The sequence below is a fragment of the Anabaena azotica FACHB-119 genome (assembly GCF_014697625.1).
GTDB classification, from domain to species: domain Bacteria; phylum Cyanobacteriota; class Cyanobacteriia; order Cyanobacteriales; family Nostocaceae; genus Trichormus; species Trichormus azoticus_A.
On record NZ_JACJSG010000036.1, the window covers coordinates 1 to 57,671 of the forward strand.

48 protein-coding genes (1 of these 48 running past the window's edge) are annotated in these 57,671 nt (G+C 41.5%); 22 read left to right on the forward strand and 26 right to left on the reverse strand.

Annotated elements, in window-relative coordinates; translation table 11 throughout:
• The first annotated feature begins 281 nt into the window (after positions 1-281).
• Together H6G83_RS23185 and H6G83_RS23190 are read left to right on the forward strand one after the other, a co-directional pair.
• On the forward strand, positions 282-1,958 hold the full coding sequence (locus H6G83_RS23185) for a serine/threonine-protein kinase (protein ID WP_190476394.1): 1,677 nt from the start codon (positions 282-284) through the stop codon (positions 1,956-1,958).
• A 327-nt stretch (positions 1,959-2,285) separates the two neighbouring features.
• The gene (locus H6G83_RS23190) at positions 2,286-4,403 is read left to right on the forward strand and encodes a serine/threonine-protein kinase (protein WP_190476335.1); all 2,118 of its coding nucleotides are present in this window, start codon (positions 2,286-2,288) and stop codon (positions 4,401-4,403) included.
• Positions 4,404-4,715: 312 nt separating this feature from the next.
• Here H6G83_RS23190 and H6G83_RS23195 read toward each other — a convergent pair whose 3' ends face one another.
• Positions 4,716-5,057, reverse strand: coding sequence for a translation initiation factor (locus H6G83_RS23195; protein WP_190476336.1), 342 nt, complete (start codon positions 5,055-5,057; stop codon positions 4,716-4,718).
• Positions 5,058-5,089: 32 nt separating this feature from the next.
• Complete coding sequence (locus tag H6G83_RS23200) at positions 5,090-5,593, reverse strand: hypothetical protein (RefSeq protein ID WP_190476337.1); 504 nt, start codon at positions 5,591-5,593, stop codon at positions 5,090-5,092.
• Between the two features lie 833 nt (positions 5,594-6,426).
• Between H6G83_RS23200 and H6G83_RS23205 the strand changes: the two genes are divergently transcribed.
• Positions 6,427-7,095 (forward strand): Nif11-like leader peptide family natural product precursor, encoded by a 669-nt coding sequence (locus tag H6G83_RS23205; RefSeq protein ID WP_190476338.1) that lies wholly within the window; start codon positions 6,427-6,429, stop codon positions 7,093-7,095.
• On the opposite strand, the gene H6G83_RS23210 is transcribed toward H6G83_RS23205, so the two are convergent.
• The 7 genes from H6G83_RS23210 to H6G83_RS23240 form a co-directional block, all read right to left on the reverse strand.
• Complete coding sequence (locus H6G83_RS23210; RefSeq protein WP_190476395.1) at positions 7,096-7,692, reverse strand: Maf family protein; 597 nt, start codon at positions 7,690-7,692, stop codon at positions 7,096-7,098.
• A gap of 97 nt (positions 7,693-7,789) precedes the next feature.
• Entirely contained in the window at positions 7,790-8,335 is a 546-nt protein-coding gene (gene psbP / locus H6G83_RS23215) for a photosystem II reaction center PsbP (RefSeq protein ID WP_190476339.1), read from the reverse strand.
• 243 nt (positions 8,336-8,578) lie between these two features.
• Complete coding sequence (locus H6G83_RS23220; RefSeq protein WP_190476340.1) at positions 8,579-11,305, reverse strand: DUF3769 domain-containing protein; 2,727 nt, start codon at positions 11,303-11,305, stop codon at positions 8,579-8,581.
• Positions 11,306-11,602: 297 nt separating this feature from the next.
• On the reverse strand, positions 11,603-11,719 hold the full coding sequence (locus tag H6G83_RS23225; protein ID WP_082727331.1) for a photosystem II reaction center protein I: 117 nt from the start codon (positions 11,717-11,719) through the stop codon (positions 11,603-11,605).
• A gap of 249 nt (positions 11,720-11,968) precedes the next feature.
• Positions 11,969-12,739: a hypothetical protein gene (locus H6G83_RS23230; RefSeq protein ID WP_190476341.1), complete on the reverse strand. Its 771-nt coding sequence runs from the start codon at positions 12,737-12,739 to the stop codon at positions 11,969-11,971.
• Between the two features lie 232 nt (positions 12,740-12,971).
• Positions 12,972-14,150: a M20 family metallopeptidase gene (locus tag H6G83_RS23235; protein WP_190476342.1), complete on the reverse strand. Its 1,179-nt coding sequence runs from the start codon at positions 14,148-14,150 to the stop codon at positions 12,972-12,974.
• Positions 14,151-14,679: 529 nt separating this feature from the next.
• Entirely contained in the window at positions 14,680-15,321 is a 642-nt protein-coding gene (locus H6G83_RS23240) for a Uma2 family endonuclease (protein WP_190476343.1), read from the reverse strand.
• Positions 15,322-15,393: 72 nt separating this feature from the next.
• Between H6G83_RS23240 and H6G83_RS23245 the strand changes: the two genes are divergently transcribed.
• On the forward strand, positions 15,394-15,771 hold the full coding sequence (locus tag H6G83_RS23245) for a VOC family protein (protein ID WP_190476344.1): 378 nt from the start codon (positions 15,394-15,396) through the stop codon (positions 15,769-15,771).
• A gap of 227 nt (positions 15,772-15,998) precedes the next feature.
• Here the strand turns inward: H6G83_RS23245 and H6G83_RS23250 are convergent, their stop codons facing one another.
• The gene (locus tag H6G83_RS23250; protein ID WP_190476345.1) at positions 15,999-16,811 is read right to left on the reverse strand and encodes a PEP-CTERM sorting domain-containing protein; all 813 of its coding nucleotides are present in this window, start codon (positions 16,809-16,811) and stop codon (positions 15,999-16,001) included.
• Positions 16,812-17,318: 507 nt separating this feature from the next.
• On the opposite strand from H6G83_RS23250, the gene H6G83_RS23255 reads away from it, so the two are divergent.
• Positions 17,319-17,957 (forward strand): histidine phosphatase family protein, encoded by a 639-nt coding sequence (locus H6G83_RS23255; RefSeq protein WP_190476346.1) that lies wholly within the window; start codon positions 17,319-17,321, stop codon positions 17,955-17,957.
• A 351-nt stretch (positions 17,958-18,308) separates the two neighbouring features.
• Here H6G83_RS23255 and H6G83_RS23260 read toward each other — a convergent pair whose 3' ends face one another.
• Entirely contained in the window at positions 18,309-19,121 is an 813-nt protein-coding gene (locus tag H6G83_RS23260; protein ID WP_190476347.1) for an inositol monophosphatase family protein, read from the reverse strand.
• A 585-nt stretch (positions 19,122-19,706) separates the two neighbouring features.
• Here H6G83_RS23260 and ureA point away from each other — a divergent pair.
• The 7 genes from ureA (at position 19,707) to ureC (ending at position 25,701) form a co-directional block, all read left to right on the forward strand.
• Positions 19,707-20,012 carry an urease subunit gamma gene (gene ureA / locus H6G83_RS23265; protein WP_190476348.1) on the forward strand — a complete coding sequence of 102 codons (306 nt, stop codon included), beginning with the start codon at positions 19,707-19,709 and terminating at the stop codon, positions 20,010-20,012.
• 344 nt (positions 20,013-20,356) lie between these two features.
• The gene (locus H6G83_RS35500) at positions 20,357-20,689 is read left to right on the forward strand and encodes an urease subunit beta (RefSeq protein WP_242044767.1); all 333 of its coding nucleotides are present in this window, start codon (positions 20,357-20,359) and stop codon (positions 20,687-20,689) included.
• Positions 20,690-20,941: 252 nt separating this feature from the next.
• The gene (gene ureG / locus H6G83_RS23275; RefSeq protein ID WP_190476350.1) at positions 20,942-21,574 is read left to right on the forward strand and encodes an urease accessory protein UreG; all 633 of its coding nucleotides are present in this window, start codon (positions 20,942-20,944) and stop codon (positions 21,572-21,574) included.
• Positions 21,575-21,741: 167 nt separating this feature from the next.
• Positions 21,742-22,656 (forward strand): urease accessory protein UreD, encoded by a 915-nt coding sequence (locus H6G83_RS23280; RefSeq protein WP_190476351.1) that lies wholly within the window; start codon positions 21,742-21,744, stop codon positions 22,654-22,656.
• Complete coding sequence (locus H6G83_RS23285; protein ID WP_190476352.1) at positions 22,653-23,177, forward strand: urease accessory protein UreE; 525 nt, start codon at positions 22,653-22,655, stop codon at positions 23,175-23,177. Before H6G83_RS23280 ends, H6G83_RS23285 begins: the two co-directional genes overlap by 4 nt.
• Entirely contained in the window at positions 23,174-23,878 is a 705-nt protein-coding gene (locus H6G83_RS23290; RefSeq protein WP_190476353.1) for an urease accessory protein UreF, read from the forward strand. Before H6G83_RS23285 ends, H6G83_RS23290 begins: the two co-directional genes overlap by 4 nt.
• 89 nt (positions 23,879-23,967) lie before the next feature.
• A complete protein-coding gene (ureC, locus tag H6G83_RS23295) occupies positions 23,968-25,701 on the forward strand; it encodes an urease subunit alpha (protein ID WP_190476354.1) in 1,734 nt (577 codons plus the stop codon).
• A 165-nt stretch (positions 25,702-25,866) separates the two neighbouring features.
• On the opposite strand, the gene H6G83_RS23300 is transcribed toward ureC, so the two are convergent.
• The 4 genes from H6G83_RS23300 to H6G83_RS23315 all read right to left on the reverse strand — a co-directional run bounded on the left by H6G83_RS23300 (position 25,867) and on the right by H6G83_RS23315 (position 29,974).
• Positions 25,867-26,490 carry a 4Fe-4S single cluster domain-containing protein gene (locus tag H6G83_RS23300; RefSeq protein ID WP_190476355.1) on the reverse strand — a complete coding sequence of 208 codons (624 nt, stop codon included), beginning with the start codon at positions 26,488-26,490 and terminating at the stop codon, positions 25,867-25,869.
• Positions 26,491-26,823: 333 nt separating this feature from the next.
• Positions 26,824-27,639, reverse strand: a complete 816-nt coding sequence (locus H6G83_RS23305) for a radical SAM protein (RefSeq protein WP_190476356.1) — start codon at positions 27,637-27,639, stop codon at positions 26,824-26,826.
• Between the two features lie 359 nt (positions 27,640-27,998).
• A complete protein-coding gene (locus tag H6G83_RS23310) occupies positions 27,999-28,436 on the reverse strand; it encodes a hypothetical protein (RefSeq protein ID WP_190476357.1) in 438 nt (145 codons plus the stop codon).
• Positions 28,437-28,456: 20 nt separating this feature from the next.
• Positions 28,457-29,974: an eCIS core domain-containing protein gene (locus H6G83_RS23315; protein WP_199328562.1), complete on the reverse strand. Its 1,518-nt coding sequence runs from the start codon at positions 29,972-29,974 to the stop codon at positions 28,457-28,459.
• Between the two features lie 329 nt (positions 29,975-30,303).
• Between H6G83_RS23315 and H6G83_RS23320 the strand changes: the two genes are divergently transcribed.
• Positions 30,304-35,142: a GAF domain-containing protein gene (locus tag H6G83_RS23320; protein WP_190476359.1), complete on the forward strand. Its 4,839-nt coding sequence runs from the start codon at positions 30,304-30,306 to the stop codon at positions 35,140-35,142.
• 468 nt (positions 35,143-35,610) lie between these two features.
• Here the strand turns inward: H6G83_RS23320 and H6G83_RS23325 are convergent, their stop codons facing one another.
• Both H6G83_RS23325 and H6G83_RS23330 read right to left on the reverse strand, forming a co-directional pair.
• The gene (locus H6G83_RS23325) at positions 35,611-35,796 is read right to left on the reverse strand and encodes a hypothetical protein (RefSeq protein WP_190476360.1); all 186 of its coding nucleotides are present in this window, start codon (positions 35,794-35,796) and stop codon (positions 35,611-35,613) included.
• A 74-nt stretch (positions 35,797-35,870) separates the two neighbouring features.
• Entirely contained in the window at positions 35,871-36,554 is a 684-nt protein-coding gene (locus H6G83_RS23330) for an HAD family hydrolase (protein WP_190476361.1), read from the reverse strand.
• A gap of 208 nt (positions 36,555-36,762) precedes the next feature.
• Between H6G83_RS23330 and H6G83_RS23335 the strand changes: the two genes are divergently transcribed.
• Complete coding sequence (locus tag H6G83_RS23335; protein WP_190476362.1) at positions 36,763-37,539, forward strand: glucosamine-6-phosphate deaminase; 777 nt, start codon at positions 36,763-36,765, stop codon at positions 37,537-37,539.
• Between the two features lie 81 nt (positions 37,540-37,620).
• On the opposite strand, the gene H6G83_RS23340 is transcribed toward H6G83_RS23335, so the two are convergent.
• Complete coding sequence (locus H6G83_RS23340) at positions 37,621-38,058, reverse strand: Rrf2 family transcriptional regulator (RefSeq protein ID WP_190476363.1); 438 nt, start codon at positions 38,056-38,058, stop codon at positions 37,621-37,623.
• Positions 38,059-38,567: 509 nt separating this feature from the next.
• On the opposite strand from H6G83_RS23340, the gene H6G83_RS23345 reads away from it, so the two are divergent.
• Positions 38,568-40,220 carry a hypothetical protein gene (locus tag H6G83_RS23345; protein WP_242044764.1) on the forward strand — a complete coding sequence of 551 codons (1,653 nt, stop codon included), beginning with the start codon at positions 38,568-38,570 and terminating at the stop codon, positions 40,218-40,220.
• A gap of 270 nt (positions 40,221-40,490) precedes the next feature.
• Here H6G83_RS23345 and H6G83_RS23350 read toward each other — a convergent pair whose 3' ends face one another.
• From H6G83_RS23350 to H6G83_RS23360, 3 genes are all read right to left on the reverse strand, one after another.
• Entirely contained in the window at positions 40,491-40,940 is a 450-nt protein-coding gene (locus H6G83_RS23350; protein ID WP_190476364.1) for a hypothetical protein, read from the reverse strand.
• Positions 40,941-41,156: 216 nt separating this feature from the next.
• Entirely contained in the window at positions 41,157-44,120 is a 2,964-nt protein-coding gene (gene pgmB / locus H6G83_RS23355) for a beta-phosphoglucomutase (protein WP_190476365.1), read from the reverse strand.
• 121 nt (positions 44,121-44,241) lie between these two features.
• Complete coding sequence (locus H6G83_RS23360; protein WP_190476366.1) at positions 44,242-46,653, reverse strand: sucrose synthase; 2,412 nt, start codon at positions 46,651-46,653, stop codon at positions 44,242-44,244.
• Positions 46,654-47,334: 681 nt separating this feature from the next.
• Here H6G83_RS23360 and H6G83_RS23365 point away from each other — a divergent pair.
• A complete protein-coding gene (locus tag H6G83_RS23365; RefSeq protein WP_190476367.1) occupies positions 47,335-47,787 on the forward strand; it encodes a hypothetical protein in 453 nt (150 codons plus the stop codon).
• Between the two features lie 220 nt (positions 47,788-48,007).
• Here the strand turns inward: H6G83_RS23365 and H6G83_RS23370 are convergent, their stop codons facing one another.
• A complete protein-coding gene (locus tag H6G83_RS23370; protein WP_190476368.1) occupies positions 48,008-48,430 on the reverse strand; it encodes a DUF1036 domain-containing protein in 423 nt (140 codons plus the stop codon).
• A gap of 742 nt (positions 48,431-49,172) precedes the next feature.
• On the opposite strand from H6G83_RS23370, the gene tgt reads away from it, so the two are divergent.
• From tgt to psbM, 4 genes are all read left to right on the forward strand, one after another.
• Positions 49,173-50,300, forward strand: a complete 1,128-nt coding sequence (gene tgt, locus H6G83_RS23375) for a tRNA guanosine(34) transglycosylase Tgt (protein ID WP_190476369.1) — start codon at positions 49,173-49,175, stop codon at positions 50,298-50,300.
• A 451-nt stretch (positions 50,301-50,751) separates the two neighbouring features.
• A complete protein-coding gene (locus H6G83_RS23380) occupies positions 50,752-50,889 on the forward strand; it encodes a photosystem II reaction center protein K (RefSeq protein WP_006195022.1) in 138 nt (45 codons plus the stop codon).
• A gap of 161 nt (positions 50,890-51,050) precedes the next feature.
• Positions 51,051-51,347 (forward strand): 2Fe-2S iron-sulfur cluster-binding protein, encoded by a 297-nt coding sequence (locus tag H6G83_RS23385; protein ID WP_190476370.1) that lies wholly within the window; start codon positions 51,051-51,053, stop codon positions 51,345-51,347.
• Between the two features lie 100 nt (positions 51,348-51,447).
• The gene (gene psbM, locus H6G83_RS23390) at positions 51,448-51,561 is read left to right on the forward strand and encodes a photosystem II reaction center protein PsbM (RefSeq protein WP_017746279.1); all 114 of its coding nucleotides are present in this window, start codon (positions 51,448-51,450) and stop codon (positions 51,559-51,561) included.
• A 534-nt stretch (positions 51,562-52,095) separates the two neighbouring features.
• Here the strand turns inward: psbM and H6G83_RS23395 are convergent.
• Both H6G83_RS23395 and H6G83_RS23400 read right to left on the reverse strand, forming a co-directional pair.
• Positions 52,096-52,947 (reverse strand): universal stress protein, encoded by an 852-nt coding sequence (locus H6G83_RS23395; RefSeq protein ID WP_190476371.1) that lies wholly within the window; start codon positions 52,945-52,947, stop codon positions 52,096-52,098.
• Between the two features lie 837 nt (positions 52,948-53,784).
• Positions 53,785-55,893 (reverse strand): M3 family metallopeptidase, encoded by a 2,109-nt coding sequence (locus H6G83_RS23400; RefSeq protein WP_190476372.1) that lies wholly within the window; start codon positions 55,891-55,893, stop codon positions 53,785-53,787.
• A 173-nt stretch (positions 55,894-56,066) separates the two neighbouring features.
• Here H6G83_RS23400 and H6G83_RS36290 point away from each other — a divergent pair, with 173 nt between their 5' ends.
• A complete protein-coding gene (locus H6G83_RS36290; protein ID WP_190476373.1) occupies positions 56,067-56,876 on the forward strand; it encodes a GNAT family N-acetyltransferase in 810 nt (269 codons plus the stop codon).
• Positions 56,877-57,042: 166 nt separating this feature from the next.
• On the opposite strand, the gene H6G83_RS36040 is transcribed toward H6G83_RS36290, so the two are convergent.
• Positions 57,043-57,174, reverse strand: a complete 132-nt coding sequence (locus tag H6G83_RS36040) for a hypothetical protein (RefSeq protein WP_277876410.1) — start codon at positions 57,172-57,174, stop codon at positions 57,043-57,045.
• 2 nt (positions 57,175-57,176) lie between these two features.
• Positions 57,177-57,482, reverse strand: a complete 306-nt coding sequence (locus H6G83_RS23410) for an acylphosphatase (RefSeq protein WP_190476374.1) — start codon at positions 57,480-57,482, stop codon at positions 57,177-57,179.
• A gap of 106 nt (positions 57,483-57,588) precedes the next feature.
• Here H6G83_RS23410 and H6G83_RS23415 point away from each other — a divergent pair, with 106 nt between their 5' ends.
• Positions 57,589-57,671, forward strand: the 5' end (the start) of a protein-coding gene (locus H6G83_RS23415) for a DUF1823 family protein (RefSeq protein ID WP_190476375.1). 295 nt of this gene lie beyond the right edge of the window; 83 of the gene's 378 nt are visible here — the first part of the coding sequence; it begins with the start codon at positions 57,589-57,591; its stop codon lies off the right edge, out of view.

The window sequence follows — 57,671 nt, forward strand, 5'->3', positions numbered from 1 at the left end:
TTTCCCCTTTCCCCCTTCCCCCTTCCCCCTTCCTCTTAAGGGCAGGTTTTTCATAAAGTAATCAGTGAGGACTATAAGATTCAGTAAATTATCAGACTTTCATCTACCCCTACACCCCTACACCCTTATACCCCTACACCCTAAAATCAGTGTTTTTGGGTCGAAGTGTAAAAAACCTGCCCTTGAAAGCTTCCCCCTTCCCCTCTTCAGACAATATTCGTAAACCACAATATATATGTTGTAGTAATTTAGAAAAACGTTCATCTACATCCTTCAGCACCATGCAGGTTTATTGCAGTAAGCAACACGCCAATCATAGCAGTAATCGTTTTTGTACCCTCTGTGGTGAACCTTTGCCGCTTGCTGAGAAGCAAGTTGTGGATAACCGTTATCAAATCATACGTCAATTAGGGCAGGGTGGTTTTGGACGCACTTATTTAGCCGAGGATTTAAAAAAGGCTAATCAAACTTGTGTGCTGAAGGAATTTGCACCCCAAGTAGAAGCAAAAGAGGACTTACTAAAAGCTAAGGAGTTATTTGAACGTGAAGCCAATGTCCTCAAAAAACTCCAGCATTCCCAAATTCCCCGTTTTCACAGTTCCCTACAAGCCAAAATTGGTACTAAAGATTTCTTCTTTTTAGTTCAAGATTATGTCGAGGGTGACAATTATTTACAACTTTTAGAAGAACGTCAAAGTCAGGGACAAACTTTTACGGAAGAGGAAGTCATCACTCTACTAAGACAAATTTTACCTGTTTTATCTTATATTCACTCTCAAAACGTCGTTCACCGCGATATTTCTCCTGATAACTTGATTTGCCGACGTGCTGATAATTTACCTGTCCTCATTGACTTTGGGGGAGTCAAACAATTACCAGCGTCTCAGGGTTTATGGTTCACTAAGTTGGCAGGTAATAATACTATTTTAGGTAAAAAAGGTTACGCCCCAGAGGAACAACTACGACAAGGAAAAGTATTTATAAGTAGCGATTTATATTCTTTAGCAGTAACGGTTTTAGTATTACTGACAGGTAAAGAACCGCAAAAATTATACGACAGCTACCAAGGTATGTGGCGTTGGGGTAAAGAAATTAATGTGAGTAAGCAACTAGAAAAAGTGTTAAAAAAGATGCTAGCTTATAAACCTAGCGATCGCTATCAAAGTGCAGCGCAAATTATCACTGATTTACCCTCATCTCTAGCTGTTAACAAGCCACCAACGACCCATCTGACGAAAATTAAAACAATGGTAGTTTCCCCTGGACGGAAGGTAACAGTTCTTGCAGGCAAACTACAACGCCAAACTCAAGCCGTTAGCCAAAAGTTACCCTTACCTGTATGGCTACGTCCCTTTGCTATCAGTTTTGGAGTCACAGCTGTCATCGTTTTAACGGGGGCTGGGACTTTTGCCTTAGTAAATTCCGTGATTCGCGGTGTATCCTCAATTTCATTACCAACAATACCATCCTTACCCAATCCTCTGGCGCAACCAGTAGGAGATAAAAACAAAAATGGTAGTAGTGATATTCTTAGCCTTCGTCAACAGCTAGAAATTCCCGAAGGATTTTTTATCCAGATGGTAGATAGCTTATTCTACGCCCAAAAGCCAGAATTAAAAGGACGCAGCTTGACATCTAAGCCAGAAGATGCTGCTTTAAGAGAAGAGTGGCACAGCATTGCTGGAGATTTTTTGCATAAAATAGAACAGGCTAACCTCAGTACAGCATCACGGCAAAAACTGGGAACCTATACCCAAAAAGATTACGAAAATTGGAGAAGACAAGCACGTTCTGGACAACTAGGAAATTACACCCCCAGCCAACTCACCAAAGACACAAATCAAAAATTTAATCAGTTGTTTCCTCTTCAACAGCGTGGGAAACTGAATCAACAAACTTTCGGTCAAATATGGTATGCGATCGCAGATGATCAAGTAAGTAAGGCGAGAGGGAATTAGGGACTGGGGGAAGGGGAAGGGGGGAGATGAGGGAGATGAGGGAGATGAGGGAGATGAGGGAGATGAGGGAGTAACCCACCCCTAACCCCTCCCAGGAGGGGAATAGGGAGATGAGGGCGATGAGGGCGATGAGGGCGATGAGGGCGATGAGGGAGATGAGGGAGATGAGGGAGATGAGGGAGATGAGGGAGTAACCCACCCCTAACCCCTCCCAGGAGGGGAATAGGGAGATGAGGGAAAGGGGGGCGATGAGGGAGATGAGGGAGAACTGTTGACTATTGACTATTGACTATTGACTATTGACTATGGACTAATGACTAATGACTAATGACTAATTTATATTGTTCAAAAGGACACGAGAATTATCCAGGGACTCGATTCTGCCTTAAGTGTGGTGAGAAGTTAATAGATAATTTTACACCTCAAGGGATTCAGCCGGGGTTGACATTAAGCGATCGCTATCTCATTGTGCGCCAAGTCGGACAGGGAGGATTTGGGCGTACTTATTTGGCTGAAGATATTAACCGTTTTCGGGAACTCTGTATTCTCAAAGAATTTTCTCCCCAAGTGCAAACACCCTATGTCTTACAAAAAGCAGAGGAACTGTTTCAACGGGAAGCTAATGTACTTTATCAGTTGCAACATCCCCAAATACCACGCTTCCGCGAAATGTTCCGCGTTAACCAAGCGGGGAAAGAGTATCTATTTTTAGTTCAGGATTATGTAGAAGGGGAAACTTATAGTACCTTATTAAATAATCGCCTACAGCAAGGATTAAGGTTCACGGAAGCCGAAATTCGGCAACTTTTACAGCAAATTCTCCCAATTTTAGATTATATCCATTCTTTGGGCGTGATTCATCGTGATATCTCCCCAGATAATCTTATCCTTCGCACTGTCGATCAACTGCCAGTATTAATTGATTTTGGTGGTGTGAAACAAGTAGTTGCGGTTGTCGCATCACAATATTATCAACCAGGGCAAGCGCCATCACAACCACCCGCCACCCTCCTTGGTAAAGTGGGATTTGCACCGTCAGAACAAATGCAAACTGGTTCTGTTTCTCCCCACAGTGATTTGTATGCTTTAGCAGTCACAGCCCTAGTTTTACTCACAGGGAAGCAACCCCAGGAATTAGTAGATACATATAACTTATCTTGGCAGTGGCGACGGGAAATTACCCTGAGTCTGACTTTGGGGCAAATCTTAGATAAAATGTTAGCACCTAGACCGGGCGATCGCTATCAGTCAGCCCAGCAAGTTTTACAAGCACTCAACCCAGTACCAGTACATTATCCGCCTACTCAACCTCCCTCACCTCCGCCAATTCCTACACCTACCCCTACCCCTACGAGACAGGAAACGGTTGCTGTTTCCCCACCGCCACCCCCCTTACCACCCGTAGCAGAAAGCTGGTGGACACCAACCAAGGTATTTTTCGTAACAATGTTAGTAGTGGGTAGTGCTGGCTTATTGTGGTGGGGGATGAGTCAAGGCGATCGCAACACCATCTCTGTGAACCCCACACCCACACCAACCACAACCCAACCCACCAACCCTCTAGATAAATACTCCCCAGCAGAACGACAACGCAAACAAAGATTGAGCGATCGCCGTCAAAGGTTGGGTATAGATTCTAACTTTTATATAAATTTAGTTAATCAGGTTTTTTGGGATAAAAACCCCAGTTTACGAGGTCGTAGCCTCAGCGACGGCCCAGAGGATGAGGACTTACGGGCAGCCTGGGATACAACCGCCAGCGAAATACTAGATAAACTTACGCCACTGAGTTCTAGAGCCAGAAGAGCGCTTGGTACTTATACTGCCGCAGAACGCGATCGTTGGAAAGTAGAAGTCAATCAAATCAATGTTAGTAGCCGTGCTTTATACGATTTAGGTGATGCAGCTTTCTTTTTAGCCTTTCCCGAACAAAAAGGGAAAGACTTTATTGATCAACCAATTGGGCAAGTTTGGCAAGCCTTTGTCAGCGATAAACTCAGCGCCATCCTCGCCAATACAGCGTTTGGAAAAATTGTCTTTGATCCAGATACCACAACTAAAACCGTCAGTGGTACAATACAGCCTGGTGGTGGTAAAGTTTTCATTGCCGACCTAGCTCAAAACCAATTATTAGAATTACAGCTACAAGCAAACCCCAGAGTCTTATTATCCGTCTATTCCCCATCTGGAAAAGTAGTCTTGTTAGAAGATTCCAACAAACGCAGTTTATCATCTGAACTCCCAGAATCTGGATTTTATGAATTTGTTGTAGCCTCAACAGCATCATCACCCGCAGACTATCGCCTCACCCTCACAGTAGAAAATCCCACCCCACCACCAGAACCAACACCCACCCCAACCGAAACCCCCACCCAAACACCAGAACCAACACCCACCCCAACCCCAACCCAAACACCTACATCTACACCAGTTACCACACCATAGGAGTCATGATACCTACTGCACAAAAATCATCCCTTAATTCAGCAACACCAAAAAAAGCAATAGCCTATTTAGCTACTGCCTTGATAGATTACCATCACATTAAAGATTGTTAGCTTTAGAGGTCATTGCACAGATGTGCGCCCCTACTCATCTGCGTTTATCTGTCTTGAAAAGTTTCCTAGGTCGGGCTAACCCTCCTACAGAACTTTTCGCTGCGTTTATCTGCGTTCAATTTTTTCCAAATCTATTGAGCCGCTTCTTTATCCCCGACCATACGCTGTCAGGACTGATAACTGATAACTGATAACTGATTTAACGCCCGTATCCGTATTCGTCTGCTGGGTCGCCATAGGGATCTTCGCTGGCGGGGCTGACATCACCGTAGTATTCGTTAGCAGGGTCGCCGTAAGGGTCTTGACTGGCTGGCGTTAAATCCCCGTAATATTGATTAGCAGGGTCGCCATAAGGGTCTTGGCTGGCTGGCGTTAAATCCCCGTAATATTGATTAGCAGGGTCGCCATAAGGGTCTTGACTGGCTGGCGTTACTTCACTATCTCTGTAATCACTATCACGGTATTCTGAATCTTGATCAAACTCGTCGTTGTTGCTTCCAGTGAAAAGCTCTCTTGCTTTTTGAAAAAAGTTATCTACCATAATTTACCTCCTGACTTGAGTTTCCATTGCATCTAGTAAGCTGGTGCTTCCTGTGGCGCAATATCTGTTAAATCACGCCCTGTAGAGCGTCCGTTGTAGCCTTGAAAATCTCGATACTGTTGCGCTTCTGACTCAGGAACTCTAATTCCCCCCTGTGGTGGCGTTACCCAGTGAGCGCGACCTTGGTTATCGCGGTAGTAAACACGCCCGTTTTTGGAAAGGTAATACTTCCCATTTAGCCCCGCTCCTTGGGCGTTCTTACGCTGCTGATATAGGTAATATAAAGCCGCCGCACCCGCCAAAATTGCCACTTTTTGCCCTGTGGAAAGTCCTCTTCTAGCCTGGGGTTGGTTGGGAGAATTGGGAGAATTAGGATAATTCACATTTCTACCAACAGTGTCATCTACTGGTGGGGGTGGTGATGCTGTTCGGGAGCCATCACCGCAGCTACTCAAGAAAGGAACTGATAGCAACGCAGACAGAAATATAGCTGCTGGTAATGGGGCTTTTTTATTGTTAAGCAATTTTATATTCATTTATTTCCTCATCACCCTAAATTTCATGGATTTTTGTGATTAATTACCAAAAATCTCTACTATCTTTGACAGCAGTTCAGGTTTCTTATAATTAAAATCATCATGAAATATGGGAAAAATTGACTCTTACTTATGAAGGAAACTTCATTCATCCTTGAGAAATAACTAATGGCTGAGTCGAGTAATTCCTGTCAAGTCGCTTCTCTACGAGACGCTACGCGAACGCTCCAATTCAAAATTCAAAATTCACGCATTACAATCCCCATAAATAAATTTAGGCGGCTCAAGACAAGGAATTTTTTGCCTTGTGCTTACGCATCTCGGCAAAATTGTTTCTACATTGTCCATAAATAAATTTAGGGGCTTGTATCCTTTTCATCTTCGGTCATAATCAAACTAACTGTAGGGTGCGTCAGACCCAATCATTTCGTACAAATGAAGGGATTTTCCACATCTGACGCACCCTACCCCAAGTGCCATTTGCGTCAGTATAAATATTTTCTTATTATAGCTAGGGTTGCTGGTACTGACGTATCCTAATTTTTGTATATTTTTTGTCTATAAATATTAAATAACTTAAATAATATACTTGTATTTAAATAAAATTCATCACATATTTTTGTTTTTGTAATCATCCGAAAGCAAAGATGTATCGATTGCTTTCTAAGTATTTATCTTTATAAGGTTATCTTGTTTACATAAATAGGTTGCTTATATTTTTTGTAATTTTATTGACAAATAATTTTTGTCAACACTGACGTAATGGATATTAATACTGAGTATACTGAAAATTAATAATACTTTGAAAATCCAAAGTTGAGGAAAAATGAATTATGTATTTCCAAATATGGAATTTCTTTTTAAAGGAAGAGCAATATCTTATATGGAAAAATAAAATTAATCTTTATAAGAAATTTGATACTTCTACATGGCAAAAAATAGTTAATTTTTTTGCCTGTGTAGAGCAAGATTTTTTCCTAAAAACCCATTTAGGAGGGGCTGAGAGCATTGAGAAGTTTATGTATTTACTATTAGAAAGTGGATACGATATAAACGCAGAGGAACTTGCTTGGTTCCTAGTTACCAGAAAAGAAATTTGGAACTTATTTGATTTAGCACAGACAACGCCAGCGCTCAAAGAGCAATTATTATTAACTAAGAATCCGCAACAGTTCAGCAAGATAGCTGCTGATTATGGCTATAATTTTTCTATAGATGAATTGGCTTGGTTGTTAACAGAAATTAAATCTTCTCCAGAGTTAGTCTCAATCAACAATAGCGTTGGAGAAATTTTAACGGTATCCAACTATGGCAAAGTTGAAATAGGGTACTGGATTTGGTTAGCAGAAGAATGGGGAATAGTACCACCATTTTGTCACAGAGTTCAATCACCAGCTTCATTGCACCAAAATGTAGATAATCCTTTCTTACCCGATCGCTGCTTTTTACCCAAGAGCTATTTTAATCAACATCTTGTTAGTCAGTTGACAACTGACAACTGACTAATGCTTCCAAAAATCAGTGACATCATAATTTAACTCTTCTAGCATTTGTCGCAGCAAGGGTAAACTCAGCCCAATGACGTTGCTGTGACAACCTGCTATTTTTTCTACAAATAAACTACCAAAACCTTCTAAAGCAAAAGCCCCTGCACATTTGAGGGGTTCACCTGTAGCAACGTAGGCTTGAATGGTGCGATCGCTAATATTCGCAAAATAAACTCTCGTTACTTGGCACTTGACTAAAGTAATATTTTGTGTATTATCAATTAAAACATGACCTGTGTAGAGGTCGCCAAAATGACCACGCATCATTTGCCAACGAGCGATCGCCTCATCCGCATCAACTGGTTTACCGTGAATCTTACCATCAATAGCCAATACCGAATCGCACCCCATCACCAGCCCTGATGGAAACTGTGGGGCTACCGTCTGCGCCTTACATTGAGCGAGAATTTGCACCAACTGTCCAGGTTCAGTCTCTTGGATTTGCGACTCATCAAAATCACTAGGACTAACTATTGGTTCAATACCCACAGATTGCAGCAGACGACGGCGTGCGGGAGAAGCTGAGGCTAGTACAAATTGCGGATTTTTCATAAAAATTACAGTGATGAAAGCAGAAAGCCCATCGGCTAGAAGCCGAGAACTGATGACTGTCAACAGTCAACTGTCAACAGTCATTCCCCACTCTCTATTAATATACGGTAAAAGAATTTACAACATCTTCCATCGCCCGTTTAACTTTTCGCCAACGTTTTTCGGGAATTGAAGCGTTAAAGGTGAAAAGTTTGCCGCGACTAACAGCCACACTAGCGATATTGTGACGTTCTTGCTGATTGGGAAGTTTTACTAAATACTCAAGATTGTAGTATGTTTTACCTTGTGATTCTCGTTCTGAGGCATTGACTAGTTCAGCTGAACGACCAGAATCTGGTGGTGCTAAAGCTGCTTTTCCTAACTTGTAACCAACTTCTGTGGGTGTACCCAGTTCTTGTAGAGTTTTGTTCTCTGGAACCGGACTAATTACCACAGAGACATTTTCAGAAATTTCGATTAAATCGTGAAACACCACATCAGGGCCGTTTGCGACTTTTACCTGTAACCAGCCATTGGGGTATAAAAACTCATAGCCATCAGCAGTGTCTACAAAGCTTTTGAATCCAGCCGCCTGGGCTACATTAGGATTACTGAGGCTAAAACTCAACACCAACAGCAACATAAATACAATTCTTTTCCACATCTTTACAGAGTCCTTTAGGCTGGAAGCAATATTTAACAGTTGACAGTTGACAGTTGTCAGTTGACAGTTGTCAGGTTATTTCCACTGTTCACTGTCCACTGTTGACTGGTTTAAAGTAAGCATGATTTCTCATTGTCCCATCAACTGGAGCGGATGAATACAAGAGGGAGTGGGGAGAGAAATTATTAATTTTCCCTTTTCCCTTTTCCCTTTCCCCTTTCCCCTTTCCCCTTTCCCCAGTCCCTACTCTCTATTCACCCCACCCACAACTGGCCGAACTTCAGAAAATGGATCAGCGCCACCAGTCCAGTTAAAGTCACTAATGCGGATGCTCAAAGCACCTAATTCTAATACTGGGTTGTAGCGTAGGGTGATGCCGTAGGTACGCCGAGTATATTCAATCAGGTAGTCGGTGCTACTTTCTTCCCCAGTGTTTAAGTTAATTGATGTTTGAAAACCTATACGTAAAGGGCCGTAAATTTGTTGGGAAAAGCCAGCACTTAATACTTGGGTATCTACGTAGCGGTCGAATAAAAAGGGTGACAGTCCACTGGTTAAACCTTGGGAGAAAGCAATATTGAAAGCGGTATAGTCTAGGAAGGGACGAGAAAAGTTACCAATCTGTCCTACTAAGCCAACTGTACCGGTGAGGCTGCTTTGATTATCGCCACTGGTGTAGTAACTGGAAGTACCCGTAACGCCAGCATAGGCTTGTAAGTAGGGAACTACAGGAGTGGGTGTGTATCTCAAACCTTGTGTAGCGGTGGCTGGTAGTGGTTTTCCTTGCCAGAGTAAGAATCCTCTACTCAGGGCGGCGCTGGCTTGGAAACGACCGAGGGAAATCCGGTCATTGGTGCGGATGGGGTCTAGCAGGTCTTGACGGTCGGTGTTAGCGTTAATATATTGTGCGCCTGCTTGATAGCTGAGGTTAATGCCACTGTTTCCTAGAGGGATGTTGGGTGAAGTAATTACACCCCCCAAGCTGCTTTGGACTGTTTGAAAACCAAGGGTTCCATTATAGAGGCGATCGCGGTAGCTATATTCCCAGTTGACTATGTGAGGGTTGCGATCGGCTAAAGCTTGGCGTAAACGTAAACTTGCTCTCAAGTTATTTTCTATATCGTCAAAGTTAAAGCTAGTGAGTTCTCCTCTACCCTCAACTACAGAACGTGAACTCAACACAGAATTTAATTTGCCCCTAATACCAAATAAATCTGTTACATTATCACTGCCTTCTATGGCTCTCTGGACAAAAAACTGGGGTGTAATTTGCAAACTGGTACTATCTGTGCTAATGGGTGTAAAACTGCGCTCAACAAACACACCACCGCGTCTATCGCCATCGTAGCCAGGGGAGACAATAAAGGGTGAAGTCTCCCGTTCTCGGCGATCGATTGTCTGCTGATTTATGGGAATTGGTAAGGTAAGACCTTGGTCAAATACTAATCGCTGTCGTTGTGTAACTACGCGATCGACTAAAGGCGCTTCTCTGGTTAAGGTGACTGTATCTGCCCTTAACTCTAGTTCTGGTGGGGAAAATGGGTCATTTGTCAAGCGCACATTCCGGGCTTGCCAACCACGGGGATAGAATTCAATTTGTCTGGCTTCAAACCTGACGCGCTTGACCTCACCTCCAGTTTTTGGGGGAGGGAGATTACTGACACCGCTTGCACCCCCGACGGTAAAATCAATGCCACCTGGACTACTGACGTTACCAAAGGGTTGATTGGCACGGATGTTATTGTTTGGCGGTTGTCGTGGTACACCACCAGCTGTCACATCGCTGGGTAGGAAAGCAAAATCTTGGGAGGCTGTGGGTACATTTATTTCTCCCCGACCGTTTTCTAATTCTCCCCTGTCTTGGACTAAATTATAAGTGAAGCGTTGTCCGCGTAATATTTGGTCGCCTCTGGTTAAGACTACATCTCCTTCCCCAGCCGCTATCAAATTATCTAAGTTAACTTGCACGCGATCGGCATCAAGTATTGCTCCATCAAACCGCACTATGACATTGCCTTCAGCAGTGATGATGCGTCTTTGCTCATCATACTCTTGCCTATCTGATGTCACTTCAACAATTCGTTGTCGGGTTGGCGGTGTATTGTTGGGTGTAGCAGGTGGTTGAGTTGGTATTTCTAACTGTGCTTGCGATGTAACAGTCGGTGGTTTGATTTTTACTGACAGCTTTTGGGGCGAATTACGAGATTTAAACTCAATAAAATTTTGAGTAAGTTGATTAGTCGGTTGCTGATCGTTAGTCGATACAGAAGAGATATTAATGTTCTTCCCAGTCTGGTGTAGAGTTACCTGCTCTTTCTGTTCTTGCTTAGTTGATGCTGGGGGAGTTGGCTTAGTTTGAGGAGGTAGCTGAGGAGTTGTCGCTGTCGGAGGGAAAACTTGGGGATGAGTGTTTTTCCCGTTCTCAACTGAATAGCCAGTTGGTGCTGTTTGAGGAGGTAGCTGAGGAGTTGTCGCTGTCGGAGGGAAAACTTGGGGATGAGTGTTTTTCCCGTTCTCAACTGAATAGCCAGTTGGTGCTGTTTGAGGAGGTAGCTGAGGAGTTGTCGCTGTCGGAGGGAAAACTTGGGGATGAGTGTTTGTCCCGTTCTCAACTGAATAACCTATTGTTTGGGGTTGTCCTAAACTAACAGCGCTACTAGAAGTATTAATGGGAGAAAATTCTGGGTGAAGGGTTTTTGGTGTACTGGGCTTTGCTAGAACGGGAGTGGCGATGAAATCATCCGTGTTATTACTAACAGGACTTGCTAACTGTGTAGAATCTCCCGTTTTCCCGACAGTTGTGTCCGAAAACTGCTTCTGTGCCAATTTAGCATTCTGCTTTTTTTGGCTGCTGGTATCAATCTTGCCAAATGAAGGAAACTGACTTTCACTAGCAGATGAGGGGGAATTTGCAGGTTGTATGGGTTCAACAAGTGGAGGCGGTGCAGGCGGCAGAACTGGATGAAGCATATTCGGACACAATCAACCTAACAAATAGCCAATTAATAGCCGGAATGAATTCACCTTCGCTTGAGTATTCCCCCTGAAGGGAGACACTACACTGAAAAATCAGTTATCAGTTATCAGTTATCAGTTGTCAGTTACTAGTTAAATCGTGGGCAAATGGTACACCAATTGCTGGTAGGCGATAGTGGTGGGTCTAAATCCTCCGTTATACGCTTGATAACTGTTCACTGATAACTGTTCACTGATAACTGAGTCTGGTGTTTTCTAGCTTCCGGCAGTCACAGATCAATTGTCTGGTTTTTACTCTAAATCCCGACGGCCGGGGTTACGAGCTGGGTCATTAGACAAAAATCCGAAGACAAAGATCGCCAAAAAGAAAGCAACAACGATATAAACAGCGATTTTTAAAGTGAGCATCTGGGATATCTCCAAAGGGTAGAGCTTCGTTCTCAGTATCTGCCATGCAGAAAAGGTAGCTTCTTTATATTACCTGCATCTAGTTCCTTTTTGAGAGGGCGATCGCAGTGTTTGGGACTATCTTGTTGCCAGCTTCATAGCTTTAACTGTGAGATAGTTGATTTCCCTAACTCATGCTCAGTTTTTTATTGATCATGTAGATGACCTGTCCATCTTGTGACGTTTTTTTCAGTCAGAGGTTTCCTAAAGTTAAACTAAATAACTTGTGTTTGGCACGATGGGGAAAAAAGCATACTCATACCAAGCCGTCCAGATAAAACTGCGAAGCCAGCGATCGCGTTTTTCTTGGCTCAATTCATAAGCAAAGTTTCCGTGAGATTCATCAATGGCAGATAGATGAGAGTTACAACCGCAACCATGCTGGTAAGTAAAACCGTATTTGGAGGCGATACTCTGCACCTTCATTTGCATGGCAAATACTTTACCCGCATGAAGTATGGCATCCCAAGAACGTTTATGTTCTATGTCGCGCTTGTCAAATCTCAGGGCGCGTTCTTCAAATATATGATCTCGGTAAATTGGTGCTAGATGCACATGATAAAAACTGGCTGGCAATTCGTAACCAAATTCTTGGAATAGTTCTAGTCCAATCCTGGCTACCTTGGAGTAATCAGCATCCCCAGATTCCACATCCCGCAGAATTTTTTCAAAGTTGGGATAGTTATGAGTCATGAAATCATAGCCGTAGAACTCAAGGGTTTCTCGTGCTAATTGTCCAAATAACTGACAAAATGAGGGCTTGAGGTGGGTTAGTTCTGGACGTTCATGAAACAGGTCAACATCACCCTGTTCTAGCTTGTATAAAAATAACTGTGCCATTTCTACATAAATTTGGCGATCGCTCAATCCAATCTTGGCTGTACCCTGAGCGATGTCTTGCCACACAGGAGGCAATTGAGCCACAGGAACCGCATTTTCCCCTACAATGACTGTAACATTTGGTAATTTTAGAGTTGGCATTAGCAATTTCCGTAATAAATTTTTTAGTTTACCCTTAGTTTTTATAGCAGTTAGTAGATATGTCAGGACATACGTAAGTCATCAAATCAAGATGCTTTTGCACCTGTTTTCTGCTGCACCTTCTACATGGTTTTTATCTACAAGTTTTGATACACTTCGTCAATAATTCCAGGTTTGCAGTAAGGACTTTAGTCTACAAGAAAAGGCTAAAGCCTTTACTACGAAGGAAAAATCACTTTAAAAGATATTTATAGGCGGCGTAAGCCATTGTTACAACTCCTGTGACAATGGCAGATTCATCGACTTCAAATTCAGGGTGATGTAAGGGGTGGTTGATAATTCGTTCAGGGTAGCCTACACCCAAGCGAAACATTGAACCGGGAACCTTTTCTAGATATACAGAAAAGTCTTCTGCACCCAAGGAAGGTTCTGGTAATACCTGGACGCGATCGCTTGTCCAAGCTTCTTCCCCTGCGGCTTGAAACAATTGTGTCAGTGCGTAGTCGTTGTAAACACCGGGGACACCTTGACGATAGTTGACTTGATAACGCGCCCCGTAGGAATGGCAAACATTGGCGACAATTTTTTCTATCCAGTTGGGGAGTTGGGCGCGGGTTTCTGGGTGGAGCGATCGCACTGTTCCCAACAACTGTACTTTATCTGCAATCACATTAGGCGCTCTCCCACCATTAATTTTCCCAATTGTCAAGACCACAGGACGCAACGGGTTCTGAGTCCGGCTAATGGCTTGTTGTAAGGCAGAAATTACTTGCGCCGCAATCCAAATTGCATCAACTGCTTCGTGGGGACGCGCACCATGTCCAGACTCGCCCAGAATCAAAATTTCCAAATCGTCCGCCGCCGCCGTTAAAGCACCATAACGCACCCCAATCGAACCAGCCGGAATCGATGGGAAAACATGAATCCCTAAAATAGCTGAAACATCTTTGATAGCTCCATCTGCTACCATCCAGCTAGCACCTTGAGCAATTTCTTCCGCAGGCTGAAACAAAAACCGCACATTTCCGCCTAACTCCTCTGTCATTTGGGACAGTACCATTGCCGTCCCCAAACCTACCGTAGTATGAATATCATGACCGCAAGCGTGCATCACCCCTTCTATACGAGAAGCGTATTCTAACCCCGTACATTCTTGAATGGGTAAGGCATCCATATCGGTGCGAATTGCCAAGAAACTATGATTTTTCTCAGTAACTTGTAATTCCCCAACGACACCAGTTTTACCGACACCTTCTTGTACACGCAAGCCACTGGAAGACAAGACACCCGCCACAAAGGCAGCAGTTTGATATTCTTTTCCACTCAGTTCTGGATGCGAGTGGATGTGACGACGAATTTCAATCAGGCGAGGCGCTAGTTTTATGGCTAAGTCTTTAATACGTGTCAGCATTACTTAATTTTGGTTAACAGGCTTAGTTTCCATGATAAGAGGGGACTAAAAAATGGGGAGGGGGTAATAGCTACAGATAAAGAAAATTGTCTTTCAAGGGATATAGCAGGCGACAGGTAACAGGTAACAGGTAACAGTCTTGAAAGCCTGTTCTTATAGGCATTTTATACTTATTCGGTGTCCTAACCTATCAGGGGCTTGGTGTTTTTCTATTTTTACTTCCTGACCTTGGGTATCAATCGTTACTACATCGAATGCAAAAGTCTTTACTAGGTCTACTGGGTAAGGTACAAGTGGAAATTCCGTACTCATCTCAGGTGTATCCATTAGCCGCTTGACTGATACTACTGTATAACTCAAACAATATTACATATACCGATTTGGTTAATATATGGGATTCTTACTTGATTTCTAAAAAATACATAGACCAGAAATTTTTTCAAAATTCAAATAGGATTTCTATATCAATTTTTTGGAAATAGACATTTGCCAGTTGCGTAAGTCCTGATATCTTTTAACTAAACCACATCTATATTGTTTGCTGTCTTATCCATGCACGAAAAGCTTTAATAGTCGCATTTCTGCCTATAACTAAACTTTGTTCAAGATATTGAGTGATTACATCGCTTAAGGTAAAATTAGGAAAATTTAAGCTTTTTTGAGACTCCAGGTAAACACCATCTTGTAAAATATTGATTTGCAATTTCCCTTTTTCAAAGCGCCAAAGTTCAGGTACTTTGAGTGCTTGATAAATATTTGGATGGGTGCGGGAAGTAACATCAATCTCTAATGCTAAATCTGGGGGAGGGTCTACAGTTAAATCTAATCGCCTTTTTCCCCGGATTCGAGATTCATTTTTAATATAGAAACATTGATCGGGTTCTATACCTTGAGCCATGAATTGATTTTTGAAGGTGGTAGAACCAAGACTTATAAAGTTGATATCTAATTCTTCCAATAAAGCTTTAACCAAATCGCTAATAATTTCTTTATCATATTCATGTTCAGGTAATGGAGCCATAATTTCTAGTATTCCCTTATCATAAGCAATACGTGCGGCTCGATGTTCTCCTAATTCTTCAAGAATTATTTCCAACTCTTGCCATGTAACATCTTTTAGTAATACTCTCTGTCCTGGTGGAACATGGATGCGCTTTAGTTCTAGTAACATCACTATCACTCCCAGAAATTATCTATTTAAACTTACATTACTTGATTTTTTAGCAAATTATCATTAAAATTTATGTGTAGTCGCCCTCTAATTGAGCAGCAAATTACTTTTTTATATACCAACGATCTCACAACTTCGGCAAGGTTTTATGAAGAGAAATTAGGCTGGGAATTATGGCTTGATCAAGGAAGTTGCCGGATATATGGTGTTTGTGGTTCTGCCTACTTGGGATTGTGTCAAACTAGCGGAACTTCAGCACCCCCATCTGAAGGTAAATCAGGTGTAATTTTTACTCTAGTGACACAACAGGTTGATGAGTGGTACGAATATCTAAAGAAGCTGGGCGTTGAATTTGAAAAACCGCCTACATACAATGAAAAATACAAAATTTATCATTGTTTTTTACGTGATCCTAATGGTTATTTAATTGAGATTCAACGTTTTGATTAGCAAATAGGGAAAAGGGGAAGGGAGAAAGGGAAAATACTTTCTCCTCTGCTTCCTCCACTTTTCTGCTCTTGTGCGTCTGTGGGTGATTAAATTTGCTTCAAGTTCAACTGTTCTTCAGAAACCCATATACCTTGGAAACCATAGGGTACTCGCTGGGGAATTAAAACTCGTGCTACAGGTTGACTATCGCTTTCATCCGACTTTGCACCAGACTCAATAAATCTGCTTTAGGACACAGATACTTTTCTTGATTTGGACAGCCTACGTTTGAGGAACATCATGTAAGCACTGATGAGACCTAAACCACCTATAGTCGCAGGTTCAGGAACTCTTTCCGGTTCGTCTGGTTTAGTGCAATCAGCTAGAGCATTTCTACCAGTGCTACCTAAAGAAACATTACCATCTAAACAGATACCGACTTGAGCTAAATTGCCCAATCCTAGATTTAGGTTGGCTCCTGTATTTAATGTAACACCCTGTTGATTAACTTGTAGTCCCAGCGTAACTTGACCTGTTTTCTGAATAAGCTCTTTAGGGTTACTTAAGGACGGTGGTTGAAGTTGAGTTGGGTTTATAACCGTCGCTGTAGTCTGAGAATCAGTAGAAACTCCTGCTATTGAGCCAACAGTAGTATTGGTTGTTTCTTGAAGCGTAGCAGTAATGTTATTTATTAGTGAAACACCTGCTGTAGTATCAATCTTGTTTTGAATGATTGGTGTGGTGTTATTCAGTACTGGTAAATGAGATTGAACTGGTTGTGTCACTGTGGTTGTTTGAGAAGTTGTCACGACACCATTAGTAGAGTTGGTTGTTTCTAGGACTGGGGAAACGATAGGTGAGATAACTCCACCAGAACCTGTGCTGCTGGTGGTTGAGGTGAGCAATGAACCTGTGCTGCTGGTGGTTAGTTTGGGTGAAATAGTGTTGGAGAGGAGTCCTTTTGTTGATGTTAATTGAGCTGAGGCTGGTGTAGCTAAAGAAGCAATTCCCGTCAAGCTAGCAAAAATAATCAAAAGATTTGATGCTGATCGTTGATTCATGGAAACTTTTCCCAAGAGGATAAAAGGTAATAAGGCGTGCTTTGCAAACACGCATCACCAAAACTAATACTTGTAAATCTATTCACTATGACCAGATAAACGCAATTTATGGAAACTCGGATGCTTGTGTTATCTTTCCGTGATTTCTTCATCAACCAAGCAAATAACCTCATGTATTTGCTTAAATCGCAAGAATATTTTTGACAATTGAGTATTTAATATGTCCTTAAATGTAATTAAATCAATAATATTTACAGTAGTTATTCTTAATTTATTTAGTGATTAATTTTTTTTAATTTTAATGATCCAGCGTCATAGTTAATTTTGTGAGGCGAGATGAAGAAGCAAGTTGTATATTAATTCAGTGACTGAAGCTATAATTTATTTAATTTTTAAATTAAAAACCCGTAATCTCACTATTTTGTATTCAAAATTAGTTACATGACCAAAAATCTATTTTCATTATAAACTTAAATCTGCAATCAATATCATGTTTCCTAATCAACGATGAACCTCAATCTTTATTTACTTCGTCATGGACAGACAGAATGCAGCCGTAATAATTACTTTTGCGGTTCGATAGACTCTGAACTGACTCCAGATGGTATACGGATGGCGAAAGCTTTCGCATCTACCTATAGTGTTATTCCTTGGACGGCAATTTTTTCTAGTCCTATGCAAAGGACTATAGATACAGCCAAGCCATTATGTGAAGCGGTGAGAATTAAACCAGAATTGCGCGATGGTTTGAAGGAAATTAATTATGGTAAATGGGAAGGAAAAAACCCACAACAAATCAATGTTGAATACCATGATGATTATATTCGCTGGTCGGCTGACCCTGCGTGGTATGCGCCTACAGGTGGGGAGATGGCTATTACAATTGCTTCTCGTGCTATGGCTGTAATTGAGGAAATCAAACAACTATACAATAGTGGTAATGTGTTGGTGGTTTCTCACAAAGCGACAATTAGAATTATTCTGTGCAGTTTGCTGGGAATTGATGTCGGACGCTTTCGTTATCGTTTAGACTGTCCGGTTGGTTCTGTGAGTCATGTAGAATTTACTGCACATGGGCCTATTTTAAAGACTTTAGGCGATCGCACGCATTTAGACGAGGATTTACGTAATTTACCAGGAACGTAAATAATGCAAAATTCAAAATTCAAAATTAGATTCTTTAATTAGGAATTACGAATTAGGGATTATTTTCGGTGTATTTGCAGAAAACGTTTACGCCAATTTTTAGCAGATATAGCAGTTTCAATATTCGTGAAATACTGTAGAGACGTTACATGTAACGTCTCTACATTGTTTTGGGTTCTATGCTAGTACCTCATCTACCCAAAATATGCTGTATTAGTGTCTAGCAAAACTTTCCGTATGACCATCAATTTTTATTCAATAGGTGTTTCACTTACCAAGGTGGTAAGCAGAAGGATTTTTAGTAACTATGTCTTCTTTCTTTCATGCAACAAAGCCATGACGAATTAGTTCTTATTGCCAAGCTGACAGAGGTGGCGTTTGCATTAATGCCTGACTCAGATTGTCATGAATAGAACCATTGGTTGCGAGAATTCTACCAGACTCAATCTTTAAGGGAGTCCCATCATAGGCGGTAACTTTACCACCCGCTTCTTGTAACAAGATGACACCAGCGATAATATCCCAAGGCGCTATTCCTCTCTCCCAATAACCATCGACACGCCCACAAGCAACATGAGCTAAATCTAAAGTTGCTGAACCGCTACGCCTCACGCCTTGGGTGAGATGGGTAAGGTGACAAAATTCGGCATAGTTATTATCTGATGTTTCGCGGCGATCGTAGGCGAATCCAGTTACCAATAGGCTTTTACTCAATTCTGCGGTATCGGAAACCTTGATGGGTTGACGGTTGCGTGTTGCACCTAAACCAACCGCCGCCCGGAATAATTCATCGTGAAAGGGGTCATAAATTGCGCCTACTTGGGGGACACCATCAATTAACAACCCAATAGACACACAAAAAGCTGGGTATTGGTGAGCGTAATTAGTCGTCCCATCCAAGGGATCTATCGCCCAAAGATATTCATTATCTTGATTTCCCAGTTTCCCCGACTCCTCAGCCAGGATGGAGTGTTGAGGAAAGTGGCGGCGCAATATTTCTAAAACTACAGCTTCTGAAGCTTTATCGGCGGCGGTAACTAAATCACCAGGACGACCTTTTTCTGTAACTGCATCTTCTAATTTACCGAAGTAACCCTGTAAAACCGCACCCGCAGCTAACGCCGCTTCTGTGGCAATATCGAGAAAAATTTGTAGGTTAGTCATTGGTCAGTTGTCATTAGTCCATAGTCATTAGTCCATAGTCAATAGTAAGAGATTTATTCAGGATTTACGCAACTGGCACTTGGGGTAGGGTGCGTCAGATGTGGAAAATCCTTGAATTTGTACGAAATTATTGGGGCTGACGCAGCCTACAGTTAGTTTAATTCTGACACTTACGTAAGTCTTATTATGAGATAATTTATACATAATTAAGTATTAATTATGATAAGTGTTTTAACTGTCTCATTTTTTTGCTTAAATGTCTTATTTGTCCTTGTATTTTCGCCATTATCGTTAGAAAATGTATGAGTAAACACAACAAATCGTTAGTAACCTACTTGTAACTTACCTATCTTTACGCCAAGCTTTGAATAGTAAAGCATCTGTAATAACATATAGGATTTATACTTAATTTTTGCCAGACAAGTAGGGCGCTGTACTGCCCACCCTACAAGTACCGAGATTTTTATGGCTACGCTCCCGTAAGGGATACAGAAATTAAATCGGATTCCTATAGAAGCACTAACACAAAATACGTGTGCAATGTAAGTAAATATAAAATGTCGGCTTCATCCCAGGAGAATTTTTATGCAATTATCCCCACAAGAAAAAGATAAACTACTGATTTTTACAGCAGCTATGGTAGCAGAAAGACGTAAGGCAAAGGGGTTAAAGCTAAACTACCCCGAAGCAGTGGCATACATCTCGGCTGCTATCTTAGAAGGCGCAAGAGAAGGAAAACTCGTCAGTCAGTTGATGAGTGAAGGAGCGACGCTATTGAAGCGAAATGATGTCATGGATGGAATCGCAGAAATGATCCATGAAGTGCAAGTGGAAGCCACCTTTCCCGACGGGACAAAATTAGTAACGGTACATAATCCAATTCAAGACTAAAACTATTGCCAAACTTTTTCAACTTTTAAATTGGTCATTGACAAGGAAGGCAGCCAAAAATGTACAGGAGTAATAAAGTTACGATTTACGATGGTGCTAAATTCCAGGGAAAGCAAAAGGAGCTTGATGAGGGCGAGTATAACATTTACGACCTGGGTATTGGTAACAATAAACTGAGTTCTTTGACAGTACCAGCAGGTATGAAAGTTACTCTGTACGAATATGAAGATTTTCGGGGTCGTAGTAAAACATTTACCAGTAACGTCACCGATCTGGAGAATATTCAAGTTGAGGACAAGAGCTTTAACAATGAGACCTCTTCAATTAAGGTCGAAAAAATAGCCATGACTCCAGGGCAAATTATCATTACCAACCCGGAGCCAATTAAACTTAATGCTAAACGAGAAACAGAAGCGATTACGCTCATGGTAAAAAATCAAGGCGATCGCCCGATCCAAGTCGGCTCTCATTTCCATTTTTATGAAGTTAATGGCTGCACAACAGATGAACAAGGTCTGGAATTTGACCGCGAGAGCGCTAAAGGAATGCACTTAAATATTACAGCAGGAACGGCAATCCGATTTGAACCAGGAGATGAAAAAGAAGTCGAGTTGGTTCCATTCGGTGGTAACAGGGAAATCTATGGTTTCAATGGAAAAGTCAATGGCATATTATAGCGGTTTTCAAGTCAGTGAGGTATAGAAAAAATGGCGTTGCTGAATTAGAATATGAAATCGCAAAATGACCGTCCTTTTTCTTTGTAACTTAGCGCCTTTGCGCCTTTGCGTGAGACAAATTCATATCTTGATTCAGCAACGCCGAAAAAATAATTGAACGCAGATGAACGCAGATGAACGCAGATGAATCTGTATTTTATCCGGTTGCAATCCGCTATAGATAAAAATGACTGAAAATCTGGGAGATTAGCTATGCCTAAGTCAGCAGCTCGACTGGGAATTGGGGGGCCAGTGGGGAGCGGAAAAACAGCTCTTATCGAGTGTATTGTCCCAAAATTGATGAGTCAGGGCATCGAAGTCGCTGTAGTTACCAACGATTTACTCACAAAAGAAGATGCAAACCGACTGAAAAGCCGAGGATTTCTGCCTTCAGAACGAATTGTCGGAGTAGAAACGGGTAGTTGTCCGCATACCGCCATTCGGGAAGATCCCACCATGAATCTCCTAGCTGTGAAAGATTTTGAAATACAGTTTCCTCAGTTAGATTTAATTTTAATTGAAAGTGGCGGTGACAATCTGGCCTCTACTTTTAGCTATGAGTTGGTAGATGCTTACATTTTTGTGATTGATGTGGGTGCGGGAGATGATATCCCCCGGAAAAATGGGCCTGGTTTCGTACAAGCTGATCTGGCGGTAGTAAACAAGATTGATATTGCCCATTACGTGGGTGCGGACTTAGAACTGATCCGCCAACAAGCACCCATATACCGCCGAGGCAAACCGATTGCGTATACTAATTGTAAGACGCAAGAAGGATTAGATGAGGTAGTTGATTTTATTCAAGAGAAGCTTCTATTTGGCAACACTGCCTCAGTAACAAGCTGAGACAGGACTGACGCAACTGGCAGTTGGGGTAGGGTGCGTCAGATGTGGAAAATTCTGGAATCTGTAGGAAATTATTGGGGCTGACGCACCCTACAGTTAGTTTGATGATGACACTTGCGTAAGTCCTATGAGATTTGTTTAATTAGCAGCTGAAAGTTTTGAGTTTCATGGTGTTATCTTTACCAAATTTGGCAACTATTCCACAAGCAAGTCAACGCACAAACAACTTGGAATTGAGGCTAAAGTGCGATAAGCCTTTAGGCATCTGCTCTGCGGACAATCGTCAGAGTAAAACTATTGTCAGCCACCAATACGCGGCGTATCCTTTGAGTGTGTCTCCTGTATTCCGTTTGGATGGTGATTTTGATTCTTATCGTGCTTATCTCTATATGATGAGTACATCACCCGGTTTACTAGCTGGAGATGAATGGAAGATATCGTTGCAGCTTGAGGAAAATAGCAGTCTTTACTTGACCGAGCAGGCTGCCACCAAGGTTCATTCTATGCCTATAGAGGGAACAAAAGCAACTATTAATTATAACATTGAAATTGGAGCAAAAGCAAGTTTAGAGTTTATCCCCGAACCTCTGATTTTGTTTGCGGATGCTGTTTTGGAGCAAACGATCAACATCAAAATTCACCCAACCGGACAGCTATGCTTGAGCGAAATCATTCTACCGGGAAGGCTGGCGAGGGGAGAATCTTACCAGTTTCACCACTATCTGAGTCGTTTGCAGGTGAGGTCTACCTCTGGTGAACTATGGTTTACGGATGCGATGTACCTGGAAGGAAAACTCAATCCTTTTACTGACAGTCATCTATTTACGTCTTCACCAGTTCTTGGTAGTTTGTTTGTGGTTCTACCTGAAGCAGACCTGGCAATATTAAGTGCAAGTATAGAAGATTTAGAAGCGGCAAACTGCTCAGATATGACTGTAGCTAGCTCGATTTTGCCTCATGGCAAGGGTCTGCTGATTAGAGCGATCGCAAGTGGAACTCACAAAATGAAAATGTATTTGAAATACGCTCTCAACTGTGTGCGTCGCAGTAACCATCAACCTCCTTTACCCTATTCATTATGACTGAACTGGCGCAAACTTATCTGGGCAATTCCATCGAGGATGCTAACCTAGCCGAACAAATAGAGCAAGCCCGCAACTCAGGACGGTTTCTAGAGGTTTGCATCAGCCAAACCGATAGCTACAAAGGTCGGATTTACGCGCATACGACCTCTGGTGTCACCGTAGGAATTGTGAAAAGTCGCAATTGGTCTTTGCGGGATGGAGATGTTTTAGAAACAGAGCAGGGACAGTTACTGCTGGTTCATCTCCAACAGCAAAAGGTGATGGTTCTTTATTTTACCGAACCTGTGTCCGATTATGCGATCAAATTAGTTCATCTGGGTCACGTTTTAGGCAATCATCATTGGCCGATTATTGTCCAAGATCGTCAGCTTTATGTTGAGTTAGCTATTGATGCCCAAGTCATAGAATCAACCATCCGCGAGTTTCAGATCCCTGGATTACAAATTGATTACGAATTGCGATCGCCATTCGACCATCTCGACTTTTCTCCACAAGCCCATCACCATCACGACCAATGAATCAACCTAAATCGGCGATCGCCCAACAACTTACCTTCATGCAGTTAGCCGATTCTTTTTTTCCCTCCGGCTCGTTTACCCTATCGCACGGGCTAGAATACTTGGTGCAAGACGGTCAATTGCAAGGTGCAGAACAACTGCAAACTTTTCTGCGGCTGCTGTTGCTCAATAAGGTGGGAGTTACGGATCTCGTTGCATTAATTCATGCTTACCGGGGAAGTGCTGGTGATGATTTAGATGCCGTTCGCCAAGCAGATAGCCAACTCTTTGCACAAACCTTGGTGGAAAAAACTCGCTCCACTCAACGCCAAAGTGGACGCGCCTTGCTGATGGTTGCCAGTTCAACCTGGCAAGACTGGCAATTAGACACCCTGAATCAAGATGCGGCTGAAGGGAAAATTCACTGCCTGCATCCAGTTATTTTTGCAGTTGTAGGTCGAGCATCTGGTTTAAGCGAATTAAACACTATCTTATCATTTTTACACAGTTTTATAACTGGTTTATTAGGGGCGGCTATTCGCTTAGGTGTTATAGGACATTTGCAGGCGCAACAAATTCGCCTTCATCTAGTACCAGATATTGAAATAGCTTGCCAAATGGCATCATCCATGAGCCTGAATGAGATGTGGTCTTGTACTCCGTTTATCGATATTGCCCAAATGCAGCATCAAAAAATGGCTCGTCGGTTATTTGCCAGTTAGATTTCAGAGCCTTTGGTAGTCAGTTAGGTTTTCTGAAGTTTTCAAATTGCCAAATCAAGATTTTTCACGTAAATGTAGGAGAATAAAATATGAGTAACTATATCAACCGACGCGAATATGCCAACACATTTGGGCCGACAATAGGCGATCGCATCCGTCTAGCCGACACAGATTTATTTATTGAAGTCGAACAAGATTTCACGACCTACGGTGGCACGCAATACGGGGATGAAGTGAAATTTGGCGGTGGGAAGGTGATCCGCGATGGCATGGGTCAATCTCCCATCTCCAATGCTGATGGTGCTGTCGATGTGGTGATTACCAACGCTTTGATTCTTGATTGGTGGGGCATTGTGAAAGCTGATATCGGCATTAAGGGAGGGATAATTGTCGAAATTGGTAAAGCAGGCAACCCCCACATTCAAGACGACATCAATATCATCATTGGCCCTGGCACAGAGGTGATCGCGGGAGAAGGCAAGATTCTCACGGCGGGAGCAATCGATACCCACATTCACTTTATTTGTCCTCAGCAAATCGAAACAGCCCTCGCCTCTGGGACGACTACCATGATTGGCGGTGGTACTGGCCCCGCGACTGGCACTCTTGCCACAACTTGCACTCCCGGCCCTTGGAACATTTACCGGATGTTAGAAGCTGCCGAAGCTTTCCCACTTAATATTGGGTTGCTGGGCAAGGGCAATACTAGCAAACCCGAAGGATTGATTGAGCAAGTGAATGCGGGAGTCATCGGTTTAAAGATCCACGAAGACTGGGGAGCCACCTCTGCTGCCATTGACAATTGTCTTAACGTTGCAGATATGTACGATGTACAAGTGGCGATTCACACTGACTCCCTGAATGAAGCTGGGTTTGTGGACACCACCATTGCGGCATTTAAAGACCGTGTTATTCACACCTTCCATACTGAAGGGGCTGGTGGAGGTCATTCACCTGACATTCTCAGAGTGTGCAGTTACGCCAATGTTTTGCCAGCTTCGACAAATCCCACCCGTCCCTACACCATCAACACATTTGATGAACACAAAGATATGTTGATGGTGTGTCATCACCTCGACAAAAACATTCCTGAAGATGTCAAATTTGCTGAATCAAGGATTCGCAAGGAAACGATCGCGGCGGAAGACCTCTTGCACGATATGGGTGCAATCAGCATCATGTCTTCCGATTCCCAAGCAATGGGACGAGTTGGGGAAGTGATCATTCGCACTTGGCAAACTGCCCACAAGATGAAAGTACAAAAGGGTTTATTGCCCTCTCCCGACAATCTGCATGAAACCCATGATAATTTCCGGGCAAAGCGATATGTTGCTAAATATACTATTAATCCGGCGATCGCTCATGGAATTTCCCATCATGTGGGTTCAATTGAAAAAGGTAAGTTGGCGGATTTGTGTTTGTGGAAACCTGCCTTTTTTGGTGTGAAACCAGATGCTGTCATTAAAGGCGGTATGATTGTTTGGGCGCAAATGGGCGATGCCAACGCCAGTATTTCCACACCTGAACCCGTATATATGCGACCAATGTTTGCCGCTTTTGGCAAGGCCATAGCAAACACCTCTGTTACCTTTGTTTCCCAAGCTGCATTAGAACAAAATATAGGCGCTCAACTTGGTTTATCCAAGCGTTTACTAGCAGTTACTAATACACGTAAAGTGAGTAAAAAAGATTTGAAACTCAATGATACAACTCCCCGGATTGAAGTTGATCCAGAAACATTCTACGTCAGGGTGGATGGGAAGTTGTTGACCTGTGAACCCGCCACCTCTTTACCAATGGCACAGCGTTATTTTTTGTTTTAACCCAGAAATATATGCTACCCCAACAAGAAAACCATTCATCAAGCATATTTTGGGTAAATGAGGTACAAGCGTAAAACCCAAAACTATGTAGAGACGTTACATGTAACGTCTCTACAGTATTTCATGAATAGCGAAACTGCTGATAACTGATAACTGATAACTGATTTAAGTCAATTCCAGCCAACCTTGATAACCAGTAACAATGCGGTTTCCATCTTTGAGGATGTGGACTTCTATTTGGTCACTAGCCCAAGTAATTTTATCTGCAAAGGCTGGGTTAAAGACGTGAACTTTTTGATTTCTGGAAGAAACAGGAGAATCTGGCGAATTAATTGCTAAAGACTCCACAAATGGCCCATCAATCAAAATATCTAGTTGTTCTAATAATGCTTGGGAACCAGGAGGTGCAGATTCAGATTGGAGTTGTTTGAGGGTGAAGCCTGTAAAAGACATGACATTTAAACCAGCAGCTTTTAACTTAGCAGCGAGTTGCGCCAATGCTGTCGCTTGGTAAAAAGGTTCTCCGCCAGAAAATGTGACACCTTGATTTTGTGGTTTACTCAAAATTTGCTCGACGAGGGAATCTACAGAAACTAATTGGTTAATTTCAAATGGCCAGGAATCAGGATTAAAGCACCCCGGACACTCACGGGGACAACCTTGTACCCAAACAACTGCACGACAACCAGGGCCATTTACCTCTGACTCATCAATGTAACCCATGATGTTGAGATAGCCTGGGGGAATTTCTGCAATTGTCATTGATGGGTTGGTTGATTGAGTTTCCATATGTTTCTCCTTGGAATTGTGATTTGTTAGTTATGTAAGGAGTGGGGAAAGTAGGGGGAGTGGAGTAGGGTAAGAATTTCTATTTACCTTATTTGCTTTGTGTATCTTGTCTTCTTCAGGACTTACGCAAGTGTCAAAATTGGTGGTTGGTGCGTGACGCTACAAGTCTCATGACTAAGTTCAAATATTATCGCTCCTCACACACCCTACAGAAAAAATCTACCAGTTGCGTAAGTCCTATTCTCATCTCCCTCATCTCCCTCATCTCCCTCATCCCCCTCATCTCCCTCATCTCCCTCATCCCCCTCATCCCCCTCATCTCCCTCATCTCCCCTACACCCCTACACCCCTATAACGCACCGGAATATTTGTCGCACAGTTGATTGTGTCAGCTAAGGCGGTAATAATATCAGTACTAATACATTTGAGTTGGTGCATGGCATTGGGGATAAATTCAGTCGCATCATTCCCTCTAGCTTCTAATTGTCGAACTAAGACGCGGGGACGGGTGGGAACGTTAAGTTGAATTTCATTAGGTTGTAAACGCTGTATCTGTTGGATGTAAAGTTCTATCATTTCTGTTGTCCAAGGGGACAACACCATTGTTTGAATAGCTAGGTTCCCTTGATATTCCCCTCGAAATTGCTCGATACCTGCGAGGATGTACGGTAAATTAATTGTCGCTACAGGTTGGTTGACGCGCTGCAATTGATTTGACGAAATAGCGTCTAATTTAGCTGCAACAATGTCTGCTGATTTTAGCGCATGGCGGACTTGAGGATCTTTGAGTAATGTAGCGTTGGTTAAAACTACGGTAGGTCGTTTTGTTAGTTGTTTTGCGATCGCCAAAATTTCCCCTAAATTTAATGCTAAAGTAGGTTCGCCACTACCACTGAGGGTGACAACATCTACTTGTTCATCAAAAGCAAGTGCTTGCAAATCCTCAATAATTTGGGATGTATTCACAAAAATCTGACGCTGATTGGTATGTGTTTGAATTTTCCCTAATTGACAGTAGACACAGTTAAACGAGCAGGTAGATACCACCCCAATTGGATCGATACCTAGAGAATTTCCAAATCGCCAAGATTTGACAGGCCCGTACACAGAGGAACACTTGAGACTTTGTATGGATTGCATTGCACTCATATTTGTTCTATCACCATAATGGCGATCGCCTAAGAGTCATAAGCAAAAATCTATAGCCATAACATGAGGAACTTGTGAGGTTATTAGTCATCAGTCAAGTTCAGATGACTGAAAAAATAGATACGTTGAAAACTACATACAGCATATTTTTGGTAAATGAGAAACCATGTAGAGACGTTACATGTAACGTCTCTACAGTATTTCACGAATAGCGAAACGGCTGTAATTACTCAAATAAAATATGCTAAAATCCCCATTATCTTGTAGATAAGGGGAGGTTCAAGGGGTTATTTTAATATTTTGATGTTAGCAAAAATACTTTTCCCACATTTTCTAAAGATTCACTTGATAAATGCTGTCTAACGCTCAATTTTTTTCAAGTCGTATAATCGAAACCAAGTAGGGTCTGTATAATTATTCCCTACAACTGTTACTATGGCTTTATCGCCAACTGATATTTTGCGATCGCGAGCTTCATCTGTCCTCCAAGAAAATTTGAGTTCATCGGTTGGAAGGTTTGATGCTACGTTAGTGGGTTGTGTTTCTTCAACTTTCAGGGTAAGGTAGGTATAAAAATTTTGCACCCTCGCCGTTTTGCTACGGTCTACAATATTAAACTCTTTGACTGTTCCAATCGCTTCAAACTTTACATTGGAGCTATCCTCTGTTTGCATGACAATTACCTTATCTGATGGATAGTGAGTGTTTGTATTGGAGTTTGCTTTTAATTCTTTTGGAAATATAGAACAACTCATGAGAATTATCCCTAGAAAAAAATACAGCCATGCTTGCTTCATAGTTATACCTACCTAATTAATCAATCATGGCGTTCGTTTGGTTCAAGGGGTGCTACTGTTACAGACTTATCACCTGCTTTGTACATTTGATATATGTCTTTGTATAAAGCATTAGGTAAGCAAATTCCCCAGAGCGAACCGCTTGGTGCAGCTTTACCCGCACTTCTGACTGCTTCAACAGCAAAGGTTGTACAATTGAACGAGTACAGGTTATATTTAGCATTCCGCTTTGAGTTGACGTAATTAAGTAAACTTCCTACCTCAATTTGTGTTAAGTTATACTCTTTTGTTCCCTTTGGGGTATGGGCTGTATCTGGTTCTTCAACTCGTCCAGGTACATTTTTAAAAGGATTTAATGAAAATCCAGTGTGCATGGGATTGGTACTAGCTCCAGCGCCAGGAGTTTGTCCTTGATCAATTCGTGATTGTTCCTCGGCGCTGAAATTGCTGGCTCGATTAACCAGAGGCCAAAAACCAAATGCAGTAGAGCCAGATTTAAGTAAAGTTTGAGTTGGTTCACCAATAGTTGGGGGAATTTGTTTTTTGTTTGTATATTCTAAGCTGATCCAAGAATGTCCAACCCGCGCCTCTTTAATAAGCTCTTGTAATGTTAAATCACTACGATTTACTGTTTCTGTGTCAGCGTGCAACTTGAGTTTAGCGACTGGTTTGCTAGGCAGAGCAGGAGAAGGTGGAGATGCACCCGCAGCGTCTCCTGCTGCGGGTGTGAGTGAAATCTGTTGATCTGTTTGCTGAATGTTTAGCTTGGGCTGAATTACACCTTTTTGCTGCACTACATGGGTTAATTCATGCGCCATCAACTCATTATTTGCTGGAGTTTTACCTGCACCAAAGTAAATATCGCTACCATAAGTAAAAGCTTGTGCGCCTAATTGTTGGTTCATCTGTACTGCTGTACTGTCATTATGCACAAGCACATTGCTAAAGTCATGACCAAAGCGGGGTTCCATGAAGTTTCGCACTTCATTTGATAAAGGACTTCCCCCTCCTTTAGTGCTATCTAGCAAACTCTCAATATTATCCGTTGTTTGATCTGGCAAGCTGTCATTTTTGGCAAGTTGTAGCAAAGGTTTGGTTTGGGCTTTCCCTTGTGTCTGCTCACAAGCAACATATTCTTGTGGCGTTGTATGTTGTGAATCTATGGCTTCAATATTTGTCGTTGACTCAGGTTTAGCCATCCGCATAACCTGCTTTGCTACAAAATCTGCTTCCTGCTCATATTTGTCTCCTGGTTCTCCCATCGCCAACTTTGCCTGTGGACAACGCAATGGTATGCGACTAATATCATGACCAGAAGACTTTCGTTGAATGGTGTTTGATAACAAGGATTGCTCGTCACTAGTCTGGCTTGTTGGCAGCTGAGTTGATGGTGATGTTACTGTTTGGATATCATTATTGGATGGTAAACCAAAGCCGCGTATTGGATTCGCTAGTGTTGGAGTATTTGGTGAAACGAGCGATGGATTTGAAAAATCTGATGTACCTGCTTTTCTATGCCCAAACTTGAAATTGTTCATCTCATCTTTCTCCATTACTGGGTAAAGCCTAGATTTTTACTTCCAGGTCTTCTCTATTAGCAAATTTTACAATTTGTAGAAAGGTGAGCGCTATCGACTTTAGTCTAATTCTGAGCGCAGAATTATAAATTTTTGTAAATATTACTTTAAAGTAAATATAATAATTTATTTATAAAGTCAATATAAAAATTGATAGTTCAGATAAATTGAAGAAATTAGCATACTATCAAATCTGTATAAGCACTAACTAAATAATGGCTCAAAAGCTTTATTCTAGAGAGCATAAACCTCTAAGAAATTACTTGATAAATTTTTGATAAATGGGCGCTATGCTTATTGATTCTCAACCAAATAAGATTTTATTAATTGATAAGTTTTGGGAAAATTGGTTTGTTTTGTCCGAGATTTTTACAGAGGAAGAATATTTATTGCGACAATTTAATAGTGCTAAGAATGCAATTATTAATGTTTTTAAGTTTATGCCCGATCTGATTTTAATAGATGATTCTATCAAGCAAACAGATGGACATTTTTTCTGCAAAAAATTAAAAGCTGAGATCACAACTCAGCATATACCTATAATTTTACTAACCTGTATAGATAAACTGGCAGAATATAATACTTATTTTCAGGTGGGTGTATCTGATTTTATTATTAAACCCTTACGTAAGGAAGAATGTTATTTCCGTGTTAGAAATCAGTTAATTCTGAAAAATGTCTATAAGGGGTTTACAGGAGAAAAAACTGCTTGCCAAGAACTTATTAATGAGAATAAAAAAGAATACTATTTTCAAGGTTTAGAGTTAAAAGGTAAAAAAATAAAAAGTCAATTTTTCTCTTCTAAAGTATTAGATGGCAATGACAAAAATAGCAAGCATAATAAAACGCCAGAGCAATTGCAAAATAGCACTATCAGGCTTTGGAAAGACAATTTAGTATTAACGGAATTGGCAAAGGATCAAGTATTGTATCAAGGAAATTTAAAAGCAGCCTTTGCAGAAATAACAACTGCGGCATCTGTGAATTTAGACATAGAGCGAGCTAGTATTTGGTTGTATAACGAAACAGCTACTAGCATTGAATGTTTTGACTTGTTTGAGTATAGCCACAATCGCCACAGTGAAGGATTAACTGTATTAACAGCAGATTATCCAGCTTATTTTCAAGCTTTACATCAAGAGGAAGCGATCGCCGCAGATGATGCTCACACAGATACCAGAACTCAAGCATTTTCCCACAGTTACTTAACACCATTTAATATCACTTCCATTTTAGATACACCCATTCGTCTCGCAGGTAAAACCGTAGGGGTTTTATGTTTGGAAACGGTAGGAAAAGCTCATCATTGGACACCAGAAGACCAGAACTTTGCTCGTTCTTTAACTAATTTAGCTTCCTTAGCTTTAGAAGCGCGGGAACGCCAAAGAGCAGAAGCAGCATATCGAATTTCTGAACAAAAACTAGCATCCGCATTTAGAGCATCTCCTGACCCCATCGCCCTTTGTACTTATCCAGAGATTCGTTACATTGAAGTTAATGATAGTTTTTGTCGCCTCTTTGGTTATGATCGTTCTCAAGTTATTGGTAGTACTGGTGAAGAATTAAATATTTGGGTAAATACACAAGAGTTACATTTTATTGCACAAATCATCGAAAGAACTAAAGCCATTCGCAATCATGAAGTAGATTTTCAAACTAGCAGTGGCGAAATTAAGACGGCGCTGTTTAGTGCAGAGTTAATCGAAATTGATGGACAGAAGTATATCCTGGGTACTGCTAAAGACATAACAGAACGCAAACAAGCGGAAGCGGAAAGCCGTTTACTACTGTTAGCAACCCAAGCGATCGCCCGTGCAGTTGACGTTAAAAGTGCTTTAACGCTAGTATTGCGGGTAATATGTCAAACCATTGGCTGGGATTTTGGCGAAGCCTGGACACCCAATCGTGAATCGAGAGTTTTAGAACATAGTTTGGTCTGTTACTTTGAGGAAGCTGATTTAACTGAATTTTGTCATCAAAGCAAAGACCTCAAAATGGCCCTGGGTGAGGGACTACCGGGACGAATTTGGCAAACTCAACAACCAGCATGGATTGAAGATGTTTCTCAAATCAAGCAACCGCAATTTTTGCGAGGGTTACAAGCCAAAAAAGTCGGGTTAAAAGCCTGCTTTGGTATTCCCATCATTGCTAGAAGAGAAGTGTTAGCAGTTTTGGTATTTTTTAAGCGTAGTTCCACCCTAGTAGATAAGCGTTTGCTCATGTTTTTAGGTGCTGTTGCTACTCAATTAGGCGCATTAATTGAGCGCAAACTCATAGAAGCGGCGCATAGAAACAGCGAAGAACGTTTACAACTAGCCTTAGAAGCCAGTGATTTAGGGTTGTGGGATTGGAACCTCGCCACAGGTAAAGTCTATCGGGACTGTCGGTGGCAAAAGATGTTAGGCTACCCAGCACAAGAAAAGGAAGATCATCAAACAGCAATATGGAATTTGATACATCCCGAAGATTTAGCCGCAGTTAAATCAACAATCATCTCTCACCTAGAAGGCGCTACTCCCCTTTATGAAATAGAAATGCGGATGCTTTGCGCCTCCGGCGAGTGGAAATGGATACAATCTCGTGGTCAAATTGTGGAACGGAACAAACAGGGTACAGCTTTACGGATGACTGGTACTCATAAAGATATCACAGAGCGCAAAATTTTAGAAAAAGAACTACAATTGCGCGAAGCTCGTCTCAATGCCTTTTTCAGTGGCGCTCCTGTGGGTATGAGCATTTTAGATAATCAACTGCGGTTTGTGCAAATTAACGAGTTGATAGCAGATATTCATGGTAAACCGACACAAGCACATATTGGCAAAAGCCTTCAGGAGATAGCACCGCAAATTGCCCCCTTAATCACGCCATTTTGCCAACAGGTACTCTTAACTGGTCAACCAATACTGAATTTAGAACTCAGCCTTCCCGCCACCAACCAACCAGATAGCTTGCGTCACTTTTTAGTATCGTATTTTCCCATACCTGGGGAGGATAATCAGCTTTCTGGCGTGGGTACAGTTATGGTAGAAATTAGCGATCGCAAACGCGCCGAAGAAGCACTCAAAGACAGCGCAGAAAGGCAAAGAGCGATCGCCCAAGTAATTCAAAGAATGCGCCAAACTCTAGATTTAGAAAGCATATTTGCCGCTACCACCGAAGAATTAAGACAAGTCCTCAACTGCGATCGCGTCTTAGTTTATCATTTCGATGCTCAACGGCAGGGTGAATTTACGGCTGAATCTGTGGGTGAAGGTTGGATTTCTCTCATAGAACAAAACAAAAATAACGCCTATCTAGCAGAAAATACAGTAGAAAACGAATACTGTATTAACAGGCTCCTAGAAATTACCAATCATCCCCAAGCTACCCCAGAGTCGAGTTTCCTTTGTGTTTCCGACATTTACCAAGCTGGATTAAATTCTTGTTACATCAAATTTTTAGAACGCCTGCAAGCACAAGCCTATATTATCGTCCCCATTTTATCTGGTGAGCAAATTTGGGGATTATTAGCAACTTACCAAAACTCCGGCCCTCGTCAATGGAAAACAGGTGAAATCAATATCGTAGTGCAAATAGGCAATCAATTAGAAGTAGCTTTGCAGCAAGCACAACTGTTAACACAAACCCAAAGACAATCACAAGCATTACAATCAGCTGCTTTCGCCGCAGACGCAGCCAACAGAGCCAAAAGCGAATTTCTCGCCAACATGAGCCACGAATTGCGAACACCACTTAACGCAATTTTAGGCTTCACACAAATCATGAACCATGACAAAACACTGTCAAGCGAACACCAAAGAAACCTGACAATTATTAACCGTGCAGGAGAACATTTACTCGACTTAATCAACGACATTTTAGAAATGTCGAAAATCGAAGCAGGCAAAATCACATTAAATATTCATAACTTTGATTTAATCCACCTCTTAAATAACTTGCAAGAAATGATGCAAGGAAGAGCAGCAGCCAAAGGTTTACAACTCAAATTTGAATATGCAGCCAATATCATCCAACACATCCAAGCCGACGAAAGCAAACTACGTCAAGTCCTGCTCAACATCTTAGGTAATGCCATCAAGTTTACCGAAACTGGTATTGTTACCTTGCGGGTGAGAATGGGGGTTGGGGACTGGGGACTGGGGACTGGGGGGAGAAAAATACCCAATACCCAATACCTCATCTTCGAGGTGGAAGACACTGGTATCGGCATCTGTAATAATGAAATGAGTTTGTTGTTTGAAGCCTTTGGACAAACTGAAGCCGGCAGAAACTCGCAACAAGGTACAGGACTAGGTTTAGCTATTAGCCGCAAATATGTACAACTGATGGGGGGAGATATTAGCGTCACTAGTGCTGTGGGAGTGGGAAGTACATTTAGTTTCCATATACAGGTGGGTTTAGTTTCTGCGGATGAAATTCCCCATCAGTTAATTACACGCTCAGTTATTGGTTTAGCATCCCAGCAAGGAGAATACCGCATCTTAGTAGTAGATGATGTAGCTGATAGTCGGTTGTTGCTGGTGAAACTTCTATCATCTATTGGCTTTGTGGTGCAGGAAGCTACAAACGGACAGGAAGCTGTTACTATATGGCAACAATGGCATCCCCAGTTAATTTTTATGGATATGCGAATGTCAGTTATGGATGGTTACACAGCTACCAGCCTCATTCGCTCCCTAGAAAAAGAAAATCAGCCGCTAATACCTAATTCTCACACAATTATCATTGCCTTAACTGCACACGCTTTTGAAGAACAACGTCAAACAATGCTCCAAGTAGGCTGTGATGATTTGATTCATAAGCCTTTCTCACAACAACAAATTCTAGAAAAGCTTCATAAATATCTAGGTGTACAATACATATATCAAGAAGACGATTCTTGCAGCCTAAAAACTAGCGAAAAATCCCTAGCCTTTGATGATTTATTACCTTTACTATCAGCCATACCAAAAGATTGGTTAATAAATTTGTATCATGCCGCCGCCCAATGTAGCGATGACATGATTTTTCAATTAATTGAACAAGCATCTTGGGAAAATACAGCTTTAAAAAACTATTTTGTAGCTTTAGCCCACGATTTTCAGTTTGAAAAAATTCTGGAAATAATTAGCATCGTCCAAGATGATTAACTCTCAAGAAACACAGGTGACAGGTGACAGGTGACAGGTGAGGAAACTTTTCGTTGTAAGGATTTGATGATTGGACTTCTTGCAAAAGTCCAAAGTCATCGATAATTAACCGCCGATAAACGCCGATGAACGCCGATAAAAACTACTTATGCAAGAGGTCTATTCTTCAATTTCCTAACCTAACGTGAGTTCGACAAGCGTTGTTTTGACCTCACCCCCAACCCCTCTCCTTCGAGGAGAGGGGTTGGGGGTGAGGTTTTCTTGTCTCCTCCCTCTCCTGACGGAGACGCTACGCGAACGCCTTTTAGGAGAGGGAGGTTGGGAGGGAGAGGTTCATCGAACTCACGTTAACTTATATCTTGCACCAGCTTCTTATTGACCAAAAAACGGGCTGAAAAGCTGATTATATCGTAGGCCGATGCACTGCCCACCAAGTAGTTATTGAGAAGGTGCAAGATTTGAGTTAACCTATGTGGCGACTGACTTTTTACGGCATCTGGAAGACCTCTCTTCAAACCTCTCTCCTACAAGTCCAGAGGCTTTGATTTCTCCCCCTTCCCTTGTAGGGAAGGGGGCTGGGGGGTTAGGTCTGACGGAGAGCTTTTCCACATAACGTGAAAATTCAGATGTGGCGATCGCTATAAGGGCGGACATTTCCTACCGTATCATGGTTTTAATGGACATTCCCCACCCTACACATACTTCAACCCTGTTGCCTATCGCCTACTTTACTGATTACGAATTACACTCAAATCTGGCTCAATTGATGAGTTAAGCAATGTCCACAAACGTAAATCTGTAAAATCAGGAATTGCCATAAATGCACCGACTTCTTGTAAAATTTTGGGGTCATGAGTGGAGGCGATACCAATAGTCTGAATACCTGCACCCACAGATGCACGAATCCCTGAAGGAGAATCTTCCAAAGCAATGGCAGTTTCTGCTGTAATTTTCAACTTATTTAAAGCAACTTGATAAGGTGCTGGGTCTGGTTTACCTGCTACACAATCATCAGCCAGAACAATTTGCTCAAAAGCTTCTGTTATTCCTAATACTTCTAACATAAACTCTGCATTTAATCTCGGAGCATTAGTAACTAAAGCACGTTTTAATTTATGTGCTTCCGTCCAAGCTATGAGTTCAGCAAATCCATCTAGTGGTTGAAGATGAGAAGCTAGTTCTCGAAACAGCGCTTCTTTTTCATCTGCAAATTGGACACCTTCTGCTACTGATAATTGTGGCAAAATATCATTGACAATTACTGGATTTAGTCTGCCACTAATGCGGGATTTGTAAAATACCTCATCAATTTCTATGTTGTATCTCAACAACATTTGTTGCCAAGCTTGGTAATGTATGGGGTCAGTATTGACGATAGTACCGTCTAAATCAAAGAGAATGGCAGCTAGCATGATGTTTAGATAAAATGTAAATAATTGTTAAATTAACTTACATAGTTTACATTGTTTTGGGTTTGCAAGTCATCTAGCTGATAGAGGTGACAGGTTACAGGTGACAGGTTAGAGGTTAGAGGTTAGAGGTTAGGGGTTAGAGGTTAGAGGTTAGAGGTTAGATTAAAAGTGGTATTTCATTCCCAATCCCCAGTCCCCAGTCCCCAATATGGTAGCTGCTACAAACTTTTTCCATGTTGATCATCTGTCGGTACAAATTTATCAATCTGAAGCCGATATGGCTAAGGATGTCGCAGCAATTGTCCGCAAGTATTTGCAATCTGTGCTTGAAAAACAAGAAACAGCTGCGGTTTTATTAGCGACAGGAAATTCTCAACTCAAATTTTTGGATGCTTTAATTGCTTTGGGTGGTGTAGATTGGTCAAGAATTATCTTGTTTCATTTAGATGAATATTTGGGAATTACAGCCGATCATCCTGCTAGTTTTCGCCGTTATCTGCGCGAACTTGTGGAAAAGCGAGTTATGCCGCAACAATTCCACTATATTGAGGGTGATACTTTACAACCGTTGGCAGAATGCGATCGCTACACCAAATTACTGCAAGCACAACCTATAGACTTATGTTTTCTGGGTATTGGTGAAAATGGACACTTGGCTTTTAATGATCCATCTGTAGCGAATTTCCAAGATCCTTACAGCATCAAGCTGGTAAAACTAGATCCACTCAACCGCCAACAACAAGTTAATACAGGTCAATTCCCTGATATTGATAGTGTTCCGGGGTACGCTTTTACTGTTACCTTACCTTTAATCTGTGCCGCTCGAAAAATCTTGTGTTTAGCACCAACACAACGTAAGGCAGAGATTGTCAAGCAAATGTTACAAGGGCCTGTTAGCGTCAATTGTCCAGCTTCTATTTTACGCCAACAACCACAAGCAACTTTATTTTTGGATAGTCATTCGGCTAGCTTGCTGGATTTCTGATTTTTAGCTCGTAGTAAGCACTTTAGTGCTGAGATCAGCTAGGACTAAAGTCCTTACTACAAGTACCCTGATCCATGAACTTTAAATATAGTACATTAGTTCTTTGTTGCCATGCGTAGCGCGGCGATCGCAAAGGTCTTGGAGTGTGTACTTTTGTAAAACTGCATTAGCAGCTTGACAAGCTTCCTGCCAAACCTCTCCAATTAACTGAGTTTCTATATGTGTACTATTTCTATTTACCTCTGGTGCAACTGCATCTAAACCTTCCATACAACTAACCGCATCCAGTAGCGTAATTGTGCGGGGATCTCGCGCCAAAACGTAGCCACCCTTAGCGCCACGGATACTTTTAATTAATCCTCGCCGCCTTAAAGTGGCTAGTAGTTGTTCTAAATAACGGTTAGGTATATCTTGTAACATTGCCATTTGTCGAATTTGCAGTGATTCGCCACTGGCGTAACGATCCGCCAGTTCCAACAAGGCTAAAAGTGCATATTCCGATTTGTTAGAGAGTTCCACAGGCGTAATATTTTAAATTAACACCTAATGCTACTAACTTGCTGATGAAGTTTCCCAAAAGCCAAGGCTTGGCGAAAACTCACACCAACTCCCTAGTTGCCGGCTAATTTAACTTTAAAGACTTTCACCGATAGAAGCAAATATTTTTATTTTTTGAATTAATAAGCAAAAGTTATTATTATATGAATAATCACAAAGCTAAGAGTAACATCTTAACAGCTTCCACTAAGTCAAAGTCTAATTCTAGCAACAAAACCTAACTATGATTAGGCACTCGCCCAAGTTTAAAACATCACTAGGGGAACACCAAAAATAAATTATCCAAATTGACTATTAGTAGGGTGTGTCAGTATGAAAAACCCCAGGTATACCAAGAAAATATTCATACTTACACACCCTAAATGTAAAATTTAGGATATTTTTGTCTGCAAATCCCTAAGCTACTGCTAAAGTTGCGGATAACTTTATTATTGCTAGCGCTTTATAAAGAGTTGATATAGCTTTTACTGATGAATTTTAATAGAACCAACCTTTATATTACTATAACATTGGCCAGTTTCCGAACAAATAAAATAATTCGAGGAGCCATGTTAAAGCAATTAAATCTTAAAAAATTGAGCTATATCATTATATTCTTATCGTTAATTTTTGGACTATATATTCTCAGTTTCGTTGTTATAAACTTTAGTGATTATAGCGGTGATCAAATTAACGATGCTTATAGAATTATGGCAACATGGGACGGCAAGTGGCCTACATTAGGCTCAGGCCCTACCGCTTGGTCAGGACTGGTAGGAGAATTTTACTTACCACCTTTATATTACTATTTAGTATTTCCCTTTACTGCCTTGACTGCTGATTTATCTGCTCAAGCAATGCCGAACGCACTCTTGACATTTTTATCTATTCCTTTACTTATTTTAACCAGCTATAAACTTTTAGAAAATGTTGAGCATAATCAAAGATTATTTCTATCAGCATTAGCAGGATTTTGGTACATTTGTTTATTTGAAAATATTGTGATGAGTACAGGACATAGCATAGCGGGGAATCCTGTCTCAATTACCTTTTTTCTGCTTTGTTTTGTGTTGCTATACACTTATCAAATGGAAGGTAAGCTATCTCCAAATTTAGAATTATTATCTTGGATGGCTTACGGGCTGGTTTTAGCAATTTTATCAAACTTACACTTTTCTAGTCTCTATGTAATGCCAGTAGTTTTTATAATTACTGTGATTTTTTATATCTCTAGAAATTACCGAGAAAAGAGAAGATGGCTACTATCTGGTGTAGCGGCTTTCACTGCCATACTTGCTATGACACCATATTGGATAGGAGAAATTGGCAGAAACTGGGTAAACACAGCTAGAATTATCGCTATAGTGACAAAATCTAGTGGAGGAAAAGAATACAGCCTTTCCATCTTATCAAGATTTAAAGCCATATTCAATGGTTATTTTGGATTAGGTCAAGAAGTCTATTTTTTTGGGGAATCTTCCAAGAGTTTGATTATTTCTATAATCTTTCTGGGTTTAGTATTAGTTTTAGGGAGTCTAAAATTTCGTGGTAACAGGATACTTTTAAATGTATTATTTTTGATTTGGTCTATTTTCCTGCTGGCTTATTCTTCCACAGACATGGAAAAGACCTACAACCCTACATTTTATAAACTCCTAATTTATTTAGCTCCCATTGTTTTTACAGTTTGCAGTCTAGCCTACATCAATTTTCCCAAGAGAGTTAATCAGGTTTTATCAGGTTTTATCATAGCCTGCATAACTCTTTCCATCGTAATTAACTTGAATTTACATCATAACTATATTAACAGTAGGTCTGGTATCCCCAGAGTTTTAAGTACACATGATATAGCAGATAGTCTGAGAAAATTACCTGAAAAATCTACCTTATGCCAACCTAATGGAAATCCTCGTAATTTGAGAAATGATGAATATATTGACCGTTTTGTGACTAAAAGAGATTTGAAATTTGTTCCTAACTGTCAGCCTGGTTTTTATATTATCCATGCTAAGTACGAATCACTAGGAAACTTTAAACTGAAAAAAGACGAGAAGTTTCCCTCAGAGTTGGCAAAATATCAAAATACTGCTCAACTAGTTGCGGAAACTCCTTTGTATTATGTTTATCTGTTGTCAGGAAGTTAAATAGAACTTACGCAATTGTCATAATCAAACTAACTGTAGGGTGCGTCAGTCCCAATAATTTCACGTGAGTTCGACCAGCGTTGTTTTGACCTCTCCCCCAACCCCTCTCCTACAAGGAGAGGGGAGTAAGAGGGTGATTTTTTCGTTTCTCCTCCCTCTCCTCATAGGAGAGGGAGGTTGGGAGGGAGAGGTTCATCGAACTCACGTTAATTTCGTACAAATTCAAGGATTTTCCACATCTGACGCACCCTACTATTGTGCTAAAAAATCTTAAGTGGAAGTTGGTAAATGTTCTGAAGAAGGATAATTTCTAGATGGTGTTTTCATCCATTGGAAAGCGACAAGATTTAATAACAAGCCGATGAGGAATAATAACACCATTAATGTAATTTGATACCAAATCACTTGAGGCAGCAGCAAATCTAACAATAGATGGATAAAATTGAGGATGCTATAAACTATAGTCAGCCCAAAATGTACTTGTTTGTAGCGTTTACTATCATTAAAAACGGTGGCTATAATTGCCAACATCGGTAATACAAAAAAGCCCAACATCAACCACATAATCGCCGATATATCGTTAATATTTGTGGCTCTTTGCGATTCAATGACATTCAATCCGTGGAAGAGTGGCATTAATCCTAATTGGGTATGAAATAGAGTTCCTAACAGGAATACTACCCATAGAGCAACAATTTTAATTTGATAGTTTGTTGCCATATTCTTTTTATCCTTTTTTTATAGAAGAAGGCAGACTTAATCGGTTATTAGGTTATGTTCACTGATATAGGACTTACGCAACTGGCATATTTTTTCTGTAGGGTGTGTGACTGGCGATAATATTTGAACATGGTAATGAGACTTGTAGCGTCACGCACCAACCACCAATTGTGACACTTGCGTAAGTCCTGTGATATACAGACTCAGCACTTTGCCCTACCTCTTGGCTGTTTGTGGGAATTTGGTACGTAATTCTGCCCATGTTACGCCTGCAAGACTAGGAAGGACTATATCAGCTGCACCAACACGTTCAACGGGGCCGAGTCCTATTGCCCACATCCCGCCTGCTTTTGCAGCTTCAACACCTGCTTTTGCATCTTCTACAACTACACATTGTTGTGGTTGTAAGCCTAACTGATGGGCAGCATAGAGAAACAAATCGGGTGCTGGCTTGGGTTTTTGGACACTGTATCCATCAACAATTGCATCTACTTTATCAGCAATTCCCAGCCGTTCAATCACTGTTTTGGCATTTTTGCTACCCGAACCTATAGCAATTTTAATTCCCGCTTGCCGCAGTTCATTTAAAAGTGCGATCGCCCCCGGTAACAAATCTTGGGATGTAATATGTTGAATCAGTTCTACATAGTAACGATTTTTCCGTTCCATCATCTCCTCAATTTGTGCCTCTGAATAAGTCCTATCCCCAATAATCAACATCAAGGAAGCACGACGAGACACACCCCGCAAAGCCTCGTTAGCCTGACGGTTAAAAGGTATACCTTCCTCATCAGCCAGTTTTTGCCAAGCTTGATAATGATATTCTGCTGTATCCGTTAATACCCCATCTAGGTCGAAGATAAAGCCGCGAATGTCGGGAGTGGGGGGAGATGGGGGAGTGGGGGGAGAGGGGGGAGATGGGGGAGAAATTATTAACTCCTGCCTCCTATCCCCAGTACCCAGTCCCCTATCACCAGTCCCCTCCCTAGACAAATCAAACTGATACCAATGCCCGCGCCAATGTAGCTGAAACTTTAGGCTTGTCCAAGTTGGGGGTAAATGGGGGTTGGCGATGGGGCCTTGTTCGGTGAGTTGAATACCACCGAAGCCAAAAATTACAGCTTGCCAAATACCGCCAGCACTTGCCCCGTGAATACCGTCGTTGGCGTTACCTCTTCTATCTTCTAAGTCAACCATCAGCGCCTGTATAAATCTTTCGTAGGCGGTGGTAGATTTCCCTAAATCTGCGGCGAGGATGGCATGAATTGCCGGGCCTAGTGATGAACCATAGGTGATATCAGTGCGGGGTGCGTAATAATTCCAGTTGGTGGCTAAGGCTTTTTCGTTGTAAGGAAACTCGGCTGATGGGCGCATCAGGTATAGTAGCATTAAAACATCTGGTTGCTTGAGGACTTGGTACTGGTTAGCCTCTTCAATACCCAGAATGGTTTGCATGGAACGCTGGCGTGGTTCGTAGTCTTGTAAGTTAATATCTTTAAGTTGGAAAAATCCCTCAAATTGTTCGATTAATCCTGTTGAAGAGTCGTAGAAAAGGCAGATTTTTTTGATGATATCTTGCCAGCGTCTTTCTAACTCTGAAGTCAGTTCTAACTTATCTTCCAGTTTCCTAGCCTGTTCGGGAAAGTTACGACCTAACCAATCATAAACTTTCACCGCCTTTTCTAGATGCCATTGCACCATGCGGTTGGTGAAGCTGTTGTTATGGACAAACTCGTGGTATTCATCCGCACCAATCACGCCACGGATTTCATAGCGATCGCCTTGCTTGTTATACTCAACTCGACTACTCCAAAAAATAGCCGCATCTAGGAGAATTTCCGCACCATAATCGCGCATCCATTCATCGTCCCCTGTAACCTGCCAATATTGCCAGACAGCATAAGCAATATCTGCACTGTTATGAATTTCGCGATCGCGGCACCAAATACGCACATCTTCGCCATAATAATCATCAGGCAAAGCCCAACGCGGCGTAACTTCATCCCCAGTATCAGCACTTTCCCAAGCATACATCGCCCCCTTAAACCCGTAATGATTGGCTTTACGTCGCGCCCCGTTGATGGTATGATAGCGGTAGGTGAGTAAGTTCTTGGCTATAGCTGGTTGGGTAAATGTGAAACAAGGCAGAATGAAAATTTCCGTATCCCAAAAAACATGACCGCGATAGCCAAAGCCGGAAAGGGTTTTCGCGGGGATACTCACCTTATCATCATGGAATGGGGCGGCAATTAGCAGTTGAAACAGGTTATAGCGGACAGCAAAAGCGGCTGTAGGATCACCTTCTATATGAATGTCGCTTTTTTGCCAAACTTCATCCCAAGCTTGCTTATTAGCTGTGAGTAAGGTTGTGTAGTCGCTTAATTGTGCAAGTTTTTCCTGAGCGGCGGTGACTGGTTGATTTATCTCCCGTGAAGTAAATACCGTCACCAACTTTTCAACGGTGATGGTTTGTTGAGAGGTAGCGACAAAACTGGCGCTGATAGTGGGATAACCAGGGACGATGCTCACTTGTAACGTTGCCTCTGCACCTGATATAGTCATTTTAGCCGCCATACCGATTTCAATTTGGCTTCCACGGGTACGACTTTGCAACCAAACACCTTGATTAGTTTTACCTTGATCTAATCCTTCCCAATGATTGAAACCTTGATTTTCTGCATAGCCGTTGATACTCGCTTGAATTTCGATTGTGCAATCACTATCATGTGGCGTTAACTGGCAACGCTGCCCTAATATGTGCTGGTCTGCTAAACTAGCGAAGCGTTCAAAGTGGATATCAATAATCTTACCACTGGGACTGCGCCAACGTAGCGAACGACTCAGCAAACCTTGGCTGACATCAAGCCGACGTTCGTATTGTAATACTTCCCCCTCATCCATACGGAAGCGATCGCCATTAATCACAATCATCAACGGCAACCAATCAGGGCAATTAGCCAATTCCGTGTAAACTACAGGTACATCATCATACACCCCATGAATAAAAGTAGCTGGTACACCACGAGCATGACCCTCTTCTAAGCTACCCCTTGTACCTAAATAGCCGTTACCGATAGTAAAGACAGTACCTCTAGAGTGCAACTGCTCAGGATTAAACTTAGTTTCAGTTAATATCCAATCTTGATAAATAAAATCACGAGAAGGACATTGTGTATTCATAGTGGTTGACAGGTGACAGGTGACAGGGGACAGGGGACAGTTATCAGTTATCAGTTATCAGTTATCAGTTATCAGTTATCAGTTATCAGTTATCAGTTATCAGTTGACCAATGACTAATGACTAATGCCCCATATGCTTTGCTAAAATTTGCTCGGCTCTGGGTTTATAAATTAGGTGAAATAGACTTTCCATATATCTCACTCTAGCTTCAGTTTTTTCAGGGGACACAAAATTCCAGAAGCTGTAGATTTTTGTTAGTGCTAGTAATTGACTAGTGTGTAACTGCCAATTATATTTTTGATGAATGCGTTGACTCATCCATTGAGATACTTCTTCCCAATGTTCTGGGTGAGTATCGCACTGTTGGAAAAATGCCAAAATTTTCTTAGCTGTACCTTCTAAGTCTGTGGGATTAATTTGAAATCCATCATCTCGATCCTCTAGAATTTCACAAGAACCACCAAACTTAGTGGTGAAAGTAGGTAAGCCGGAAATCATCGCTTCTAAGATGCTACGCCCAAAGGCTTCAAAAAGGGCAAAATGGACATAAATTCCCCGATAGTCAGCAACTAAACGATAAGCTTCACCTACTTCCTTGTTAGTCAGTCGTAGCCCCAGCCAGCGAATATGTCCATGCAGATGATAATGATTAATAATGTCGTAAAGCTTTTGAATTTCCCTGGCTTCTTCTGGGTTAGTTTTCTCATCTAAATTTAACTTACTAGTAAGCAGAATTAAATTGCAGCGTTCCTGTAATTCCTGACTTTTGCCAAAGCATTCAGCCAAGCCAGTGAGATTTTTAATTGAGGTGATAGGCGTAACAGCAAAGATAGGTGGTTTATGTGGCTGGTCTAAATGACCGAAAATGTGTGAGTCTTGACGGTGAAATAGTAAATCTTGGACGTTGTTAGTTAGATGAGAGTTTCTGTCTGCTTGGCTATAGGGAAAGAAAACTTGCTCATTTACCCCTGGCGGAACCATGTTAAATTTAGGATTAAACAAGTCAATCCCATCGACTACATGATATAAATGAGGCATGGTGAAAAACTTGTAAGACTCATACTGTCCTACGCTGTCGGGTGTGCCGAAAATTTCTTGATAGGTTGAGGTGATAATAAAATCAGCCGCATTCATAGTAATTAAATCGGCGGTGAATTGAACAGAAAAATGGTAATGTTCTTCAAAGTTTTGCCAATATAAATTACTAAATAAATGTTTCGGTTTTTCTAAAGAATGGGCGATGTTGCAGTGAGTAACTTTTAAACGACGGGCAAGCAGAAAAGCCACTAAATTACCATCGCTATAGTTACCGATAATTAAATTTGGTTTACCTTGAAATTGGGCTAATATTTGTTTTTCTGCATCTAATGCAAAGGTTTCTAAATAAGGCCAGATTTCCAATTTGGATATCCAATTGTCTGTAATTTCGGGATTAAATTGTCCAAAAGGTACTCGTAAAATCCAAGCATTATCTGTATCTTGTAATTTTTCTAAGCGTAGGTTACAATAAGTTCCTTCGCAATTGGGGATGAGGCGGGTAAGAATAATTATGTGGGGTTGAATACCCAAAACTTCCAATCCCGCCAGTTTAATCTCTTGCTGTAGTTTATTTTCTAAACTCCGCGCTTGTTCTATCACGTAGATGACCTGACCCAAGGTTTCATCCCGTCCAATGACATCTTCTTGCGCTACCCAACCGTGAATAGAGACAAGGACGACACGGAAGACAGCCGGAACACGGGCAACAAATGCTTCTAAAATGGCAGGTTGGGGGCTATCTATCAGTCTATCTAACAGGTTGAGAGTTTCCAGAATACGCCCGGCTGTATTACCCCACCCTGGTTCAAAGCCGAGTTTTTGCAGGTCAATATAAAACTTTTCGTAGGGTTCTTCCGGGTGTAACCCAGACAAGAATTTAATTGCTTGATGAATTTGTTTAGCTAAGTCGATACCTGAAGGAATAGCATCCCCAATCATCAAGTTAATACCATCATAATTTAATCCACGTAATGCTAGATACAGTAACTCGACCCAATAATGGGGGTCAGCCTGCATCTGACTACACAGATAACGGTTGAGGAAGGCTAAACCTTGACCGACGTTTCTAGAGTCGCTAATACTGGGGGAAGCTTCGTAAAATGAACTGAGGTCAATTTCGAGAATATTGGGTTCGGAGGCGTTAACTAGGCGATCGCTCACATCTAGTAAAGCCTGGGGTGGCATAAAATCAAACTGGGTAAAGTCTGATGTTAGCCGCCATACCTCTTGGTGGGCAATTTTCGGACGCACTACAAACCATATACTATCCTCTGCCAAAATGATTTCGTGGGTGTATTGAATTAGTTTGCCCACCGAGGAAGAGTGATAAAAATATGTAGGCTTTTGGGCTTGGTGACAGTATTGAGAAAAAGCTTGTAGGATCTCATTTCTCAGGAAGTAACGCTTACCTGAACCATCTAATGCAAATATCAACTTTTGTAAAGCCGCTTTTTCCTCACTGTTAGCCAAAATAGGGTGAAATAGTTCGTGCATGACCACTTTCCTAACTCTAGCTGGGTCACGACCTCATTTTCTCTCTTCAACAACTGTATAGTAGGGAATAGGTAACAGGTTACAGGGGACAGGTTACAGGCTTAAAAGCTGCTGTCTATAAAGATTTGACGATTTATCAATTCCTAACCTATGTGACTACTGCTGTAATTCTCAATCATCAATGTAGAGGTACATTACCCTTGTTGACCCTTGTATGGTAGATAGCCGTTAACGCTTCTGCCTTCTAGCTAGAGGATGAGAGTTAGTTGACAGTTGACAGTTATCAGTTATCAGTTATCAGTTGTCAGTTATCATTAGTTTCTTTCCCCTTTCCCCCTTTCCCCTTTCCCCCTTCCCCTTTCCCCCTTTCCCTTTCCCCCTTCCCCAATCACTCACATCTTAAATATTTAGATAAAATTATTGTCAATTAAGGCATAATCGAGCAGTTTTTGTTATGCTGGACTAGACAATTTAAAATTTTTGAGCGCTAATTATAACGCAATACTAGTTAATTTGACAAGCTAAAATTTCGATACAATTAGTCTTGTTATCTACCCAAAGATTAATTAGGCGATCGCACTCAAAAATTGATATTTTTTTTAATGTAGAGGGTCAACGAGCTGTGCAACCAATTGTTTAGCTACGTTGGATCACAATATTGCTCACATTCCAATTTTATTTATGACTCATCATCTACCCGACACCAAAATCCCAGCACCCTGTATTGTTAACGCGGGTATCATTGTTAACAAGATAGACATGAAGCGCTTATTAGCTGACTTAGGTCGAGTCCGCTACATCTACACCCAAGAAGGTAAGTTACTGAGTGAGGGTGAAGGGGATGTGATGGAAGTATTTGTTAACCCAAAAAGGTCTACCTTAGTGGCTAACAGTTCACTTTATCTCAATGTTGCCAGCTTTGATTATCTGGAATTGAAACAGTCACCCCAAAAAGAAACTTTTTTTGATTTAATGCAGGAAGGTACTTGTTTGCGGTTGATTCCTTTATCTACACCCATACAAGAACGTCGAGAGCGCAATTGGAATGTAAGCGCGATCGAGGCGATGATGGAAGAAGTCTTGGCGGCTAGATGGGACGCAGAAATTGATGATGACTGTGGCGATGCTTTTTAATCACCGACCACTTTATACAGATTTAAATTTTGGATGAAAATTGTTTTCTGTGTCTGGGTTGTATTAATTAATCCATCTGTTGCACTTATTTGGGTAATTGGTCTTACTTGTAATTAATAAAACCAACAAGTAGAGAGCCGATATATGGTATATCTACAGGGCTAGTATTTAAGGAAATCAACCGCTTTCATGTTTGACTGTGGTTTTTTTTGATGTTTAATTATCTCAGTCTGAGTGTATAATCGTAGTTATCTGGGGAAACTACCTGATAAAAACTCTTGGGAATCATATTTGTACCACATTCTCCATCAGCATTCTCAATTCGGAAAGGTTTTTGCTGAACACAAAATATACTCGTTTTTCTCCCTTCTAATTCCCAAGGCTGCCAATCTTGATCAGAGGCATAGATGTAGGCAGGAACCTTTCTCATATCACCTATAAGAATTGTTTCACACTGACCAGGATTGATGTGAGTCCAGCCACTAGTTATCCAATCACCTCCAGAATACCAAGCTTTAGCAACAAAAGCCTTATCAGTTGAGCGACTACAAACAATTAAATCGGCTTTAGCTTCAGGTGCAACGCTGATCACCATTGGTAAAGATAATAAGCCAGAAATTAACAGGGAATTGACTACTTTCATTGTTGGTTGTGAAATACTCTTTGGTTTTGATAAGCGCTAGAATGCAATTAATTACCCAAGATTTGAGATACAAATATTGAGCAGTATAAATCCTCCCTGCTGGACGCTACAGAAGTTGCAGACAACATCTGTATTCCTTAATCAGTTAATAACTGACCCTGGGAGTTAGGTAATTAATTGTGATCTATTTAGTTGATTCATAGTTATATCCACGGCAAAATTTCTGGATTACGCAAACTTTAAAAAACTTAATGATTTAGCGATCGCGATCGCATTTGCTAAACCAATACATTTAGATACAGGACTTACGCACCAAGGTTATCTGTTGAGACAGGGTGTAGGGGGGTAAGGGTGTAAGGGTGTAAGGGTTTTAAAGATTTACACCCCTATACCCCTATACCCCTATACCCTTGCCCAAACCCTTGATTTTTCGTTTTTATGCGTAAGTCCTAAGATAAAAATAATTAACCGCCGATACACGCCGATAAAGGCCGATAAGCACAGTAGTAGGGTGCGTCAGATGTGAAAAATCCTTGAATATGTACGAAATTATTGGGGCTGACGCACCCTACAGTTAGTTTGGTTATGACAGTTGCGTAAGTCCTAAAGTAATTAACCGCCGATACACGCCGATAAGTCAAGATGTTTTCTCAGATACTTAAAGCCTTATCGCCCAGTCCCCAATCCCCAGTCCCCAGTCCCCTATATAATTAATCTTGCTTCATCACCTATTACTTTTACCTTGAGTTCTATATTTTCTTTTCAATCTCTAGCTCGGTGTAGTCAAACAAAAGCTAGAGTCGGTGTATTTTCCACTCCCCACGGTATTGTGGAAACTCCCCGGTTTATGCCGGTGGGGACGCTGGCGAATGTGAAAACTGTTACCCCAGCCCAGCTTCAGGACACTGGGGCGCAGATGATTTTATCTAATACTTATCATCTCCACCTGCAACCAGGGGAAGCCATTGTCGCTGGTGGTGGGGGTTTGCATAAATTTATGGGCTGGAATGGGCCGATACTTACCGACTCTGGTGGGTTTCAGGTTTTCAGCTTAAGCGAGATGCGGAAAATTAGCGAAGAAGGTGTAACTTTCCGTTCTCCCCACGATGGACAAATTATTAAGTTAACACCGGAACGCTCGATAGAGATTCAAAATACTTTAGGGGCTGATGTCATCATGGCTTTTGATGAATGTCCCCCCTACCCAGCTACTCGCCAAGAAGTAGAAGCGGCGACGGAACGAACTTACCGTTGGTTGGAACGTTGCATTAGCGCCCATCAGCGTCAGGATCAGGCTTTGTTTGGCATTGTCCAAGGGGGGGTATATTTGGATTTACGGGCGAAGGCTGCTAATGCTTTGACGCAGTTTGATTTACCTGGATATGCTATCGGTGGTGTGAGTGTAGGGGAACCGCCGGAGTTGATGGCGCAAATTGTCCAAGCCACAGCCCCATTGTTACCACCAGACAAACCCCGTTATTTGATGGGTGTGGGAACTTATCGGGAAATGGTAATTGCGATCGCCTCTGGTATAGACTTATTTGATTGCGTTATTCCCACCCGTTGGGCGAGACATGGGACAGCAATGGTCAAAGGTGAACGTTGGAACTTAAAAAATGCTAAGTTTCGTGAAGATTTTACGCCAATGGATGAAACTTGCCCTTGTTATGCTTGCCAAAATTTTACTCGTGCTTACATCTCTCATTTAGTGCGATCGCAAGAAATTTTAGCTTACACATTATTGAGCATTCATAATATTACCGAACTCATCCGTTTTACCCAAAAAATTCGTGAAGCAATATTAAGCGATCGCTTCCTTGAAGAATTTGGTCACTGGTTAAACGCACCAGAGATAGGGACTGGGGACTAGGGACTGGGAAATAATTGTTGAAATATGAAAAATATTAACGTAACGCGAAAGTCCCCACCCTCTCTGCGAGACGCTACGCGAACAACTTTCGTAGGGTGGGGATGAATAGCGCTTGACAACGATTGCATCTGGAATTCATTTTTCTTGGTAAAAACAAATTCCGGATGTATGACGAAACCCCAGGATTTTCTGATAGAATTGTTGGGTCTTTGCCACCAATGCCATAAGCGAAAACCAAGCTGTATAGGTAAGTGTAGCAAGAGAAAGATTTGGGTCTTGGGAACCAGGACTCCTGCCCTTGGAGGGAATGTCAGACCAAAAAAACTACGGAGTTTTTGAGGCTATCCCCGATGAATTGGGAAGCTCAGACTTCAGCCGTAGGCAAGTCTGAGTAGTTCACGATACTTCTCAATTATTAAACGCTGTGTTGGATTAGTGGATTTAAATAAATATGGAAGCAGCACTCTTACTCGCAAAATTGCCTGAAGCTTACCAAATTTTCGACCCCTTGGTAGATGTTCTCCCTGTAATTCCCGTTTTCTTTTTATTGCTTGCTTTCGTATGGCAAGCTGCTGTTGGATTTAGGTAAGTTAAGCTTTAACCAATCATTAGGACAGGTGTTTTACCTGTCCTATTTTTTATGTTTCTGCTCTGTTGATAATTCTTAATTTTTTGTAATAATTTGCATAAATTCAGTAATAATGTGTATATGGCTTGGGTAGCTTGCAGTTAACGAGGAATTAGGCAGTTATGGGTAATATCAAATTTGTTAAAGAAAATAAAGAAGTGATAGCGGCGGATGGTGCTAATCTGCGCCTGAAAGCAATAGAAAATGGCGTTGACATCTATAAATTTTTTGGCAAATTGACCAATTGTGGTGGCGCAGGTCAGTGTGGGACTTGTATTGTCGAGATAGTTGAAGGAATTGAAAATCTTTCCACGCCTACCGATGTGGAAAACAGGATGTTGAAGAAAAAGCCAGCAAATTACCGCTTGGCTTGTCAAACCTTAGTAAATGGCCCCGTCAGCGTAGTTACTAAACCCTAAAGTATTGACGGTTGAGGAAGTAAAAAAAAAGAGCTAACACTGGCATCGTTGATGCTATTCTAAAGTTGTTGACTGGAAATTAGAGAGAGGCTTCCTTGCCATGCAAGTTAATGACTTGGGGTTTGTTGCGAGCATTCTGTTCGTGCTAGTCCCCGCCGTGTTTTTAATTATTCTATATATCCAAACAGCCAGCCGCGAAGGTAAAAAAGATTAGTTAAATCAAGTTCGGCTAATTACTTACGATATGGTTGGTTTACTCGGTAATAGGTAATAGCTAATTGGTAATTGTTTTCTACCATTACCGATTACCCATTACCAATGACCAACCACAACAAAATGATAAGTTTTTAAACGGACATAACATTAATTGCTTTTTCTACAAAATAAGAAACCCCTATACCCGATGGTTAAGGGGTTTTTTATTGATCAACCGCTAAAACATTTAAGGCTTACGCACCAAAGTTATCTGTTGAGACTGGGTGTAAGGGTTTAGCTGACTTTTCACGGGATCTGGAAGACCTCTCTCCAAACCTCTCTCCTACAAGGAGAGAGGCTTTGATTTCTCCCCCTTCCCTACTAGGGAAGGGGGCTGGGGGGTTAGGTCTGTCGTTAGCTTTTCCACATGACGTGAAAAGTCAGAAGGGTGTAGGGGTACAAGGGTTTTGAACACCTACACCCCTATACCCCCATACCCCTATACCCTTGTCCAAACCCTTGATTTTTCGTTTTCATGGGTAAGTCCCAAACATTAAGCACTTGTCCTTGCTAATAATACGGGACAGGTAGCGTTGATGCGAACATAGTCTGACAGGGAAGCGCCGATGAGTCTGTCGATATCAACGAAACTTTTAGCCACTGACGGACGGCGATCGGGAGAACCGAGTAATAATAGGTCTACATTCAAATTATCTGCTAGGCGACAGATTTCTTCGCCTGGTTTACCGCTACTGATATAACAGCGAGTTTGGACACCATATTTTTGTGCTTCCGCCACTGCTGCTGCTAAGATAGGATTTTTGTCAGGGTTGATTTCTGCCGGTTCTGAGTTTTTACCCCGTAAATCTGTAGTGACGTTAGCCAACAATAATTGACTACCGGGAATACCCCGCAGTAAGAACAAAGCCAAATTTAAGCAATGTTTGGCTGCGTCGGAATTGTCCATCGCTACCATGACACGCTTAATTCTTTTAACATAGATGTCATCTTTCACCAACAACATGGGGCGAGAAGACAACTGGAAGACATACTGACTCACAGAGTTCGATAAAATTGATTGCAGACGCTTGAGTCCCCGTGAACCCATAATAATTAAGTCAGCGTCAATTTCATCCGCTACCTGACAAACCACATCTTTAGGATCGCCTTGGCGCAAAATTGAAGAAACCTGGCTAGGATCTAAATTCAAAGTTTGAATTGCATTCGCCAGAATTTTGCCGCCTTCCTCCCATTTATCTGTCATCGCCGATGATGTAGTTTGGGGAGTAACTACGTGCAGAACTGTCACTTTTGCAGATTGGATTGATGGCACTTCTTTTAAAGTTTTGAGCATCTCTTCTGCGTGTCCCAATCCAGAAACAGCGAGCAAAATCTTTTCTATCATCGTTAGTTCTTGTTCTTAAGGTTGATTGATTTTTAATTTTTGTTCTAGGTTCGGATGAATTTTTCATCACGTAGCTCAACAACCTAGTATTTAGGCTAGCACAATTCAAATTTTTAGCTATTAGTAATTAACACTCAAAATCATAAATCTTTTCAATGTGTTAATCTTTGTTCTCATTTGCTTGTGCTTTGTCGCTCTACTGTTTAACTAGGTTCCGATAATTAAGCTTACTCTCAATATTGCCTGATGCACTTCACAATTAATGATAATATTTATGATTTTTAACGTATATTAAATATTTTTAATTAGAAAAGGGTTAAGTATTGCAAAGATAAGGCTTTAATGATGCTCCCTGATAATGAAGCCTCTCATGTATTTACGGAGATGATACCCATATCAATAGATTTCTTTTATATTTAAAATAGACAAAAAGAATTATGATTGTAATAAGTAGTTTTTAACTGCTGTGTTTTGACTTTAATCAGTAAAGTTAGCTTTTACGAATTTTTATATAGTTAAATGAGACGAATATATAAATTTATGTAAATTAGTTGAGCTTGTTGGTTAACCAAACTGAGCAGTTTTGGGCAATTAGGCGATCGCTAGATGATAATCAGAGTTAGTATGGAAGCGATCGCCAGAGCATCACTAATATTTGAGGATTTATCGCTGCATCCACTGATTTTCGCCTAATTCGTTAATCATTGCGTAAATCCCGAATCAAATGATAACTCTTCACACATAGCTGTAAATATTCATACTGACGCACAATACTAACAGCCATATTACACAAAGGAACGCAGAGAAATCTCTTTGCGCCCTTTGCGTTTAAAAACCTCAAGCTACATCTGGCAATAAACCATTATGCTTGAGCAAAGAAACCGTACTCGGTTCCCGTCCCCGGAACTCCTCAAACACCTCCATTGGATGTTTGCTACCACCAAGCGCTAACACAGTATCTCGATAACGCCTACCTGTAGCTTTTACAGCCTCCTCATTTTCCAGACCAGCATCTTCAAAAGCCGCAAAAGCATCAGCACTTAATACTTCAGCCCACTTGTAGCTGTAATATCCCGCCGCATAACCACCTGCAAAGATGTGTCCAAAGGCGCACAAGAAAGAATCCTCCGGTAACGGCGGTAAAACGGTAGTATTCTCAGCTACACGATGACGCACATCGGCAGCAGTTTCATTACCACCTGGACGATAACGAGCGTGTAATTCTATATCTACACTACTAAAGTGGAGTTGCCGTAAGATAGCGCTACCACTCATATAATTACGTGCCGCCAGCAGCTTTTGATAATAATGTTCTGGGAGAGGTTCGCCAGTTTCGTAATGTTTAGCCAAGCTAAACAAGGTCTGACGCTCATAACACCAGTTTTCCATAAACTGGCTTGGTAGTTCCACAGCATCCCACTCTACATTATTAATGCCTGCGGCCCCGGTGTAGTTAACCTTGGTGAGCATATGATGTAACCCATGACCAAATTCATGGAATAGGGTTTCCACTTCGTAGAAGGTCATCAAGCTGGGTTTACCATCCACTGGTGGAGTTTGGTTACATACCAAATACGCCACAGGTAAGCGCACAGAAGTAACACCATTTTCCGTGATTTTGGCACGGTTGATACAGGTATCCATCCATGCACCGCCACGCTTTTCGGCGGGACGACTGTAGGGGTCGAGGTAGAAATAGGCAATGGGGCTACCGCTTTCATCAGCAATTTGGAAATAACGCACATCCTCATGCCAGACTGGGGCTTGACCATCGGCTGGGGTGACGGTGATACCAAACAACCGATTTACAAGTCCAAATAAGCCGTCTAGAACTTGGGGTAGGGGGAAGTAAGGACGCAGTTCTTCGGCGGTGAAGGCAAACTTTTCTTCCCGTTGACGTTCTGCCCAAAAAGGAATATCCCAATGTCGTAATTCTGCGGCTTCTGGCGCACCTTTGCTAGCAGCAAACGCTTTGAGTGCTTCTAAATCTTTCACGGCTGCGTCGTAACTAGCACTGCGTAATTCTTCTAACAGTGCTTCCACCGCTTCCACATTAGAAGCCATTTTACTAGCCAAGCTCAACTCAGCATAATTTGGGAAAGCTAATAAATTCGCTAATTCTTGCCGCAGTTCTAAAATTCGTTCGATGAGTGGGTTGTTATCTAACTCACCAGATGAGGCGCGGGTAATAAAAGCTTTGTAGAGCTTTTCTCGTAAATCGCGCCTTGTACTATGCTGCATGAAGGGGTTGTAGCTGGGGATGTCTAGTGTAATGCGCCAAGGGCCATTTTCTGGTGTGGCGTTTTCTTCACCAGCCGCCCTTGCTGCTTGTGCGGCTAAACTAAGTAAACTTTGGGGTAAGCCGTCGATTTCTGCTTTAGTTGTGAGGGTGAGGCTAAAGGCTGTGGTGGCATCAAGCACATGGTTAGAGAACTTAGTCGAAAGTTCTGCTAATTCCATTTGAATGGCATTGAAACGTTCCTTTGCTTCGCCTTGTAAGCCCACACCGGATAGTTCCGCATCCCGAATAGCTGCTTCCACAATTCGCTGTTGGGCTGAGTCTAAAGTATCCCAACTATCGCTGGCGCGGAGTTGTTTAAAAGCGTTGTAGATGGGTTGGCTTTGTCCCAACTGGTTAATAAACTGTACAACCCCAGGTTGTACCGCTTCATGGGCTGCACGTAGTTCTGGGCTATTTTTCACACCCATTAAATGGTTCACTATGCCCCAACTCCAAGTCAGCCGTTCGGTTAACTTTTCTAGTGGTTCAACTAAGCCCTGCCAAGTAGGCTGTATGTTAGCTTCCAAGGTGGTGAGTTCTTGTTCAAGTTCTGCCAATAGCTGTTGAAAGGCTAGTTCTACTTGTTCTGGCTGAATTTGGGTGAATGGAGGTAAGCCAGAACCTGTGAGTAAGGGATTATGAGTAATGGTGGTATTTGCACTCATGGTTAAATGTGAGCCGCATGAAATGGGTAACTATATTCTTCTAATGTAGCGATCGCAGCCAGATTTCGGCTTGCCATAATGCCAAAATGCCCAGAAAAATCATCTTAGTAACTATAAGCACTGAAGCAAAAAATGGTAGGCTCACTGTTGTAGCTGTGTGTAGGAGTTTTCCTGTGACTCAAGTTATTCAGGATTTATCAGCACCCGACTTAGTGACCACCCTTGAAAACAACATATTTGCAATTTTTACATACTATGCCCAAGCTAACAATACTGAGTTTTACTTTGGCTCTAATATGATTCGTTTTGTGACTGGGGTAGCTACTCCACTTTTGAATGGTGTTATCCGTACCCAGTTGCAACCACAAGAAATAGATACAACCATTAGGGAAACGCTTGAATACTTTAGTACCAAGCAACTACCGATGTTATGGTGGACGGGGCCAGCAACTCAACCACCTGATTTGGGTAAGTATTTAGAAGCCCAGGGATTAATTAATGTAGGGATATTGTCGGGAATGGCGATTGATTTATCGGTTTTACCGCCAGAAACACCTGTGAAGGCTGATTTCGTGATTACAACCGTTAGTGATCAACAAAGTTTAAAATATTGGACAGAAATAGTAGCGATCGCTTTTGAAATTCCTGATACACAATGGGATGCCTTTTATAACTTAGAGTTAAGCCTGGGTTGGGAATCAAAAACATTTATCCGCTTTATTGGTTATGACAATGATTTACCCGTCGCCACCTCAGCATTATACTTAGATGGACAGGTAGCTGGGCTTTATTATGTCGCCACACGCCCAGAAGCACGCAGAAAAGGTTTTGCTAAAGCAATTGTATTAGCTGCACTATACAAAGCCCGGAGTCTGGGATACCTTGTAGCTACATTGCAAGCATCACAGATGGGAATCAATATATATCGCCAGATAGGATTTCAGGAGTACTTTCCAGTCACAATATATTCGGTAGCAGATTAACAGCACAATATGCAGTGTCAGAAATTGGCTTTGTTATATCATGTCCGCTTAAATACTTATCATATATTGGGGGCTGGTAATAGGTAATGGGTAATCGGTAATGGCTCGCAACAATTACCTATTAGCTATTACCAATTACCGACCAAAACAACCATATTATAAGTAATTAGCCGAACTTGATATTACGCAAAAGTTCAGTTTCGTTACCACAGGATTGAGTTTCGTTACGAATACAATTGATTTCGTTACCACGCGGTTCAGTTTCGTTACCAAACGAAAATTTAGACCATATAGTCAAATTTATTTAACTAACCGCTTGACCTCAAACCCACGCAAACCTTCCGGTTCTTCATATTCAACCTTGACATCTTGAACCACAGCAGCCGGCGGCCCTACATGACACCAACGTACCATTTCTTCTACAATTTCCCGCGCCCCTTCAAAAACTGCTTCTACACGTCCATCGGGAAGATTTCGCACCCAACCAGTTAACCCTAATTGGCTGGCGGTATCAACCGTGGCATAGCGATAGCCTACCCCTTGCACTCTCCCAGCAATGAAGACATGAGCGCGAACGAGCTGCGACTGTGGTGTAGAATTTGGCATTGACCTATCTATTGTTTACGATTACCAGTCTACATTGTTTGTGAATCAAGAACGGATTTTTTCTATTGAAATCTGCTAATTTTAAATTCCCAATTCTGCACTGCTTATGTCTGAACTACCACCACTGAATACCGATACTATCTGGGGTATTCTCAACGATCAAATCGATGACGCTACAGTTATGCAATT

Coding starts and splice junctions, on each gene's coding strand:
- H6G83_RS23230 (WP_190476341.1), bottom strand. CDS start 12,739: ATGCCAACTCTAAAATTACCAAATGTTACAGTCATTGTAGGGGAAAAT.
- H6G83_RS23260 (WP_190476347.1), bottom strand. CDS start 19,121: ATGACTAACCTACAAATTTTTCTCGATATTGCCACAGAAGCGGCGTTA.
- H6G83_RS23395 (WP_190476371.1), bottom strand. CDS start 52,947: ATGATAGAAAAGATTTTGCTCGCTGTTTCTGGATTGGGACACGCAGAA.
- H6G83_RS23335 (WP_190476362.1), top strand. CDS start 36,763: ATGGTAGCTGCTACAAACTTTTTCCATGTTGATCATCTGTCGGTACAA.
- H6G83_RS23240 (WP_190476343.1), bottom strand. CDS start 15,321: ATGTTACTAGAACTAAAGCGCATCCATGTTCCACCAGGACAGAGAGTA.
- H6G83_RS23190 (WP_190476335.1), top strand. CDS start 2,286: ATGACTAATTTATATTGTTCAAAAGGACACGAGAATTATCCAGGGACT.
- H6G83_RS23370 (WP_190476368.1), bottom strand. CDS start 48,430: ATGAAAGTAGTCAATTCCCTGTTAATTTCTGGCTTATTATCTTTACCA.
- ureG (WP_190476350.1), top strand. CDS start 20,942: ATGCCTAAGTCAGCAGCTCGACTGGGAATTGGGGGGCCAGTGGGGAGC.
- pgmB (WP_190476365.1), bottom strand. CDS start 44,120: ATGAATACACAATGTCCTTCTCGTGATTTTATTTATCAAGATTGGATA.
- H6G83_RS23285 (WP_190476352.1), top strand. CDS start 22,653: ATGACTGAACTGGCGCAAACTTATCTGGGCAATTCCATCGAGGATGCT.
- H6G83_RS23200 (WP_190476337.1), bottom strand. CDS start 5,593: ATGAATATAAAATTGCTTAACAATAAAAAAGCCCCATTACCAGCAGCT.
- H6G83_RS23255 (WP_190476346.1), top strand. CDS start 17,319: ATGAACCTCAATCTTTATTTACTTCGTCATGGACAGACAGAATGCAGC.
- H6G83_RS23235 (WP_190476342.1), bottom strand. CDS start 14,150: ATGCTGACACGTATTAAAGACTTAGCCATAAAACTAGCGCCTCGCCTG.
- H6G83_RS23330 (WP_190476361.1), bottom strand. CDS start 36,554: ATGCTAGCTGCCATTCTCTTTGATTTAGACGGTACTATCGTCAATACT.
- H6G83_RS23300 (WP_190476355.1), bottom strand. CDS start 26,490: ATGGAAACTCAATCAACCAACCCATCAATGACAATTGCAGAAATTCCC.
- H6G83_RS23315 (WP_199328562.1), bottom strand. CDS start 29,974: ATGAACAATTTCAAGTTTGGGCATAGAAAAGCAGGTACATCAGATTTT.
- H6G83_RS23280 (WP_190476351.1), top strand. CDS start 21,742: ATGGTGTTATCTTTACCAAATTTGGCAACTATTCCACAAGCAAGTCAA.
- H6G83_RS23385 (WP_190476370.1), top strand. CDS start 51,051: ATGGGTAATATCAAATTTGTTAAAGAAAATAAAGAAGTGATAGCGGCG.
- H6G83_RS23325 (WP_190476360.1), bottom strand. CDS start 35,796: ATGTCCGCCCTTATAGCGATCGCCACATCTGAATTTTCACGTTATGTG.
- H6G83_RS23225 (WP_082727331.1), bottom strand. CDS start 11,719: ATGCTCACTTTAAAAATCGCTGTTTATATCGTTGTTGCTTTCTTTTTG.
- H6G83_RS23195 (WP_190476336.1), bottom strand. CDS start 5,057: ATGGTAGATAACTTTTTTCAAAAAGCAAGAGAGCTTTTCACTGGAAGC.
- psbM (WP_017746279.1), top strand. CDS start 51,448: ATGCAAGTTAATGACTTGGGGTTTGTTGCGAGCATTCTGTTCGTGCTA.
- H6G83_RS23350 (WP_190476364.1), bottom strand. CDS start 40,940: ATGGCAACAAACTATCAAATTAAAATTGTTGCTCTATGGGTAGTATTC.
- H6G83_RS23360 (WP_190476366.1), bottom strand. CDS start 46,653: ATGCACGAACTATTTCACCCTATTTTGGCTAACAGTGAGGAAAAAGCG.
- H6G83_RS23310 (WP_190476357.1), bottom strand. CDS start 28,436: ATGAAGCAAGCATGGCTGTATTTTTTTCTAGGGATAATTCTCATGAGT.
- psbP (WP_190476339.1), bottom strand. CDS start 8,335: ATGTGGAAAAGAATTGTATTTATGTTGCTGTTGGTGTTGAGTTTTAGC.
- H6G83_RS23410 (WP_190476374.1), bottom strand. CDS start 57,482: ATGCCAAATTCTACACCACAGTCGCAGCTCGTTCGCGCTCATGTCTTC.
- H6G83_RS23220 (WP_190476340.1), bottom strand. CDS start 11,305: ATGCTTCATCCAGTTCTGCCGCCTGCACCGCCTCCACTTGTTGAACCC.
- H6G83_RS23400 (WP_190476372.1), bottom strand. CDS start 55,893: ATGAGTGCAAATACCACCATTACTCATAATCCCTTACTCACAGGTTCT.
- H6G83_RS23210 (WP_190476395.1), bottom strand. CDS start 7,692: ATGAAAAATCCGCAATTTGTACTAGCCTCAGCTTCTCCCGCACGCCGT.
- H6G83_RS35500 (WP_242044767.1), top strand. CDS start 20,357: ATGACTCCAGGGCAAATTATCATTACCAACCCGGAGCCAATTAAACTT.
- H6G83_RS23380 (WP_006195022.1), top strand. CDS start 50,752: ATGGAAGCAGCACTCTTACTCGCAAAATTGCCTGAAGCTTACCAAATT.
- H6G83_RS23290 (WP_190476353.1), top strand. CDS start 23,174: ATGAATCAACCTAAATCGGCGATCGCCCAACAACTTACCTTCATGCAG.
- H6G83_RS23305 (WP_190476356.1), bottom strand. CDS start 27,639: ATGAGTGCAATGCAATCCATACAAAGTCTCAAGTGTTCCTCTGTGTAC.
- H6G83_RS23205 (WP_190476338.1), top strand. CDS start 6,427: ATGTATTTCCAAATATGGAATTTCTTTTTAAAGGAAGAGCAATATCTT.
- H6G83_RS23245 (WP_190476344.1), top strand. CDS start 15,394: ATGTGTAGTCGCCCTCTAATTGAGCAGCAAATTACTTTTTTATATACC.
- H6G83_RS23320 (WP_190476359.1), top strand. CDS start 30,304: ATGCTTATTGATTCTCAACCAAATAAGATTTTATTAATTGATAAGTTT.
- H6G83_RS23250 (WP_190476345.1), bottom strand. CDS start 16,811: ATGAATCAACGATCAGCATCAAATCTTTTGATTATTTTTGCTAGCTTG.
- ureA (WP_190476348.1), top strand. CDS start 19,707: ATGCAATTATCCCCACAAGAAAAAGATAAACTACTGATTTTTACAGCA.
- H6G83_RS23365 (WP_190476367.1), top strand. CDS start 47,335: ATGACTCATCATCTACCCGACACCAAAATCCCAGCACCCTGTATTGTT.
- H6G83_RS23345 (WP_242044764.1), top strand. CDS start 38,568: ATGAATTTTAATAGAACCAACCTTTATATTACTATAACATTGGCCAGT.
- ureC (WP_190476354.1), top strand. CDS start 23,968: ATGAGTAACTATATCAACCGACGCGAATATGCCAACACATTTGGGCCG.
- H6G83_RS23185 (WP_190476394.1), top strand. CDS start 282: ATGCAGGTTTATTGCAGTAAGCAACACGCCAATCATAGCAGTAATCGT.